Below are 57671 nucleotides of genomic sequence, written 5' to 3' on the forward strand. Positions count from 1 at the left end.
CACCAAACGTCGAGCGCTTCGCCGTCTTGAGCAATTAGGGTACCAGGTCCAATTACAGCAGGCAGCAGAGACGGCATGATCTCTGCTGCCTGCTTTTGTGGAGCGGCTATTTTCAGGAGAATAATGGGGTATAAAAATCTTGCATCCAGCGTTCCTGCGTTTCATCTCCCGCTGAGGTGACGGTGATGGAGAAATCGGGATCGATTGTATGGGTCAGACGATGAATTAATGCAGCAATATAATGCGTCTTCCCAGTGGCACGACCACCGATAATCGCGATCACTTTTTGTTCACATTGCTCGATATTAGATGGAAGCGCATAGTGGCATTTGGGACAGAGGCGCGTGGTACTGACAACCTGGCAGGAGCTACAAAGAAGCTCATACGGTACCGTGAAGTGAAAGATACTCTTTGATTTTTTTGGTAGTGGTAGTAGTACACGGCCCATAATGATGCGGTTTGTCCCTCGACTCCGCGCGTATTCGTTGTCGTTTCCCTTGCTGGTACAACTGGGATTGATACAACGAAAATGTACATCCTGTAAGGTGAAGTGCGAGAAACAGTAAGGGCAAGTTATTTGTTGATGCGCCTGGGAAAGCGAATTTTTCATGCTCTAGAAATCCTTAGATGATAAGCCATTCCCTGTCTGTATAGGAAATTTTTATTTTGTCACACGTTTATTTGTAATTTTATGTACATTAATGTTATTATTAATTTGAATACAATGCAACTGAGGGAGATGCTTCAAAGGTCATTCAATTTTTTCGTTCTTTCTACTGCTCTATCAAGCACTCTGTTATTTTATTCTATTATCTGGGTTTATGTATTCACCGTTCGCTTAAATCTGGACGCAATGCCAGGATTCTGATAAGCTCAAATTTTTTATCCTGCACAACAAGAGGTGTTTTTATTCATGCAAGATGCATATGCACTTTTCTGGGAAACATTTCGTTTTTTTCCATCGTCAGCACGTCCTCAGAAGTCGAAGCCAGCGGCACATCCTCTCATGTGGGTCCATGCCCTTGTCATCGGCTTTTTTCTTTCTGAGTTTCTGATTGATATTTTGTATGATTGGCGCGTGTGTGTTGCCAATTTAACACAAAATGCCTGTGGTTTTCCCTTGTCACGCTCAGATGTGACCTCCTTACGCCTGATTGTTCCGTTTGCACTATTTATCGTCATTGTCTGGCTCTTTGAGCGATGGCAGCAACGCGTGCCCGCGATTTTTAAAAAGATCCTCTATCCTTCCCGACCGGAGCAATATATCCTTTCGAAGGTTGAGAGTGATAAAGAGGTCTTGCAGAAGAGATATTTTTCTTTCCTCGAAGGATATCAGGATGCTCTTCTGGCCCGGGGAAAGTTACGCAAATTTCGTCTTTACTATATATTTGCCTGGGTACTGTTAGCTCTATGCCTCTTCTCAATCCTTCCTCTCACTGAAATATTGAAGCCATTTAGTTCTGACAATCTGCTCAATGCATTGGTGCTGCTGGGACGCATTTTTGTCTGCCTCTTCGCCGTTACTTTTTCGTGTCTTGTGGCTATTGGAAGCTGGGCTATGGGGACAACAGGAGTTTATCTCACGAAACTCTGCTCGAACTTCACACTCTTGCTACATCCCAACCATCCAGACAGTAGCAATGGTTTCAGATGGCTCGGCCTTTTCTGCCTGGATCTTGCGTTACCACTGCTATTGCTTGATTTGACGTTGGCAATCTCTTTCTTCCTTGCGAGCATTTTTCCCTATATTGGTGCTGACATACTTTTACCAATCAAAATCATCAGTCCTACTTTTGTCATCCTGTTAACATTAGTAGCTACCTATGCATTTTTTCGACCGCTCTGGGGTATCCATGTGCAAATGGCAGAGATGCTGGAGCGTGAGTCAAATATCTATGCCATGAATATAGAACAATGGCAGCAGATCCTCCAGGTTGCCCTGGTTGCAGGTGAGTATGACGAGGCCAAAAAGGCCAAAGAACAGCTCGATATTGCGAAACAGCTCCCTAATCCAGATGATTATTCTACCTGGCCGCTGCCTTTTGTGCGCATCCAGATCATCTCTTTTCTTAGTCCTATTCTGATCGCCGCGCTTGCCCCGTTTCTCCAGCAAATATTGCACACACTCTTTCACATTTCGATCTAGCTCATATTTCGATCCAGGCGCAGTATGTCCGGTTTTATCCGTATCTCGGTTCTGGGTCTACCTGATCCAAAACCCGCATGTAAAACGGTGTTCAATCCCTACCTGGCAATAATGCTTGAGTTTAAAATCAGGCTGCTTTGCCAGAGCGGGATTGGTTGTAGTTCAAATGCTCAAAAATCTGGCGATTGAGCGTGAGAGGGTATTTCTCAAAAACCGTCTGAAATTTAAGCAAACGATACTTATGTATGTATATGGATATGTATATATTGAAGAGGTTCCTGGTATGGCATTTATTGATCCCTGGCGTAAATTAAGCTGCCCGAGTTGCGGCACTCAATTTTATCCTGGCTATTGTGATATTGTTTCCGCTCTGCCCAATGGCACGGTACTTAAAAAAGCCCCCACATCCAGTATCCAACGTATGCTGGCGCGTGTTTGGATTACTACTGTTAAAGGCCAAAAATACGTGAAGCAGATGGCTGGCCGACAATGTCCTAATCCGGCCTGTAACAGTATCTTGCCTCCAAATATTGAGCAGGCTGATAATTATCTTATTGCTCTGATTGGGGATGGCTCGGCGGGGAAAAGCCATTATATCGCTTCTTGTATTCAGTTGCTCAAGCAGCGCGAGACTTTAGAACTGATTGGTTGTAGTAAAATTGTGGGTTGGGGAAATACCGATACTACCTACAAAAACAAATATTACAATTACGTCTTTGGCAAATTACAGCAGATTCCTCTCACGCCCCGGGCTACTTCTGAATTGAATGAGCCGCTGATTTATGAGCTTATCTTTCCGAAAGAGGCTGGACGCAAGCGAGCGAAAATTGTAAATCTCTTCTTCTATGATTCCTCGGGTGAAGATCTGGCGGACCAGTCGCGGATGGTCCAGTATAGCTCATATGTCTTGAAGGCGTCGGCATTTATCTTCCTGGCCGATCCTCTGACGATGCCCAATATCGTGAAATCCTTGCCAGATAATCTCAAGCCGCAGGTCGTCCGGGAGAGTAGCTCGGCGGATATGTTAAATCGGATTACAGAAACGTTTCGGTTGGGCATGGGTCTGAGTTCGGGTGAGGCCATTGATGTTCCTGTTGCCGTGACGCTCTCGAAGTCGGATCTGCTCAAATATGTGGTGCGTTCTGAGATATCCTCGACGCAGTTTTTGTATGAGGGTACATCCACCAATCGCTTAAATACTGATGATTATGCCACGATTGATAGCGAGGTACGCAATTTTATCCTGCGTTTTGGAGATAAGGTCCTGATCCAATCCAGCAAGCTCTTCAATACTGTCTCCTTCTTCGCCGTTTCCGCGACCGGTTGGGCAGCTAAAGATGGTCATTATCCTGTGATTGAATCATTGCGCTGTCTTGATCCCCTGCTCTGGATTTTGTGGAAACTCCAGGTTATCGATGCCGATTAGGATGGCTTGAAAGAAACGAAGCATACAGAGAAGATTAGGAAGGATGGATCATGGATCAACTCTGGTATACCTGGTCGACCACTGGTCTTGGCAGTATCACCGGGCACAGGGTGCGTGCTGCCTCACAGAACTTGCTCAATCTCCACAGCGAGTGGTATCAGGAGCTCGAAAAGTATTTACACTATACCTTGCCGGAAGGTGTTAATCCCTATGAGAGTACCACTGCCTCGTCTCCCTATGGTCTGGCGTATATCGTGACCCTTGCCGGCCCGTGTCTGCTGCAGCGTGTCTACGGCGGTAAGGATGCCTATGGGCGGGCGGGGGTCTCCTTTATCCATGCGCTCACAAACCTGAATGATATCACTCCGCTTGAGGCGATTGATTCCTGGCATTCCCCGTTCTGGCAGATCCATGACAGTTTACCTGTTGAACAGATAGAATTGCCAGCAGTACATAAGACACAGCTTCATGCTGGATCACTCAGTGTAGCCGCTATCATGCGCGAAGCTGTCAATCAGAGGCACTACCGGGAACACCTGGAGATGCTGGTCAATGCCTATCTCACGTTTGAAGGTTGGGAAAATCTCTATCTGGAAACCTATGCGGAAGAGGGTATTCATAGCGCGACCGAGCGCAATGCCGAGCTGATCTGGGGATTGCTGCATTGCTTACCGCCGTATCTAGCCAGACAGGCTACCTTTAGTACCTATGAAGACAGGTTAGAGGACAGTCCAGCTACGCGGATTGTCGCGACCTGCTTTTCGACGCTGGAAGGTTTGCAACATGAGCCTTCGCATCCAGGTTATGTCTTGAAATGGGCTTATGGACGTGATGGCGCTCTGCTACTACAAGAGGCTGGCGTGCCACAGGATCAGGCTTCTATGAAGCTATTAAGCGCGCATCGCTTGCAGGCGTGTGCCAGCTATGCCCATGATATAGTAGAGAAATTCCTGGCTGACAACCGCCAGGATCAAAAGACCATACATGCCTTTTATAAGATGACACTGCTCAAGAGGGTCAATAATCTATCTTCTTTTCTGGATACCTATCAGCTCTTTTCGACCCGGCAATCCCATACAGCTCAACTATTCACAGTAGATGAGCATCTGGCTACTGTGCATCCCTACTACGCGCAGAAGCTGGCAGCGCAGATCGATGAGGACGCCGCACAATCGACAGTCAACCATCTGCTCTCCCTCGTTGAGGTGGATGATCAGGACGACATATCCGCGATTGAACAACTCTTACAATTACAGACCTTGCTTCCTCAAGAAATCGAAGCTCTCTTGCTGCAATCCACTTTGAGTGCAGAAGAATTACATTCTCTCTTTCTGAAGCACTGGGAATATCTCTTATTGGTCATCCCAGATAAAGCTGTTACAGGCTATTGCATTGAACATTTTTTGCTCTGTAAGCTGGATCTATCTATTCTCAAAGCAGCCGGGACAGGCGCACTGCTGGATACTATTACTCGAAACAACCGGTGTTATGCAGATGATCAGAAGCGTGCCAGAGATTGGCTTCACATCCGTACAACATTGTTTAGTGGTGCGAATAATCATGCTCGTGAACTGGTGACAAATGAGTCAGAATTGCATGCTCTGGCAGGAGCTATTGCCAATCTACAGCTACAAAAAGATATTGATTACTGGGAATGCTTACTGAAATATCTTATTCCAGTAATCTGGGATGATGAGGATATAGCAAGTGTACTCACCATTCTCGCGCCAGTCTCTTTGTTCGCAGTCAAAACGGATTCAGTGATTGTGGATTTTATCGAAAATCTCTCTATATATGCTGCTCAAGCAGAGCAGGTAAAAAACAATTCCAGACGCTTGCTTCTGTATATGCAACATGCTATTGCGAATGTTTTGTATCAGGAAGATAAAGATTATAACATCAAATCTCATGAAGTTTTGCCGCGTATCTTTCACTTGCTGTTACAGTATAGTGATAAAAAAACCATTGATGAGCTTAATAATAAGCAGCGTTGGCACATCAGAGATTGGAAGATCTGGAAGATGTATCGTACGGGCGCCTACCCTGCTGGTTCGGGTGGTCTCAAACAGTTTTTTTCCAGGAGCAAAGAAACAGTGAAAATACCAGCTATCAGGCCCGATGTTCTGCCATCCAGGAGATCGCAACTACAGGCTCCGGTAGCTTCTGTAGGACTGGTTAATGTACTCAAGCAGCCTCCCGTGACCTCGATAGCTCCTGCCAGAGCGTATACAGATACATCTGTTGCGCACATAGCCCCGGCTCCAAAGTATCGAGCTCCTCAAGGAAGCCATGTATCCTTTCCCCTATCACAAGAGGATAAGCAATCCTTGTCTGATCAGCCTGGGATCATCCATGAGCCGTGAGCCGTGAGAATGGCAAGGTGAAGTTATAAGAATACGTTATTTTGGATATTTATACATAACAAAAATGAACAATGAGATGTGAAGGAGTATTGGATTATTTATGTTAAACGATAAAGGTGTTGTAATTGATCAGCTGGCTGCTCTGGCTGACATGATTAAACCTGGAGATGAAAAGGGCGCTGAGCGTTTGCATGAATTACGCGATGCGGTCGCTGATGGTAAGTACGCGGATGCCTGGTCTGGCAATAATATTTATAAAATGATCGATATCGATGCGCTTGTCAATCGTTTCCGCGTGCAGCAAAGGGTGGATAATCTGGCTGTATGGATTGATGCTGTTAGAAACATTTGTATTTTTCTACCGCTTTTCTTTACCTGGTTAGCTATTTCAAAGGCTATTCCCGCCTACTACACGCTCGTCACTCAGTATCCAAAAAATAGCACAACGCCTTTCCTGCAATTATGGCAGGGTGGTTTTAATGACACTGTTCCCTGGTACGATAGATTGGCTGGTGTTGCCTCTATCGATGTTGGTCTTATCCTTGTGATTGTTCTTTTAACAGTTTCTTCCTCCATTTTGAACAATTACTTCCAATTGAAGCAAGATCGGAAGGCGGAGCTGTTACGTGATGATCTGGCGCATGCGCTGGCAGGTGCCACGCTCTTCCTCTCGATCCGCAATCGCTCGCAGCCGGTCAACTTTGTTGATCGCTTCAATACGGTCGTGGATAACTTTACTACGATGGTGGCTGGCTTTGAAGCGCAGATGAAGTCTGAGCGCGAGGAAATGTCACAATTGATCAAGCGCCAGAAGGAAGAATTTGCCCTCTTCAACTCCTTTAAAGCGTCGCTGGTCACAAGCATGGATAATGTCGCGTCCTCGATCCGCGATCTCGATCAGTCAAATAAGGTCTTGAACACGACTGTCGATCAGCTTGTTACGCCGACGCAGGAGACGGTCGGTCAGCAGAAAGACATGTTGACGATTTCCGGTCATATTCAGCAGCAATTGACACGGCAGGCGGACGCGCAAGAAGAAGTTGTCAGGCAACAAAACCTCTGGGGCGAGAAGCTCAATAACGTGCTGGTGGTCCTCGATGGCACTGTCAACGAAGCGAGAACCCTGGCTGGCAGTATCTCCCACTATACCGATGAGCAGAAGGAACTGGTCCGAGAACTGCAAGTTGAGCACAATGCACAGAGACAACTGGTCACCAATATGATCGACCATACGACGGTGCTGCACCACATGACCGAAAAAGTTGATGCAAGTGCGAACAACATCAGCGGCGCAACTGTTAACATAAGTGATATTGCACGGCGGATTGCAGCTAATATACCTGCCTGAGGGGTAAGCGAGCAAGTGAGAAAAGAGAGGATAAATAATGCTGCGTCCCGTTCAAAATAGTCCCGTTCTGCTGGCTGGTTGGCTTTTTGCCGACTTGTTCCTTGGCTTGATGGTGATCTTTCTGGCCGCTATTCCTGGTGTGCCACCACCCTTGCCTGCTGCGCCACCCAGGCTGATCGTGTCCCCGCTGACGGCCCGACCTTCCAATGAGCAGGAATGTTCGGCTGGTAATGTTAATACACCGCGCTGTGTCGGCCAGTTGATGCTCTCGGAAACGAGTGCTTCGAAGGTGCCCGTGAAGTGGTCGCTGGGAAGCGATATCAGCGATACTATTCACTATAGTTATACTGTTGGCGGGATAAAGTATACGCAGACCGATGGAACCATCCATCCCGGCGAAACGATTACCATTCATCTATCGGCCGTGCCCTGTCAGAACGGCTCTTTCATGTTCACTGGAACCGCCAATGCCGCGCCGGTGACCGCCTTCTGGAAGTGTACTGCCCGTCCGGATCGCCTGGAGACATCCTACAAGCCGATGCGCTTCGCCAATGAGGATACGCAGGGCCTTCTGGACGGCAACCAGGATGCGATCAATAAATTGAAGCACGATATTGAAGCGCGCCCGGAGTTGCGCGGTCGGCGCGTCGGCCTGGTTATCGTTGAGGCGGGTACGGATGATAACAATGTTGGACGGGCGCAAAATGTCGCCAACAAGGTCTATGCGCTGCTGGGAGACATGGGCAGAAAAGGCTTTGCGCCCTTTGCTGATGCTGTACCCTATCAACCGCTTTTCAATACAGCCGAGACCAATGATGTCGTTCTTATCGACGTGTATCTCTTTAAAATATAAATGATTGCTTTAATGCGCCACCTACGCAGATATCCATGTTGCGGCAAGCTGATCCAGTTCACTATCGATACGGGCGTGGGCCGCGCATTGGTCATAGTGAGCCTCAAAGAAAGGGAGCAGGATTTCTTCATATAGTTCTTCACTGGCGATTTTTTTGAGCAGGCGTGTATAGGCTGTATCCTCTCCCTGGCTCATTTTTCCGCTGGTGGCGTTGAGGATAAAGTAACTGTGGTAGTCGCTGGCGTCGGGTTGAAATTGCGCCTCGGCTACGCAGCCGGTGATCGTAAATGGGGATTGCCTGGGATCATGATGATAGGTGGTAAAGCTGAGCAGTGGACGATAGGCGGGTGGCAGCAGACAGCTGAGTGCGGCGATCCATAGCGCGACGTTGTCCGCGCTATCAATAATAATAATTGGCCTGACACGCTCCTCCATATGGATTACCGTGGACATCAGGGCCGCGAGGATCTGCCGTGCTGACTCTTTTTGGAGCAACTCCCAGACCTGTTCGATCTCGAATGAGGGATCTATCTCCATTTCTGATAGCGCTGGCAATTCCGCATGTTTGCTACTGAAGCTCGTGCACCAGAAGGGACTTCTCCAGAAGAAGATCGGGGGAATGCTGGTGAATAGATCCGGTGGCATGGCGAGCGAATGGGCGAAAAAGTTGCCCGGTCGCCCATAGTTGTCATTGCCACAGGATTGGCTGTGGATCAACAGACAACTCTCAGGATTTTGATAGTAGTAGCGCAAGGCGATAGGATGGCGCTCAATCTCATATTCATTCATCCCTTTTGGGATACGATAGCCGAGCAGTCTTTCAATTTGTTGCTGATCGGCTGGCTCAAGGTCGGCGGACCTCGCAAGCATCTGAAATCCTCCTCGCGCATTTTTGACACTGTTATATGATGTATAGTAGTGTTGTTGAACCGCCATCTTTTTATCTGATCCTCTCTTCAATACCTGTTTAATCGAGCCTGAGTGTTGTATCGCTGGGATGCTGGATCTTGAGATAGTCGTAGGCGCTATCATCCTCTACATACAATTTGCTGAAGGTGCGCCCGCTATATTTTCTGTCTGGTAGTGGGAAACTGAGCTCTTTTTTGATAGAGATAGGACCTTCGAGCTGTAAAATTCTTTCTCCATCCGTCTTTTTTGCCGGCAGATGGTCCCGCCGTGCGATCAGCAGGATGGTCGGTAGCTCTCCTGGCGTGAGCGTGCGAATATGCAGCGTGCGTTTCTGGCTGAAGAGGGCTTTCTTGATTTCATAGGTCAACGCCAGCTTGTTAACCAGCCTGGCCTGTATATCGACGCCGGCAGAGGTAATGAGATGTTGGCCCTGACGGATCAGGTTGGTAACACGTATGAAATAATCACATTGCTTTTCGCCACGAATATCCAGATAGCCTGCGTTCGCATATTCAGAACGTGTGATCGTACGTGAGAATTCCATCTTGCTATCCCCGGCCGCATATTTATAAGCTATCATGACCTCTCGACATTCTGACGGCCAATCCCAGCGTAAGCGCAGAACAGTCCCAAGATTCTCCACACTCAGGTTTTCAACCTCGTCAATACAGGCATAGTGGACCTCCGTGCCACAATAAGCCATTCGTCCGACACAGACGAATGGTGTATAGTAGCAACTGCCCTGGCTCGGCCATTCATCGGTCAGGTTGTCGGATTGTCCCTCCAGGGTAGTTCCATAGCGTGCTAAATGCTCCATCGGAATGATTTTGCCGCTCTTCAATCCGCTACTCTGTTCACTTTTAAGTATGATGGCTTTGCCTTTAGATGGTGTTTTCCATTTGAGGTATACCTGATAGCCGTCCGCCTGTTTTTCATTGGTGATAGCCAGCTCGGTGATCAGGTCTGGTGGGGCTTCGGGCCGTGCTTTGATCACCTTTCCCGGCGAGGTCAGAATCTTTCCTTGATTGTTAAATTGGCTGTAGATCTTATAGTAATAAATATGCTCATTCAGCACATCGGTATCGATCAGGCGCGCATTGTCTGTGAGTATGAGGCGCTGTCCATCCTCGATAGTATGAGGGGCCAGACGCTCTTTTCTAACTACAACGATGCTCTGCACGTTGGGAGGCGTGCTCCATTGTAAGATAACTTTTTGATGATCGACTTCTAGCAACTCATCCTGAATATCCTGTATCAGGAAGATGGGCATGCTGAGCAGGGCTGGCTGTGTCGCAATAATCCCTTCACATTCAGTGAAGATGGTATAGTAGAGTGGAATGCCGATTTCCGCCTGGGTGTCGGTATAGGTTATAGCGCTCACTGTGGCGAGCAATGTACCATCCCTGGGCGTCGCGGGCTGTTTGTATGCCATTCGGATAATTTGATAGCGCACACCCTGCGTAGGTGAAGGAAGCCAGTTGAGCGTGACCTGGGCATTATTGATACGCACGCTTAGCGCGCTTGCTGGTGTTGGCGGCATCTTGCTCAGCTGTTCGCGTGCTTCATGATCATCGCTACAAATAAGCAACGCCTGCCGATAAAGATCAGCTTGCTCTTCAGTGTTCCGGCTGGCCTGTGCCCTGTTGCGCAGACTGCCTGCTTGCCTTATTCTGGCATCAATCTCTTGCCCCAGGGATGCCGCGTTATCGATCTGTTCACGATTATCTTCAAGATAACGCTGTGCTGCGTAAAACTGATTGTGTCTGATGTAGGCATCCAGTTGTTGGCGGTATGGTTGCCGTTCCTGCCGCTTTTGGAGCAAAGCTGCACGCTCAAGGTTTATCGTTTGTACACGTTTGTCGCTTCTGGCTGGTTTCCAGAGCCTGGCCGCTTCATCTAATAATTCCAACTGAGCTTCTATACCCTGAGTATGTGGTAGCTTTTCGAGCAGATCATCGACCCTGAAGCGATTCCCGACTGCGAAACCACAGGCGTTGCAACCGACAGCATCCGCCTTCACGTTTGTTCCACAATCAGGACAGGTTGTCAGCAGCTCATAATTACAATACTGACAAAACTTGTGCTCCGGCTCATTCATGTGGGCGCAATGCCCACAACGTTGCAATTTCTGCGCCTGTGGATTGGCAACTGGTAGCTCCAGTGTCCATGCACGCTGCCTCGCCAGTTCGATCAACTCATTCAGCGCCTCCTCATCATCCCAGCCAGCCTCGCGTGTACGTTCCAGCAATGCCTCTACCTGTTTGAGCGTGACATGCTTGCGCGTGCCAGAGCTGATCGCATTTGAAAACTCCTTGAGGATGGCCTCAAGCTTGCGATAGCGAATACTCTCATCATAGCGATGACGCTCCTCCGCCGTTTTGAAGATAACCATGGCTTTACCTGCCAGATGCTTTTTAGCATCAATTTCCGAGGATGGTTTTCTTTTCACCACATCATTGTAAAGTGCCTCGGCTGCCTGGTACAGGATTTCATTGGAAGTGGTAGCATCCAGATTCAGGAGCTCGTAAAAGGTCTGCATATGCAATATGGATAGATTGTTATTGATATCCTTAAATGTGGTCTCATTAAGGCGTTGCACAGGTGGTTTTGCGGCGTTTCCCGAGTTTGGGGCTGTGCTGATAGGGACGGTCAACAGCTTACGAATATCCTGCTCGGTGAGCAGAGGATATCTTTTGAGTAGCGCGTCAATCTCGTTTTGTTCGATATAACCTTTGGCTGTGATGAACTCTAGAGCCTTTGTCATCTCTGCCATTTCTTTGTCTCTGGCTCCGGTTTGCGCATTGCGAGCCTCTCTGGCCTGCTTTTCTCGTTCTGCTGGATTCTTTAGAATCTCATAACCCTTTAGTTGCTCCAGCTTCTGTTTTGCCGCCTGGGCTGCTGATCCCACCCCATTCCTTTTACGGCTCCAATCATTGCGTCGCTGCCGTACTATTTGATCAAAATCCGCGTCACTCCAGGGTGCATCGGGATTGATCTCAAGCAGGATAAAATAATTGACTGCTGGTTGTGTGGTACTCATATGCTTTCTATCTCTTGTCTCGTTGTTTGATTATGTATATATTTTTACTGGAAGCTATCTTGGTGCGGCTACAGCTATCTCCTGGGCGATGGTACTGAAGGTCGAGCTCAGATTCCCCAGATCTGTAAACAAGCTTTGTTTGGCTGAAGAGGCGATCTGGGAAAGAAAATGATGTCTCGCATTTCCGAAACCAACGGCGATAACCTCTATCTGCTCGCTGTGGCACTTTTTTGCCGCCTTGATCGCTTTCTCTGGATAGACCCAGGCTCCATCAGTGAGCACCAGCGCGTAGTGCAATCCTCTCTCATGCCTCAGCAGATCTGAGAGGTGTTTGAAGGGATGTCCGAGGTTGCCGGGTCCGGTCCGTCCAATGAGCAGTCCATCAATGGCTTGTTCAATTTTATGGGGATCTTTCGTGGCCTTAAGATCGATATATATTTCATTTGAGAAGGAGATGAGGCCAATCGAGGTATACTGTAGATCGCTATTCAGCACAAAATCGCGAGCAGCCTTCTGTGCTGCTCGCAGCGGCTTCCCTCTCATGCTTCCCGATAAATCGAAGGCGAGATAGACGGTGGATGGTTGCTGTGGTGCCTGTCTGGCTGGTGCCAGCAGGAAACGCTCCGGCACATCGGCTGGCAGATCTTCAATCTTCAGGAGCAGCGGACAGCCGGTGCTCTTTTCTGTAGCGGCAATGTTGACCACGCCATTTTTATCATAGGTATAGGTGACATCAACCTCCGTCTCACTAATCGTGAGGTGGGGAAAGCCGCTAAAAGTATACAGGCCGAGGTAGGTACATTCCTGGGGATCATCACTTTCGCTCTGGGTCAGGTAGACTTCCATCTTCGTCGTGCCGTCAGGTAAAAGTCGCATTTTAAAGGTTTTCGTGCGCTCAGTCGGAATAGTGAGATTTTTCTGAATGAGAAAGCTATTAATATAGCGCTCGTTATCAGGGCTTTCGGCAACCATACCCAGGCTGTGCGCTATCACATCGGTTGTTTTTTTGCGTCCAGCCAGATGGAAATGGGGCGCGTTTTTCTGGCGCTGCTCAAGCTCCATCACCGCCTGGATGGCTGCTCCCAGCGCGACCGCCTCGTCAGGATTGATCCCGCTCATGGGTGCCTTGCCTGACATCTGTTCGATGAATGTGCGTACAACCGGCATACGTGTTGAACCACCAACCGGCAGCACGCCATCGATATCAGCCCAGGTGAGCTGTTTGGCGGCCAGGACACGCTCGGTGAGGAGCTTTGTTTTCTCCATCAGATCGCGTGTGATCTCTTCGAAGTGGGAGCGCGTGACTGTATAGTTGCCCACATGCCCACCACCATGAATCCTGATGGGGGCGCTTTGTCGTAATGAGAGAGTATGTTTGAGCCGTTCGGCCTGCACGCTCAAATCATTTAATTCTTCATCATTGAGTTCAATGCCAAACTCATGCTCGAACTGGATTGCAAGATATTGAATCAGGCTATCATCCCAATCCTTACCACCCAGTTTATGATCGCCATCGGTCGCCTGTACGTTTAGTTCGGTATCTGTAATTTCAACCAGGGAAACGTCGAAGGTGCCACCACCCAGATCGTAGACAAGCACGCGCTGTGCCCGGGCATGGGGACGCAGTCCATAGGCCAGGGCCGCCGCTGTTGGTTCACTGATGATCTTGAGTACATTCAGTCCGGCCTGTGTGCCTGCTTCAATTGTGGCAGTTCTTTGAAGATGGGTGAAGTAGGCGGGCACAGTGATTACAGCGTCGGTCACTGGTTGGTGTAAATGGACCTCGGCCTGTTCTTTTAATTGTCGCAGGACCAGGGTTGAAAGTTCGGTCGGCGTATAATCTTTATCGTAGAACGAGACCAGGAACTCGCTATCGCCCATGCTGCGCTTGAAAAAAGCAATGGTATCCTTATCTCCATTGGCCTGAGCCTCCTTCGCGCTTGCTCCGACAAGCGGGCCCTGGGGTGTAAATTGGATGACCGATGGGGTTGTGGATTTGCCATCCTGGTTCGGGATGATTTCTGGTTTGCCCTCTGCATTGACATAAGCGATGACTGAATAGGTGGTTCCCAGATCGATACCGACAACAGTACTCATGCGCTAACTCCGCGTAATTTCTAGTTGTATTGAGTTCTTCTTTGGTTGAAAACAGGGATGCAGCGTGCGCAAGCGAAGTATATAGAACACACAGCCTTCCCTGTATGACAAAGTGTTTGATTCCCATCCCCGTCGGGATCTTACTGTTTGACCTGCTGGCAGGCGCCTGCGCGCCTGCGCCCTTGGCTCTCTCTCCTTCCGGGGGATTGAGAGGAGGGAGAGTTTGCGAGGACTGTCATGCCCCCGGCATGCCTGCCATCGCGTTCCGTCATGGGCTGCCGCCCCTGCACCACACTAAAAAGGGCGCGGATCTCCGTAGGTGCGAAAACTCAAGCACAGAGATCTTGCTATTAACTTGCAGGCAGGCACAACCCTTCGGATCAGGAGATGACCAGGCGACTGGAGCGTTTCTTCGCTTCCGCAGCCTCTTCAGGGGTAATCCCGCGTGCTGTCTCGATGTCAATTTCAATGGAAACGTTGCTGACCGGTTCGCGTCCGACAATATGCAGGCGTCCTTCACGATTAAGATTGAAGGTGACTTCGATGGGATGGTCGACTGGCAGGTTGGATGGTAGATGCAGCACAGCATTGCCGATCTCCTCACCCAATGTTAGATCCCTGAGCACATTTTCGGTTCCCTTATTCTCCAGGACCTTGAGTTCCACTGTTTCCTGCTCGGCAACTTCTGTATAGAAATTTTCAGTTTTATGGGCGGGCAACTGATCATTTGCCAGGACGAGATTGTAGATAATGTCCTCGTGGGTACGTGGATCGAGCGCGATAATCCCAAAGCTGTGACTGGCAACGTTGGTGACGGACATATCATTGTACTTTTTGACCGCGTGCAATTTCAATCCGCTATCGCGTGCTACCTCTTGTTGTGCCTGCTCTTTGATTGTTGTGGAGACGGTCTCAAGGTCAACCCTTTCCTCTTCTTGTCCGGTTAACTCGGCAACCTTAATCGTGATTTTCTCATCGATAGCCAGCTTGCGCCCATAGACAGCCGCGCCCTTCGCCACCGCCTGATCTGGATCGAACATCTTAACGGGAATACTGAACTCAGCTTTGAGGCGTTCCGCAACCTGTAGCATCTTGCTCGAACCGCCTACCAGCAAGATTTGATCGAAATGGTCATAGCCGCGCGCCCGTGCCGTCTGGATGGTTGCATTGGTAAATGCAATGGTTTGTTCAAGCAAAGAACTCGTCAATTCATCGAATTTCTCGCGTGAGAGAGGAATGCCAATGCGTTTGCTGGCATGCGTGACAACCACATTTGTTTCTTTGCGGGCTGTCAACGCATGTTTTCCCACTTCAGCGCGCATCCATAAATCCTGAAGTGTCTCTTCATTATCCCCGGGATCGTCCTCGGAAGCCGCCTCAGCCATCCATTGATCCGCCAGATAGCCTACCACAGCTTCATCCCAGTTGCGTCCGCCGAGAGTATGATCGCCACCGGTTGCCACTACTGTAATGGCGCCATTTTTAATCTCAATAACCGTAATATCGAAGGTGCCACCACCCAGATCATAGACCAGTACCACCTGATCCTGTTCGTTTTGCAGTCCATAGGTCACGGCAGCGGCTGTCGGCTCATTGATAATCTCTCTGACATTGAAATTCGCGATCTCACCGGCCCGTGTGGTCGCATCACGTTCAGCGATACCGAAGTAGGCAGGACAGGTGATCACTACATCCTTGACTGGAATGCCGGTGGCTTGCTCGGCATCATCTGCCAGCTTGCGTAGGATATAGGATGAGATTTCCTCGGGGGTATAGTCGAAGCCATTGTAGTTGAAGCGCCATTCATTCTCGCCCATGTGGCGTTTGACCAGTTCACAGACCTGCGCGGGAGCCAGGACCGCGCTATTCTTCGCCTCTTTGCCGACAATACGACTCTCATCCTCAAACTGCACCACGGATGGAGTGGTTAAATCGCCTTCCATATTGGCAATAACGACGGGCTTACCAAATTCATCGACATAGGCTATGCAAGAATAGGTGGTACCAAGATCGATACCAAAGACGGTTGATACTGTTTGATCGCTCACTTTTTGTCTCCTCACGAGGGTATAAATAAAATAGTATGCTTTGTATTGAGTACAGATAAATAAACGTTTCTTGTCGGGCTATTTTAAATGGTACCCGGCAAGCTCAGAAATAATGCGTGTGCTTCTTTATGATGTTGTTGTATAGCGATACGTTTCAACAATTTCGGGGCGTAAGATGCGATTTTCGTAGCGAAAGCCTTTGCGTAGCCGACGTGCGATATGTCTATCCAGTGTCACATCATGAGTTGGGATAACGTGTAAAACGCGCTGCTTCTGCGTAACAAAGATCTCCTCTTCAATCTCAAAAGCTTCAACGCCATTATTGCTCAGCATATCTTCTACGGTCTTTGAGAAGGATTGGATATTCTTAATAATCGTCTCATCCAGATCTGGAAATTTTTTACCCATACTCTCGATAATGCTATTCATATCATCGTAGAGCGTGATGAGTTCCATAAATAATGGACGCAGGATCTTGAAATGCAGTCCTTCGCGATAGCCCTGTAATTCGTTGTGCAGGACATCGATCAAGCGTTCTTTGCTCTCATCATACTTGACCTTGGTATCAAAATCCTGCTTCAATAGCTGCATTTCCGCCAATACCTGCTGGACTCCCTGAACTGTTTCAGTCAGTAAATCCGCTACATATGGTTCTGTTAACACAACAGGCTCGCTTGCCCCTGTAATCTCAGCTTGAATTTCAGCGGCAGTTTCAGGTTGATCTATAGCAGGAGCCTCAGCTTGAATTTCAGTGGCAGTTTCAGGTTGTATCTCTGTTGAAAGCTCGGATGTGGTCTCAGAAGGGGATACAGGTGCATTATTTATATCTGGGATAGTTGCTGTTGGGTGGTGTGTGGTAAGGATCTCTGCTATAATGGGGGAATTTGAAAGAATATCAGCAAGGCTGTCTGATGGATCTTCTAGCATGTATGAACCTCGTCCTATAAATGAAGGAAAATAAGATGGCATTCCTTCGTGCTTAAATTTTTGTGTAATGAAAATAGATTTAATAGTTTATGGGATAAGTAATACTTTAATAGTATATTCTGATCTAAGAAGGTTGTCAAGCAATAGCATAGGTACATTTTTAGCATGCTAAAGAAGCCAAAAGAGTTTGAGGAATATTATTTATAATTGGATTATTGTGGAGGATACTGACGGTTGCTAGCTTTAGGTTTGGGAAGGAGCCAGATATGGGATCATCCACATAACACAAAAACTTCCCACGGTCTTAATGGTAGATCACACTGCCTGAATATGTGGCTGTGGATTGTGCATACCATCGATTGCCGAAGGTCGTTCTCATGCGTGGGTAAGTGTGTCATATGAGGTCGACCTAGACGCGATCATTAAATTGGTTGCGTTTCTTTTCTTTTGCCCTGCGTATTGACTCACGATGATAGGACATATAGCTGGTGGTACAGATGAAAACCAGAATGACTACGACAAGAACGAGTATGATGGATTGCATGGGATGCTCCTTAATGCATACATATGCTGTTGGATATGAGCGTGCTCGCGTATTTCTGTGTATTATTGTATGTGGTACACCGCTGCATACGGGGAACATGGTTGGTGGGGACTGAACCCATAGCAATTGCTACGATCCCTTGTAAGTATACACTATTTTGCCAGGGATGCAATTTTTCCGTTATTTCTTTACACACTCATAAAACGCAAGCATGTTATTTGGCTACAGGGAGAACAGGAATGATGGAATTTGGGACTTACTGCTCTGGTCTCAAATCCACCATTCCTGCATAGAGGAAGCGTATGATAAGCTGCCAATCAGGCGTTAAAGCCGCCCATACGATTATTCTCTGACATGAGATTGCTTCTTGATCGCATCTGGAAGGCATGGACGATGAATAGGATGCCGAATACAATCGCGTAAACACCGAGCAACCAGAGCAGGGATAACAGGCCAGCGCCTGGCCGCGCGTAAAGCAAAATTCCAAAGATGATTGAAAGCAGGCCAGCGACACCGATCATCCAGTTACGGGTCGTGAAGGCCGCGCCAACTTCTATCACTCCTGTAATAATAGCCCAGGCTGCGACGATATAGAGGAGGATAAGCGCCGTCTCGCCGGGCCATACAAACGCAACGATACCAAGAATAATGCTCACAACCCCCTCCACCAATAACCATTTCCAGCGAGGCAGGACATCTCGTTCCTGAATGGCGGCTACGACAGCCATCACACCATCGATAAGTGCATAGGCACCGAACACAATAATCAATGCCAGCAGGGCAATCCCTGGAATAGCGAGCACGATGATCCCGAAGATAATCGCGAGCACGCCCCGTACCAACAAAGCTCCCCAGGAACGTTGCACGGTGTTAACAGATGGATTCATCAAAATGGGGCCTCCTTTTTAGCTATAAACCATCCTTTACTACTTTAACCACGCCCCGGCCCGCTTAATGTGACAGCTAAACTGAGCCCAACGCATCTCAACTCGAGCATACATGGACTATAATTATTTGTAATAAAACGATAAAACCGACACACAAGTTATTTTTTATCGATAGTGTTTGATTCCCACTCCCATTGAGATCTTGCTGCTCACCTGCTGGCAGGCGCGTGCGCGCCTGCGCCTTTTTAGTATGTATTGTAGAAAAGTTCTGAGAATTTTTTCTACAATACATACTAAAAAGATATTTGAGCACTGTAGGTGCGAAAACTCATGCACAGAGACCGTGGAGACCACGGGAGGCAAACACACTCTAGCAAAGGATAGGGATGTGTTGATAATAGCGCAGGTGATCTATGCGTGTCTTTTGCGCATATAAAAGCTCACCCGAATCTTTATCTAATGCGTACTAAAGGTAGTGTTTATTTTTTATGAGATGTGAAATGCTATCCAATAGATATATAGGATGAGATATATGCAGCAAGAAATGCAAGACCAACCTATCGTTTCCTCCAGACAGGAGCAGAAGACAGCGATTGCGATTGCTAATCCTACCGCGGGTAGCTATACCCAGCGGCAGTCACAAATCGAGGACACGATGCGCTATCTCCGGGAGCACGGCTGGGATATCGAGCTCAAGTTGACGCAGGCTCAGGGTGATGCTGGTAAATTCACCCACGAAGCTGTCCAGCAAGGCCTGGATGTGGTGGTGGCCATCGGTGGCGATGGCACAATCAATGAAGTGATCCAGGAATTGGCTGGCAGCAATACCGCGCTGGCTGTCCTGCCTGGCGGTACTGTCAATGTCTGGGCGCGCGAAACTGGTATCTCTCTCGATATTATGGAGGCTCGTGAGGTACTCTTGCATGGACAAATGTGCCGTATCGATCTGGGAAAAGTCAACGAGCGTTACTTTCTTCTGATGGCTACTATCGGCTTCGATGCTGAGGTGACCCACGCCGTTGAGAAGAATCCTGTCAAGCGCCTGGGTGTGATCGCGTATGTGGTTTGGGGTACCTGTTTCGGTTTTGGCTATCGTGATTTCCATGCTGACTTAAAAAGTGAAGGAAAAAACAAACACTTCCATGCGTTACAGCTCGTGTTTGGCAATACTCAGTTATATGCAGGTAAGATCAAATTTACGGAGCATGCTAAATTCGATGATGGCAAATTGGATGTCTGTGTTGTGCGTAGCACGACCATACTGGGTCGTCTGGGTATTCTGGTTGATTTTGTCTTACGACGTCCCGAGCGTAGGCAATGGGTTTATACAGAAATGGCTAATACCATTGAGGTTCGTACCAGCAAAGCCGTCGCGATCCAGGTTGATGGTGATCCCGCTGAGCATACCACAGCCAATGGATCTCCGACAGTGATTGCTGTCGTCCCGGATGCGCTCAAGGTGCTCGTACCGCAACACCTGCCAGAGGCATTATTCTGTGCACACAAAACCCATTCCCTGACTGCTGACAAGGCATAGTTACTGAGAATGCTCTTCCCAGGCTTCTCCCTGCACCTGGAGTATGCTTTTGATGGAGTTCCATATCGGGTTGTGTAGATGGCAGAATTGGGAAGGTAAGATTGCCTATCTGTCCGGTATTCATCTCAGTAAACCAGACGCTCCCTTGCTTGCCACCAGTAATACTGAATGGAAGGGCGTCGGGGGTAGGAAGTGTGAATTCGCTCATTGAACCATCCATCGTAATGCGCCCGATCTGATTGGCGTGTTCTTCAGTAAATGCTATTGTGCCATCTCCTACGGCGCTGATGCGGCTAAGGACGCTGGTGGGGGTTGGCACCTGAAACTCGGTCAGAATACCGGCAGATGTGAGGCGTCCAATGCGATTGGTTGTGCGTTCGGTAAACCAGAGCGCACCGTCAGGACCAGTGGTAATACTGAACGGTTTAGTATCTCTGGTGGGCAATGGAAACTCGGTCAGGATACCTCTGGTCGTGAGACGACCAATACGGTTTCCATCGGTCTCGGTAAACCAGAGCGCACCATCAGGACCCGCTGTGATATCAGTGGGATCGCTAAGGGTAGCGGGGAGGAGATATTCGTTGACTGTACCGCTGTTGTTGATGCGTCCGATTTTATTCAGGGTATCTTCAGCGAACCAGATGGCATCATCGGGCCCCTGCGTAATACCCAGCGCAATCACATTGGGAGCAGGCAATTTATACTCGGTAATAGTAGCAGCATTAGAATCTTTAGCTGTTTTGCTTGCTGAAGAGGTAGTTGCGAGATGTCCAATGCGGTTGTTTTCGGCGAACCAGAGTGTGCCATCAGTCGCCAGGGTTATCCCTTCTATATCCGTATTTGCGGTTGGTATGGAATAGCTGATGACGTTGCCATTGTTTGTGACGCGATCAATGGTACCGCTTTGCAGATCGGTCACCCAATAGCTTCCATCCAGGCCCTGTTTGATTGCAATGGGCAACGCGATACCCGATGGCAATTGGATCTCGTTAAAGGTTGCCACTAATTGTTTTGAGGATTGCACAAGCTGTGAAGCCGCCTGAACATGGATGATTGTTTGCTGATGATCATCATGATTGGCCTCACCCATCACATGGTACGTTGTCTGGGATGTCATAAGTTGATCACTGCGGGCGCGCATTGTTTTCCCACTCAACACGCTATCGCCATGCCCACTCTTCTCCCCGGGTTTATCCTTTCCCAGTGCTTGTGTTATTGATGCTGGCGCCAGCACAACAACGAGTAACAGGTACAATGTAAGCAGTTCCAGAAACATGCGCGTTTTGAATTCACCTGGATAATATTTGCCTGAATGGTCGTATTGATAACTCATAAACCTCACACTTACCTCCACTTCCCCTGTAATCAAGCTCGACATACCTTCATATAGAAGTTTCTACCAGACCTCAACACTACAATTACCGGCCATCGTCTCTCGCAAGAGGCACATAATCTGTCTTAATGTACAGAACTATTTTAGCAAAAAATGCTTCATAAGTGATTGTAATACGTAAAAGATATAGAAGATAGATGCACTCTTCCTTTTATGTGGTCTCTTACGCTTATTTTTACAGCTACAGTTACAGCACAGTACAGGTGACATTGATACATTGTCTTAAAAGTGTTCGCTCAACTCGGCAAATTTTTGTAAGACGAGATGTTTACCTGGACCATCCAGCCATAATGCGGTGAGTTCGGCGCGCCAGGTGTGGGCATGGGGTATGAAGACAGTGTTCAGACCGGCTTGCCGTGATGCATTGATATCTGAATGTGGTGAATTTCCAATCATCCAGGTAGTAGTGGCGTCGAGATGGAGCTGTTGCAACAGTTGTTGGTATGCTTCTGGATGCTTTTCAGGCAGGACAATAATATGCTCGAAGTAGTCCGCCAGACTGGAGCGTTCGACTTTCAGTTGCTGTTCTTCAGCGTGCCCTTTCGTAACCAGCACGAGTGTATGACGATGACTTAGATCTCTGAGTGTCTGTTCAACTCCGTCCAGGACCTCCATCGGATGGTTTGCCAGTTGCGTGCCGAAAGTACGGATCTGCTCAATATCCTCATCTTGTATTGGGCGCTCGCTTAATTGACGATAGGTTGCGATCAGACTTTCCGTAAATTTTTGGAAACCATAACCCAACTGATGTTGTATTTCGTTGATCACAGCTTCAACTTCTTGTGGGCTAAGTGTGGAGTGACGTAAAAATTGAATAAAATTGCTGGTAGCTTGCTCGAAGTAAATGTTATTTTCCCATAATGTGTCGTCGGCATCGATGAATAAGGTGTATGAAATGTGTGTGTTCTGCGACATAATTGCTTCCTGGACCTCCTGATTGTTTGCGTACTGCAACCATAGCAGAGATATATTGTTTGCGCAAGAGCTCTTGTATTTCAAGATATGAATTTTAAACTATTCAGGTACCCAGTACCTCTCAAGCCGCCTTACGGCGGCGAAGGAGGGGGTTTGGCGGGGACACCCCGCACCCCGCGAAGGGGCCTTGCAGGCCCCTTCGACCCCCTTGCTGAATAGTTACGAATTTTAAATTGTTCAGCACGTGAGATAAGAGCGCCCTTCCGCCAGGAGGGAAGGGCGCCTGGGATTATGGGATAGTCACCGCTTGTAACACGACTGTATGCTTGGTGTAATCAAGTTCGTCGGATTGACTAACTCCGTTAGGTGTGAGGGTATCCATGATTTTGGGCACTGTAGTTGGATCAACCGTACAGTGGGGATCATTATTCGCCGTCTGGCAAATGCCAAAGCTGTATGCACCGGGTGTTGTAGTGAAGGCACGTGCCTGGTCCGGGCTGTAGCCATCCTGACCGGTCAGGGTGACAGTGAATCCCCAGCTGGATGTAGGGGTACCCAGGATGGCTTTGGGAACACTAAATGTTATGGTACGTGAGATTGCGTTGGCGCTGATTGTGATATTTCCCAGCGTTTTGCCTTGCCCATCGATATAGCGTTGTCCGAAGCCTTCTACCTCCAATAACTGGCTCCAGGCTGCGCTCTGCGCCAGGGTATAGTTGCGCTGTGGATATGCAGCGGCCGTTGATAGCACTGCGGCATTGGGATTATGCACGTAGACGTCGATTAACTGTGCCCCTAGCGCACTACCAAAGGTTGGTGTCAGATCGCGTGTTTGCAATTTAAAGACAATCGTATCGCCAGTATCATAGACACGGAAATCCTGAATATCATACGCGCCTGCATGGAAATCTGCGGCAGTTGGGTAGGCATAATTTCCGGGACCATAATCATCATTGCCTGGATCATGACTCTCAAAGAGGAGCGTACCGGCTGTGTAATCATAGTAAATGGTACGTTGATCATGCGCCGTCGCACCCTGCGGGCTGAGCGCGACCGTATTCAAAACGGTGTTACCACCTGTGACAGGTATGGATGTTTTAAATGTACCATTGCTGGCGACTTTTATCATGGCTGTACTGGTCTGGCTCTGTTGATCAGTATTGGTGGCTGAGATAACAATCGTGTCGCCTGCTGTCCCTGTGCCAGTAACTGTGATCGGAGAAGCGCTGACGGCTGAATTTTGAGCTGGCGAGGTTATCGTTAACCGGGCCTGACTGGTTTTATGCGCGACATAGCGCTGATAGGTATCGTCTGGTTGTTCACCTATCTTCTGTGTGGCGATATCGTTGAACAGACGAACATAGGAAGCTGTCGACCAGGTAAGAGGATTGGCCGAACCGTCAGGTTTGCCAATTTGGAAGCCAATCGACGCCGTGGTAGGATCAGTTCCATAGGCAGAAGGAGCCAAATTTGCGCTATCCCAATCCTGTTCTGGGATCAGCCCCACGCCTCCGCTCAATTGTTGCATACTGGCTAATAGTGATAGTGCTGTGCCTGTCGCGCCATTTGCCAGTTGATATTCGCCACGTTCCGCGCTCAATGCAGGCCAGATATGACCTGCCCCCTTACCACCGGGCGCCCAGGGATGTCCATCATTAGCACCATCGCCATAACCATCCCCGTTATAGCGATCCCAACCTGCCCCGCTTGCCGTCTGTACCTTGATCGTCTTATCCACAACAGCCAGTGAATTGGCGATATCGGCATCCTGAGGGGATAATTCACCTAGACGAACCAGTTCTAGGAAACCTGCATCGATGACGCTGCGCTGATCCAATGTAGGGCCACCATTGCCGAGATTATAAGGATTGGCGATATTGGGATCACCTGTCTTGGAGAGACGGATGAAGTAGGGTTGCTTTGAGAGTGGACCATTGTCGGTCACGGTCCAGCTTTTGAGTGAGCGCTGCCAATCATCTGCTACTCCGCGCCATACAGTGGCACTTGGCAGATCGTGGTTCTTTTGGGCAATATCGGCCGCTGCGACCAATCCCGCGATCTCTGCTGCAATTGTAGAAGGAGAATAGCCACCTTGCTCCTCCCAGCGTTCCACCCCATAGGATGGGCCATGGCTGATTACAAAGTTAGCGGCCGCTTTGATATGGTTTTTATACAGAGTAGCATCCGTCATGCCCATCTGATAGGCCATGATGATTGGATAGCTGGCCTCGTCGAGTTGTGTATTGAACGAATCAGGGGCCGTTTTGCCATTGAGCAGGCTATTGCGTGGCATCGAGCCATCTGCCTGTTGCTGATGATAGAACAGAAAGTTAACCGCGTCACGTGCTGTACTCAGATCGCCATCGAGATAGAGCGCGGTCCACGTCTCATAGAGATCGCGTGCGAAAATCTCGCGATACGAGCCGAAGTACGTATTATTGGGATCACCGGCTGAGATAGCCTGTCCCCAGGGAGATGCCAGACTGGCGACAATTGCACCTGCAAATGTTTTATCCTCGGAAGCCTTGATGACATTGGCATTCAGATAATATTCCTGCAGTAGTTTGCCTGGATCGATATGGCTCTGCGTTACCTCCGCGGCCTGTGGATGGGGTATCTTTAACTGCGTATCATAGCGCAACCAGCCAGCCGTATATTGTGCCAGAATAGTTGCGAAACTGCTATTTAGCGAACCACGGACTGACTGCACGGCTGCAGTTTGCGTTTCACCAAAGCCCAATGCCAGCGTTAAATCCCCCTTATGGGAAAGATCCGCCTGTGTTGTCTGCACCACATTGCCATCGATGGCATCGCTTGTAAGCGTCGTCAACATATGGGATGTGTCCAACTGTTGTAAGCCATCACTACTGGTATCTACAAAACCACTACTCGCCTGTTTAAAGGGTAGGGATGCATCCAGCGCACTGTAGACAGGTTGAGCATAATCCCGATTTGCAGCGTTTGTCTTTGTATTTGTATCATAGGAGATCGGTATTGATCGCCCCTGCGAGGTATCGATGGCCGCATTGTCGGCCCCGCCATTGCCCGTGCCACCGCCGCCATTGCCATTGATGGTTGCGTCGTAGCGTATATAGAGCTTATAGTCAGATACTGTGCCGGTCAGTGGCGTAAAACGAATATTTAGCACGACCGTGTTATGATGTGGATCAGTCACATAATCAGTCACGATACGATACTTCCCGCTTTTCGCGGTCGAAGTCACCTCACATGCCAACTCTGGGCCATTTAGCTCTTTCACGGTATACGTCATATCGCGCGTTTGCAGATCCGTAAAGCTACGGCCATCCGTCACCACGAACTGTAACGTCTTCACATTCGTAGTATCGATAGTTGGATAATACACATCGCTGAGTACTCCATCAGCCACCGTATACCATACTTTTGATGACGTATTTTGAGCTGTTCCCAGACAATCCTTGCGTGCCAGATCAAAATAAGCAAGCGCTCCTGGACCGCCAGCCGCCGCTGCCGTCTTCATTGCACCCACCTGGCCGGTATCAATTATCCATCGACCGACAGGCAGCAGTACTATCATCAGCGCCAGCAATACATACCAGTAGAGCTGTCTCCGGGTAAATTGTTGTGAAAAGGCATCATTACCATCTTGCAGCATACATCATTGTCCTTTAGCATCTAAGCAAACGATAGAAGAGACGTCAGGGATGATTCAAGCCATTTGCATACCATGTGCGAAGTATACACTAAAGCACAGAATATTCCTGCCTTTCCAACACTCATAACAGGCTTTTTTGTTATCATCGGCGCGTCCTCCCCACCACAAGTTGTAATGTATACCGATTTGTAAAGGCTTTAAACTTGCACTTACTATGTTTTGTTATGCACTAGATGCAGCACGCTATTAGTTATAGCACCAATATTTAAAAATTTCTATAGGCAAAGCGCCTAATATGGCAGCGATACAGAAAAACATTATTGCAAAGAAAATTTTATCTGCTTATGTTGTGAATACAGCGAAATATTACATAAAATGCAAAGATGGCGAAGTGATACCTTTATTCTGAAAAATGATACCTGGATGATGTGAAAATGATACCTGATGAGGCTTTTCTTTTGGTTGGGGATTGGGTATCCTTAGAACGGAACAGTTGATATACAAGATAGTGAATATAGCGGATAAGCAATGTCATCACACCACTGGCTGATATGCGCCTGGACAGGTTCTCAGTACGCCCTGAGATAGAAATTGGACAGAGGTTGCTCCTTCTATTAAAAACTGGTGGTATATGACAAAAGTCGCCTTTTTCTGACGTCACGGTTAATTGCACAACTCACGATTGTGTGATAGCTCGTCTCGTTCATTGGTGAAAGAGTAGAATGTGATCGCAGTCGCATCCTGCTCTTTTTTGTGCATTTTTGGCTTTATTATGGTTTTTGTTGCTAAGTATTGAGGATAAGGATCGCTAAGGTAGATTGGTTGACAGTGGGTGCATCGGGACTGAGATCTGTTTTTATATAGGCGGAATTCCTATTGCGCTGGCGGTAATGTAGGAGTAGCATTGTAAACCGAAGTAGAGAAGAACAAAGGCGAGAAACAGGCTGTGAATGAGTACAACTTTAGCTGGATGCAGAGGCGTTGATGGTGTATGTTCCTGTTGATATTGCGTGATCATATATGGTAAGGCGAAGAAAGTCCCGCAAAAAAATGGAAGCACAGTGATAAGCTGCTCACTTGCATCGTGCGGATTGAAGTTAGCAAGGATAGGCGATGGTATGAGCATATTCAGTAGACCGACAAGCATGAGATAGCCAATAAAAAGAAGTGGGAGGCTGGTAAGCTGAAATATTCTTGTGTGTAAACGTGAAGTGAAACTGGGAGGAGTTAGGATACTGGTAGCGGATGTTAAGCGCTGCCACTTATGGGTAGTGGGTGGATGGGTGCACATCCAGTGTAGGCCAGTGAGTAAAGTGGCACATGCCAGGATGTTTAAACTGAGAAGCAAGCCACTGAGTAGTCCAATGCCGAGGAAGCGTAGCAGTAATTCACACCTGGATATTTCGTCTTGCCAGCGCTGTGTCAATCGAAAAACGCAGAAGAGGAGCCATAGTATAGCGACCAGAAGTGCGTTTGTACTCACTCCATGCCAGAATGTTAATCCTTGCTCGGTGGCGTAAAGCGGAGGTGCAGCTGCGCTGAGTGTCGACATTACCATCAAGCGCTCTTTCCCACGCGTCGATAACCGGGCGCGGTCAGCTAGTTGTCCAGCAAAAAGCCACGTCAGACCAACTAAACAGAGTGAGAGGAGTAGCGCCGGTAAGGATTGTGACCAGAAAGCATATGCGGTAAATGCAGGAATGTTGATCAGTAACCAAACCCGGACCAGTGCACCAATGAGCAGTATGATGCATAACCAGAGAGGTAGCTGTAGACGATCGCGGAGCGAGAAAAATTGTTTCATAGGCATTTACAATATCATTTTACCGTAGGAATTCGAATACACGAATTCGAGCATATAAAAGGGATATCTGATGAATTAGCAACAGGATACGAGGATCGGCAGAATCAAATTTGCGCTATCAGGTGGCAGATTCCTTTGGCTCCCGCTGATCCTCGTTTGTATTTAGTCCATAGGAGCAGGCTCAGTCTGGGATTGATCGATTTTTTTGAAAAGGAGTTGGAAGAGGCTAACGATTTCTACGGTTGACAGGTCCATTGTGGCATCTCCAACAGCGAGTTCGATTTTTTGATAGGCTGGGATTTGTGTAGGAGAGACGGCACCAAATAGCCAGATATTGGTCTCTTCAGCAATATCGAGGGCAGCTTCAACCAATGCAGTGGCACCTCCGCGTAGGAAAATATGCATCATGTTGGTTTGAGGCACACCCGGCATGATTTCGATCTGTGGGATTACGGCCAGCGCGGCGGCGATGTCCCTGGCCTTCTCATAATATGATTCCATGCGCTCTAGCCGCTCGTTAAATCCTTTGCGGGCTGCCAGAATATAGGGATACAGGGCGAAAAGATTGCCTCCATGACGGCGTTGCCAGATTTTTGCTTCAGCGATAACGTCGGCTGGACCCGCCAGTATCGCACCTGCAATGCCGCCTAAACTTTTGTAAAACGAGACGTAGACAGTATCAAATAATCCGGCAATCTCAGCGTACTCGCGTTGATAGTAGGGTTTACATTCCCAGAGGCGTGCTCCATCCAGATGGATAGGTATCCCACGCTCGCGTGCCCAACTCGTGAGGCTGGTCAAATCCTGCCAGGAAGGAAGTTGACCACCAATCTCGCGCTGTGGCAATTCAAGCAATAGTGTTCCCAATGGTTCGGCAACGGCTTCAAGGTCCGCTACTGTAATTAACTGATAAGGAGATCCGATTAAGCGGCTAGATATACCATGCAGGCGTTGCGCCGCCTGGAATTCATGAAGTTCCAGATGCGAGGTTGCGTGATACCCTACTAGCGGTATATGTTTACGATCTGTCCAGATCCGTACGGCGATCTGCTGTGCCATTGTTCCGCTGGGCATAAATACTGCTGCTTCTTTACCCAATAAGCGAGCCACATCGGCTTCAAAATCGGCAATCAACTTGCCTCCGCCATAGATATCGGATCGCTCATCCGATCCAGTTGTATCAATCAGGGAGCGTAATACCTCCCGGGGTGTAGAGGGATAATGGTTATTCAGGAAGCGCGTACAGGCACGTTGGATCTTTTGCTTGTCTCTTGCGTTTGGCATAGAAGTCCTTCTCTATTCTGAATGAGGTATATGAATGTCATGAATAAATTGAAGTATTGCTTGAAATTTCTGCAAGGAATAAATTCCATCTAGATGAGATTGTAACATGGATAGTTATGAATATCAAAAGCATGGCTCACGCAAGATTTTATCCCACTTTGCCCATGGTCTATACAGCTACTTTATTATACAATAGAGTAATTACTTCAAATTTATCAATCAATTATCTGGAAATTGGAAACATGAGATGAAACAACATGCACAAAATCCTTCAACGCTTAGTAGTCGACCCGTGCCTTCTTCTGTCCCGGGTGGTCAAATTTCGCCGCCAGGAGCTTCAAATAATAAATGGGCCATTTTGATCGTTGCCGCTATTGGTACTTTTATGGCAACGTTGGATTCATCAATTGTCAATATCAGTTTACCCTCCATTGCGCATGAGTTCGGTGTACCACTGAGTGGCGAGGTAGAATGGGTTGTTATCGCCTATCTGGTAGCTACCGCTGCAATTATGCTGACGGCTGGACGTCTGGCTGATATGTTGGGGAAAAAAGTTATCTGGGTTAGCGGCCTGATTATTTTCACTGTCAGCTCAGCCTGCTGCGGCCTGGCGCCGACACTGCCCATCTTAATCATTGCTCGCGCTGTACAGGGTATCGGTGGTGCTCTTACGATGGCTGTTGGTCCCGCTATGATTACTGGCGCTTTCCCGACTCATGAACGAGGTCGTGCATTAGGTTTAAATGCCATCACCGTCTCGTTGGGAATCAGTGTGGGGCCGGTTCTTGGCGGTTTCCTCACCGGTGCGTTATCCTGGCGCTGGATCTTTTTTGTCAATTTGCCTATGGGCATCATTGGTCTGATTGCCACCTTTATCGTACTTAAAGGCGGCATCCAGCACAATGAAGCCCACTTTGATCCTCTGGGCGCTTTGCTCCTTGCTATTGGTCTGGCCTGTATTACCGCCGCTCTCTCATTTGGTGTGGAGCTTGGTTGGCTCTCGCCACTTATCCTGACTCTTTTAAGCATAGGGATTTTGAGTCTGCTTGCTTTGCCCTACGTTGAGATGCATGTTGGCACGCCGGTTATCGTGCTTTCACTATTAAAAAATCGCGTCTTCACATCCTCAATTTTGAGCTTGCTCCTCGGTACCCTGGCCCTCTTCGCCGTGGGCTTTATGATGCCATTCTATCTTGAGGAACTGCGCGGTTTTTCAACCCAACTTTCTGGATTATTGCTGACGCCCATGCCGCTTGCCATCGCCTTTATCGCTCCCTTTAGCGGTGCGTTGGCTGATCGCATTGGTACGCGCTGGCTGGCCGCGGGCGGACTGACCATTTGTTGTATCGGTCTGGTACTGGTGAGCTTTCTTAATGCACACAGCAGCATCTTTGATATTGTCTGGCGGCTCTTTCTTATCGGTGTGGGACAGGCTATCTTTCAATCGCCGAATAACAGTGCCCTCCTGGGTGCTGCGCCCAGAGAGCATCAAGGGAGCGCCTCTGGTTTCCTTGCTACCAGTCGCACAATAGGACAAAGTGTCAGTATTGCGCTGGCGGGAGCGGTCTTTACGAGCCTGGGCGGTGCCACTGCAGGTGCGATCCTGTCTTCTGGCAAGAGCGGCATTCAGACCGCGGCGCTGCAACAGACCTTTGTTAACAGTTTTCATGCCGCTTTCTTGACCTGTGCGGGAGTTGCCGCCATCGGTATTCTTACCTCGCTTGTGCGCGGTAAAGAAGTACGCCATTCCACGCAAAAAGCAGAAGCAGCGATTACAAGATAGCCGCTATTACTCTGTCAAGCTTCATTTGAAGGGCAGGGGTGCAGGAGATGCAATCCCGCTTGAACCTTTCAAATGAAGCCAGTCAGAACACTATATACGTGAAAAAAGAGGGATCTTATGAATGGCCATTACAGCGTCTCTGCTTTTTCATGGATGTTACCTTGATCAGAACAAGTATCATAAGAGAAGAAGCATCTAGAAGTAGATATGAAAGGATTTTTATGGCTCAGGTTGATTTTGGATGGATGGTTCCCGTTGGTAGCGATAATGCTCATCGGCAAGAATTCCTACAGCAGTTGCGTCAGGGACTGGCAATGATTGCTGGTCATTTTGATTCGGTCTGGTTTCCTGATCATCTGCAATTTGATGATCAGCCCTTTCTGGAAGGTTGGACAGCCTTGACCTATCTGGCCGCGCTACAACCAGATCTGAAATATGGTCATATCGTGCTCTGCCAGCTATTTCGTAATCCTGCTTTGCTGGCAAAAATGTGCGCAACCTTCCAATTTATGAGTCAGGGCAACTTCATTGCCGGGATTGGCGCGGGCTGGAATGAGGCTGAATGTATTGCCTACCATATCCCATTCCCGGCACCTGGGCAGCGTGTCACGGAATTGGACGAGGCGTTACAGATTATGAAGGCGCTCTGGCGCGAAGATCATGTTACTTTTGAGGGGAAATATCACCAGGTGACCAATGCTTTCTGCCAGCCCAAACCCGATCCTCTACCACCCATTATGGTGGCTGCCTTCCAACCTCGCATGATGCGTCTGGTGGCTCGTCATGCTGATTGGTGGAATACTGGTTTTAAGGATATCCAGAGCTTGCAAGAGCAAACAAAAATGCTTGATGCTGCCTGTGAGGCCATCGGAAGAGATCCTGCTACCGTCAAGCGTACCGCAATGATCAGATGTTCTTGTGCGCCTAACGAACAGAAATTGAAAGAGCTGGTTGAAAAGGATCCCAGTCCCTTTGGACCGGGAATTACGGGGACGCCCCAGCAGGTTGCGGAACAGCTACACGAGCTAGTTGAGCATGGTCTCAGCTACTTTATGCTCTCGGCGGGCGGTTTTCCTGATCCTACGACGCTTGAGTTGTTGACTCATGAAGTGCTTCCGCTCTTAAATAAATAGTTCAGTTCTCACCACCAGTGCCGCATCTTTGTTAATAATGGCTCTACCAGCAGGATAAGGAATAGATGCGGCATCAATGTTGTTTTCTAATTACTAGCATCGATTATCCCGAACTTTTGAAACAAACGTTCGCTACAATGGGAGTGCAGAGGGCGAAGCCTTCTGCCGGGGTGTGGGGTGTCCCCACATACTTCTTTTCCCCTTTTTGCACGCCGCCTGCGGCGGCGCGAGGAAAAAGAAAAAGGACAGGGGACACCCCTGTAACCCCGGCAAGGGGCTAGCCGCCCCTTGCAACCCCGTTTGTAGAGCGGATTGAAGTGGATCGAACGACTGTTTGAAAAATTTGCTGAATATAATCCACTGATCATAAACGAAAGAGGAGATACCAGATGAGTACACAAGCTGCTGATGGCGGTATCAAAGTAGGCGATATTGCGCCCGATTTTAGCTTACCGACACAAGATGGCAAACAGGTGAGCCTGAAGGATTTTCAGGGCAAAGAGGCTGTTGTGCTTTATTTCTATCCTAAAGATGATACTCCTGGATGTACTGCTGAAGCCTGTACATTCCGTGATAGCTATGAAGCATTTAAAGATGTGGGTGCAGAGGTAATCGGGATCAGCTCTGATGATACCGCGTCACACCAGCAATTTGCATCCAAATATAAGCTGCCCTTTATCCTGGTCAGTGACAATGGTGCTGCGGTTCGCAAACGTTATGGGGTCAAAGATGAGAACACCGAAAAATTTGGTGTTTTGCCTGGTCGTGTGACATTTGTCATCGGCAAAGATGGTATCGTTCTTCACGTTTTCTCATCGTTATTCTCACCAGAGAAGCATATCACCGAAGCCATCACTATCCTCAAAGCTAACGACAAATAAAGCAATTATGACCTATAAAAATGGTGCATCCAACAATGGATGCACCATTTTTATAGGTCATAATTGCATCATTACTCTGTATTTTAGGGGTAGAATCGACCATTCAAAGAAGATAGAGCGATTATTTACCAGGAGGGCGGTTGTTGTGCGGAGAGAATCTGATCGAGCGCGCCATTTACAAATGCATGAATATACATGTGTGTGAGCTGGACCTGGTGGGCGGGTGTGAGAGGATGTGCGTTACATAAGCGCACCAGGGCACGACGTGCCTGTTTAGAACCATACAGTTTTAAGTCGATAAATGCTCGATCTTCGGGGGTATGAACAAAGACAAAGGCACCGGACTCAATGGCTTTGCGCCCTGTGTCCCATGCCTCTTTACCAAAGGGAGCCCAGATGGAAAGTGGAAGCATCATAATTTACCTCGTTGCTTAACGGTACAGGGTTTTCTATACCTACTATAACATAAAAATCTGTACTGTTGCTGAAATATTGCAACCACTCTCCTCAAGATCGCACCGAATAGTAATGGAATATGAGCATTTTAACCTCGACATTGTACATTTTTAGGCTTTTGAGCCTGCGAAAAAGGGCGAGTGCGACGCATTTTCGAGCTCACGTTTTCAAAAATGTACAAAGTCGAGCTAACAAAGTGTTTGACTCCCATGTTCTCCACGATCTCTGTACATGAGTTTTCGCACCAATGGTGCTCAAACAGATTTTTTATCATGTGATGTAGAAAAGGTTCGAAGAACCTTTTCTACATCACATGATAAAAAAGGCGCAGGCGCGCATGCGCCTGCCAGCAGGTCAAACAGTAAGAACCTGATGGGAGTGGGAAACAAACACTTTGTAAATGAAAAGGACCTGTTCTGCAATAGAGGCTTTGCATAAAAGCGTGTTCAAAGGTGCTGCCTTATGCTTGCAGGAATGCGTTGATAGCCTGTAAGAATTCATCAAATTTGTTGCGATGAATATTATGGCTAGCCCCAGGAATCTGGATTGCCGTGCTATGGCCGGGCAGGAGTTTTTTTGCCTCTTCCCATGCGCTATCCGTGAAGGTTGATTCCAGGGCCGGATCGGCGCGCACAAGCAACGTTGGGGCTGATAGTTTGCTTAATAATGGTAAGAGTTCGCCTTCGCGGTCGGTATCCTTGAATACGCTGATGACGGCCTCGCGATTGACATGGCGATTAGCATAGATTTTGCTTTCAATATCCGCTTCGCTCCAGGCTGGATTCTTGATACGCACTTCGGCGCGGAGTTGATCGTCGGGCTTACCGATGTCACCAGTGAAGTAGCTTGCCCGTTTGACAGGATCACCTGTACCCATATTATGGGCAGGATCTTCAAGGATAATCCTGGTGAAGTGTAAACTGGGATAGTCGTTGGTGACTTCACTGGCAAGCATGATGGCTGTGGCCCCGCCCCAGGAGTGTCCTAACAGATAAGGATCTTGCAGATCGAGAGCCTGGATGAAAGCTGCCGCATCGTTAGCTGTATCGTGCAGGCTATAGGTTCCGGGCGCTGGTTGAATGCTTTCACCATGACCGCGCATGTCTAGCGCAAAGACACGGAAGCGATTCGCCAGGGCAGGTCCCAGCCGCACCCAGCTATGTGCTGAACTGGTAATGCCATGTAATAGTACAAATGCCGGGCGGTCCTTTTGTTCTGCTCCCCAGCTGAGATAATGAAAGCGTCCAGCAGGTAAATCAATCATATGTGAAGCAGTCTGTGCGATAAGTTGATCAGTCATATAAGCTCTTCCTATTCTATGTATCTCTATAGTTCCTGACTATTATTATGCCATAGCAGGGCTTCAATGTGAGATTGCCTGATCAGTTTTCATTGGCTTCATTTTTATTATCAGGTAGCAGCGTTTTCCACGGGCTTCTGGTGTTGCCATCGCTGATTTCTTCGGGACGGATCGGCTCGTGCGGGTTTGGCATATCTGCGGGTGGCAGATTTCCGGTCAGGATAGGCTCTTGCACCTCTTGTATCCTTTCGCGAAGCTGGTCGCGCTTGAGTGGTTGCGTCTCCTGTTTTTCAAGGGCCAGTCGATTATCCACTTCCGCCAGTAACAAGGCGATTTCTGGTCGTAACAGGCGGTTGCGTTCCGGGATACGATTCCATTGTGCCAGGGCCGCTGGATAATAGCCTGCCCGGTAGCAATAGAGGCCTAGCATGGAGCGAGCGTCAAAGATGCTCATACGCTGCCAGAGCGCGATATCTTCAGTGGGCGTTTCGATCATATCTTCGCTGGCTTCGATATTCTCGACATGATGATAGAGTTTGACGCCCAGTACCTCGAGCGGATAGCCATAGTAAAGGGCGAGACGCTGATGGCGCTTAAGTCCTGACATAGCTTGCTTGCCAACAAAGTAGTTTTTGGTCCAGGTTCCACTGGTCCAGATAATCCCCATCAGTATAAAGCCCAGGAAGCGGGCCATATAGCGCTGCCAGACGATTGTATCCACCGAGATAAACACACTGAGCGAAGCAAAAATGGCCCCAAGCATCCAGGCTCCATAGACGAGCCGTTTGCGATCCCAACCCAGCAGATCAAAGTGATGATGCAGCGGTGCTGCCAGGAAAGGTAAAGGGAACTCAGTATGTGGCACAAACTGACTGGTGTTGGCGAAGCGTAAAATCTTGAGTCGTTTGCGATAGAGCGGTGTCAGGATACGTGTGGAGATGATGACCGAGAGGGCTTCCAGGACGAAGACACTGCCGATAGTGGTGAGAAGCAGAATTTCGTTACGTGAGAAGATGGCAATTAAGGCCAGCAAACCGCCAAGCGCCAGAGCGCCGCTATCGCCCATATAGATCTTCGCGTGCCGTTTTGATCCAGCACTGCGGCGTGCGGCCCAGGAAGAGGGCCAGTTCCAGGGTAGAAATCCCAGCACGCTGCCAGCGCACAACATTGCCAGTACTTCCAGGACAATCCCCTCAGGGTGATGAGCCAGATCGTCCAGACGTCCTGTAATTGCCAGGGCCAGGGCCAGAGCAGCACTGAAAACCAGGCCGCCAGCCAATCCATCGAAGCCATCGCTAAAATCAACTGCCACAGATGTTGCTGTTCCGGTACAAGCCGTCAGCAATATGAGAAAAATGAACCAACCAAAGAAGGCAGTCTGCGGAAACACAACCAGGCAGGGATGATCACCGATGTTTGGATTACCACAGATCAGCCGTCCCAGAAAAGGCAAATCTTTCCAGAGGCTGTATGATTCTTGTCCACCTGGAAACAGGAAGAAGTAGCCAATGGCGGCGGCAATCGAGACCGCAAAGATACCAGAAAACTTGGCTGCTTCTGACAATCCCTGATTACGGTAGACCTTGCGCCAGTCATCCAGGAATCCTACAATCCCATAACACAGTGTAGCTCCAAGCGCGATCAAGAGTAGCGACCACTGTGCCTGACTGAGATGGAAGAGATAACCAGCGGCAATGCCGGTACCAATAATCGCGATAATAAAGGCTGGCCCACCAACCAGGGGCAATTCAACTGTCTTGATCTCGCGACCACTGGTGGGCATATCCGTGCGATGGGTACCTGGCTTATGTTCTCCACTGCGAAAAGTCGGGAATAGTTTCCGTGCGACCCCACACAGCAACAGGCTACCGAGCAGGCAGATAGCAAAGACGAGTAATAACCAGCAGATTTGCATAAATTGTATGGCATTCATAATTATAGTAAACTCTCATAGCCGATTGGCGGGTAAAATGGCTTCATCTCTCGCTATAGAACGATTATGCATGTGTATATGTCACTACAGTGTTGCTTCACTAGGAGAATAGTCAGAGGGTCGGTGGTTGTGGCTCTATATCTGTTTCTCTCCAGCTTTCATTTCCAATCGCTGATACTTCGAGCTTGTTCCCACTTTATACGTTTCACGCTGCTAAAATTAGGCCATGAAAAGGGAGACTGATCCTCGTCATAAAGAGTATCAGGCTCCCATGATCTCCACAATATCTGTGCATGAGTTTTCGCACCTGCGGTGCTCAAAACAGTTTTTAGTGCGTGGTGCAGGAAAGGTGCACAGCACCTTTCCTGCACCACGCACTAAAAAGGGCGCAGGCGCGCAAGCGCCTGCCAGCCTTGAAGTCAGGCTTGAGCTGTGAATAGCTTCAAGGCTGCTTGTATCACTTCATCAGTGGTAATATTTGAAACTATCGATGCTTGATGCTGGCAATTTTTGGTGAGATAACTTTCACCGCAGAGAGGACAGTCTGTCTGCCAGGAGACAAGGGGTAGATTGCGCTCACGTGTGAGCGGACTGGCAGTGATCATATTAAAGCACCAGTAGATGCCAACTGTAGGGGTCCCGATAGCGTCAGCCAGATGGCGCGGCCCCGTATCGTTAGAAACAAGGATGTGGCTGCGTGCAAGCAAGCCGGTAAGTTTTTTAAGCGAAAGCTTGCCGCCCAGATCACGGGCTGGTGCATGCATCTGTTCTACTACGCTGGCAGTGAGGTCTTTTTCCGCCTCGTTGCCGGTTACCAGGATCTGGGCTCCGGCAGCTACCAGAGCATCTCCAACGCTGGCAAATTTATCCGCAGGCCAGCGACGCCTGGGATCGCTCGCTCCCGGATGCAGTACCGCCAGGGGAGTACGCTCTTCAGGTACAAGCTGAAACGATGCTGCGAGATCCTCACGCGTCACGGTCAATTGAGGAATGAGATAGCTCTCACGCGGTGCTCCCACGAGGCTGGCGACCTCCTGATACCGTACCACTTCATGCTGCAATAGAATATAAGGGAGCCAGCGATCCAGCGCTGGTGCATCCTCGGCGCGCAATCCAATCGTGATACGCGCGCCGAGTTGTTGGATAAAAGGATTGGAGTAACGCCCACCACCGTGGAACTGGCAGGCCAGATCGAAGTGTTCCTGTTCCATTTTTGCAAAGAAGTCAGCCATCTCTAGCGGATCTTCCCGATAGCCTGGCTCCTCACTTACGCCTCCGAAAGGTGGTACGACAATAACACGGTCAATGGGAGATGGACGCGCTTGCATAAAGGTGGCGCACCAGGCTTTGGCAAGTAATACAATTTCAGCTTCGGGATAGGTGTGATGGAGGGCCTGGAGAGCTGGCAAGACGAAAATGAAATCTCCTAACGCATTCGCTCGTAGGACCGCTATTTTCTTAACATCAGGTATGCGGTCAGCATGTCTGATAATGTGCTCTGGCTGATAGCGATACTCCATACTGTATAGGTTCCTTTCCTCAGAGTAAGCTTCGTGATGAAATAGCCCATACTGCTCATCGACATCGTTCATTATACGTATTGCTGGGTATGGTTGGTGACGACGGCATAGGTGACTCGCGCAGAGAATGAGCCTGTGCTATTTTTACGTACAAAAGCCATAAATAGGTACTCAGCAATTCGGAGGCGAGGCTGATGGGTCTGTATGGATCGCTATAGGAGCAGTTATATGGTCATGATGATCATTGTGCGCGTAGTTGAGTACTGCCTGCAGCGTACTGGATAACACTATTGTGGCTTGCGGCATAAGGAGCCGCAGCATTACTGGCGGCAGTTCTGGCAACGACCAAACAATGAGAGCGCATGGCCTTCAATTTGAAAGTTGGTTTGATCTCCAATGGCATGGAGCTGTTCGGCTGGCAGGCAGAGATGAACCTCGACCACACGATGACACTTCGTGCAGGTCAGGTGATGATGATGTGTGCCTCCGCACACGCGATAATGATGTGATCCATCGGCGAATTCGATGCGATCCAGCAAACTTTGATCGACCAACTTTTCGATAGAGCGGAAGACGGTGGCGCGCCCAATGGTAGGTTCGATGGCACGTAACTCTTGCCAGAGATCATCAGTCGTGAAATCATCCCCTTTCTGGGCGAGTTCAACCAGCCGTTCTGCGATGAGGCGACGTGGACGAGTATTACGCTGGCTCATTTCCTCAAAAGCTGCTAAAATTTTATCCCCTATCTCCGTTGACATTGCTATTTCTCCATTTTTAGTGTGCACATAAAATTTCTTGCAGATTGTGCTTTTTGGCTGTTTCACGGTAATTAAGTATGCTATGCTCGGCTAATACCTGTTTGTTGTCTACTTATAGTCTACCACATCCGGACTGGTTTCTGCGTCTCCAGGATTCGTGACGGAGCGCGCCAGCCCTGGTTTTATCCCACATGTGATATCTGTACTGGATAGTTTAATGCGCTTTCTCTCCTCTTAATACAGCGGTGCTGTGTGCTCTTCTTTATCGCCACAGCAAGGGACTATTGGCTCGCACCTGACGACATGGACCAATCCCAGGCGATTGACCAGCACGGCGCTAAAATAGAGGAGCGCGGCCAGTGTGGCGATATAGAAGCCAACAGGCAGATAATGACCGAAGCTTCCTGTGAAGGCCAGTAGTAGACCACCCCAGGTGATGAACAGGCTGAGGGTAATCGCCAGAGTGAGGGATGTGCCGGGACGATGAGTCAAACGGAGCGCTGTTGCTGCGGGCGCGATCAAGAGCGCAATGATCAATAAAACTCCCACGACCAGGATCGAGATTGAAATAGTGACGGAAAGCATCAGCAAGAAAGCCATCGACAAGAAACGGACCGGCACACCACGCGTCTGCGCCACCATTGGATCAATAGATGAGAAGAGCAGGGGCCGATAAAGAATGGTCAGGAGCAGCAGGATAATAATACCGCAGATAAAGGTTGTCATGACATCCGAGCGTTGTACACTTAAGATAGAACCGAAGAGAATACCCAATCCTGAGCTATTAGCGCTGGCGCTACCCGTCTGGGTATAGACGGTCAGAAACAGGGCTCCCAGTCCCAGGGCAAAAGAAAGGACCATTCCAATCTCAACATCGCGGCCACGGATACGCTCTCCAAGAGCTCCCATGCCCAGGGCAGAGATCAAAGAGAAAATGAGCATACCAATGAGCGAACTGAAACCAAAGATAAGCGCTCCCGTAGCTCCCGCAAAACCAATATCTGAGAGTGCCTCACTGGCAAAGGTTTGTGAGCGTAACACGACAAAATAGCCCATACAGGCTGCAATGATAGCGACAATCGTGCCCGCTAAAAAGGCGTTTTGGACAAATTCCTGTTTTAATAATTCTAGCATGCTGCTTTTTATCTACCTCTTTTATCTACGCTCGGCAGGCTCAATGATAGTGGATGAGGTGCTTTCATGGGCGAACTGTGTACTGGCTAGCGAATGTGCTATTGGATCGCGGCCCGCCTGGGAACGGCGTTTTTGCCCTATCCAGTAAGGTGAGACGACGCGCGCTATCAGATAGACAATAAATGAGATGGTTGCGATATAAAAACTGGCCGGCCAGATACCGTTGGCGACAGCCAGCAGGATGCCCCCCCACATATAGCTCAGTCCCAGCATCACGGCGATCAGAAGTGCCCAGACAGGACGATGCGCAAGACGGACGGCGGTCGCTGCCGGACCCACCAGCAAGGTGAACACGAGAAGTGCGCCAACGATCTGAATCGAGACCGACACTGCAATAGCCGTCAGAATCATGAAGATAATTGCCAGCATACGCACCGGAAGTCCGCGTGCCAGCGCGACCATAGGATCAAACGAGCTAAATAAGAGTGGGCGATAGAGCAGCAGAATGGCAAGCAAGGTGAGCAAGCAAGTCACTGCCATAATCCAGACGTCACTATGGCTGATGCCCAGGATGCTACCAAAGAGCACGCCGTAAACACGTTCGGCATAGCCTGAGTAAAGCGAGAGAAACATCACGCCCAATCCCAGTGCCAGTGTCATGATGACCCCAATCGAGATATCACGCTCACGTACCTCTTTGCCCAGTAATGCGATGACGATGCCAGCCACGATGGTAAAGACAAACAGTCCATAGATAGGACTGATGCCCAGCAATACTGCCCCGGCAGCCCCGGCAAAGCCAATATTTGGTAAGGCATGTCCTGCGAAGGTTAGCCCGCGTGCGATCAGAAAATAGCCCACCACCGCTGCTACAATCGCGATACACGATCCCGCCAGCAGGGCGTTGCGCACAAATTCATATTGAAGAGAGTCTATGATTGAATTGATCATGCTAGCCTCATATTTCCGCGCCAACCACAAACATCCGCCCCAATGCTTTCACCACCTCAACCGGAGAACCATACAAGCGGGTAAGCGATTCAGTGGTGATGACCTCATCAGGAGTACCAATGGTGCTCCGTTTATTCGCCACATAAATAACCTTATCCACTACATTGAGCAGTGGATTAATATCGTGCGCAACCAGCAATACTGCCACATTCCGTGCCCGGCAGACATGATTGACCAGGGCCACAATTTCCTGTCCACGCGTAATATCGAGATTTGAGAGTGGCTCATCGAGCAATAAAAGACGAGGATTTGTCAGGAGTGCTTGTGCGATCAACAGGCGTTGCTGTTCTCCACCAGATAATTGTCCTACCGGTGCGTTCGCAAAGTGTAAGGCATCCACTTCTTCCAGTGCCTGCTCGATGATCGCGTTACGCTTACGATTGGGCCAACCGGGTCCCCAACGATGACCATCCAGTCCAAAGCCAACCACATCGCGTGCCCGTAAGGCTAAATCCGCCTCCAGTGTACGATGTTGGGGCGCATAACCAATATCAGTATTTCCTCGATGGGGGAGTTTCCCTAATACTTGAATCTTGCCCGCGCTGGGTTTGATCAGGCCCAGCAACAGTTTTAAGAGCGTGCTCTTGCCCGCTCCATTAGGCCCCAGAATCGTGACAAACTCACCACTTTGTACGCTCAAATTAATATTTTCCTGGATAATCTGCTTGCCCAGGCGTATCTGGACCTGTTCAAGTGAGATAACAGGTGTGCTCTGTTCAGCAGAGACATCTTTCACATGTCTGCCCTTGTCCTGCACGTCTGTGGTCATGCTACCGCCTTATTTGCTATTACCTAACGCGTGTTCTAATGATGACAATTGAGAGAGCATCCAGCTCTGATAGTTTTGATCAGGGGGCATCAACTCGGTGACAGCCACAACTGGAATATGTTGCTGTTGCGCGCTCTTCTGTAATCTGGTCGTGATTGAGGATTGTGTTTGTTGATTATAGATCAGTACTTTTACCTGATGCTGATTGACCTGATTATTGGTTGTCACGACCGTATCCGCTGGTGGATCGTTGCCCTCGGCCATCGCCTTTTGGAAACCTTGCGGTGTCAGAACTTTGAGATTCATCAAGCGTGTCTGATACAGATAAATCGTCTCTGTCAACCCCACAGGCGTTTGCGCATACGTATCTTTGATTGACGCAAGTTTTTGGTCGATGGTGCCCACTGCATTCTGGAAGATGTGGAGGTTGCGCTCATAGTCCGTAGCATGAGAGGCGTCAATCGTTTTGAGCGCGGACGCAACAGCCGCAGCGATGGCTTTTGCATTCGTGGGATCGTACCATACATGTTCGTTATTGGACAATTTGACGGGAGCAATATCGTAGCCCTTTAGCACGGTTTGGTTATTCGCCTGCGTGCTTGCCAGAAGATTGTCCATCCAATCATCATAACCACCGCCATTGGCAACCACCAGCTGCGCCTGCGCAATAGCCTTCACCTGATTGACACTGCTCTCATAACTATGGGGATCGATATTTGGATCGGACAACATACTGGTGACAGAAACATGCGTGCCGCCTACCTGTTTGACGATATCGCCATAGAAATTCTCTGCCGCCACCACCCGAACTAAGCCATTGGTGGTTGACAGAGAACTGCCCTGCCCATTTGCGCTCGTGCCGCAGGAGCTAAGTAAGATGAGCGCGCAAAAGGAGAGAAGTAGCCCTGATGACCGAATTCTTCTGAAATACATAAATCGTACGCTCCTGAAAAGATATTTATGAGTAATGCACGTTGTAATAATTGCAAAGGTTGAAGCTATCAGCCAGCCCCTTAATGAGACCATATCTCTCTATGCGCAGGATATCATACACTTCGAGCACTTGTCAATGAGATATATTCTCATTAACAATGATTTTATGAGCAAATTTTTTTCGATAAGAAATGACATAAAAGCTGTCTACAGGCTGCTTCAGACCTGTAGACATTCGGGCTCTATTATTGGTATGTGGTCTCAATAGTCTTGTTTTTTATAGAAGTACATGCCATACTCTATAAGTGATTGTTTGCAAACATGACAAAGCAGAAGCGCTGATAGGACTTCAGTTGCTATGAAGTCTGAATAAGCACCTTTTCATTGTAATATTTTTTTGCGATCCTTTTGATCGTAATGAAAGGTACAAAAATATGTCTTTGGATGTTTCACCGAGCCTCCTTAAGCAGGCAGAGAATCGCACTATGCAGACAGAGGATTTCTTGCAGTGTATTCGCGAATCTTTGCCGTATGCCTGGGAATTAGTTGAGCACCTGGCTGCTCGTTTACAACAGGGAAATGTAAGCTTTGTCGATAATCAGATTCCACCACCGAACGAGCAGGCGCGCGGTCAGTTGTTGCGGATGCTTGCCAGTGATGCGATGCGGCATGCCGTTGAGCAGCATTATGGGGTAAAACTGGCCTTTCAAAATTGTCATCGCCTGGCCCTCTTTCCCCAGGATAAGTTGGGTACTGCATATCAAGAATTTATCACGCCACGTAGCCAGATCCTGAATCAGAGTCCTGAATTACGCGATTGCTAAAGCCATTACAGATAGCTTAACGAGAGTACGATAGCCGTATCCTCGCCGAGTTGATAGTGTCATGAGCTGTCGGGCTATAACGGTGGCTCATGACTTTTTCATGATTTTTGTGCATAGGATCGTAATGACGCTAGCAGCATGATTTTTGTGGCTTCCGTTTTTTTCCTTCTTTCGCTTGATTGTGGTTGGTCGGCAGGGCGTGTTTTGTCCTCTTGCATGTGTGAAGATACGTGTAAAAAACAGCATTGAAGATGCTTGAGCGTGTCATTATGTGCTATAGCGAGAGGAGTAGTTATGTCTGAGGTACAATTGTTTGCCAGCTCTACGCCCGGTCGTTACGCGATAGGGACGCCCTATGGTCCAGATGTGGTGAATGGACAGGCGTTGACTCTTCTGGTGGGCGGACACTGGATCAGTGGTCGCATCCGCTATCAAAATCAGCAGCCAGGAGCGACAAAACAAGGTGAACCGATTCCTGGTACGTATGCCCTTGCTCAAATGGATGATACAGATACCGTCATGGAGGCGTCTGAAGAATCATTTCCCGCCAGCGACTCACCAGCCTGGGCTGGCTCTACTCAGGCTGGACAGTCAGCCTCCGCCGGGCAGGTTGCTTCTGGCTATTATTTTGTGGCCGATATGGATGGGAGCGTGTGTGGTCTCTGTGCTGGAATGCGCGTGCGTCCATAAAAGAGTGGAGATGACGCGAGCAGGGGGGCATCCATGAGTCATCCCGGACTTTTGAAACAAACGTTCGCTACAATGGGAGTGCAGAGGGCGAAGCCTTCTGCCGGGGTGTGGGGTGTCCCCACATACTTCTTTTCCCCTTTTTGCACGCCGCCTGCGGCGGCGCGAGGAAAAAGAAAAAGGACAGGGGACACCCCTGTAACCCCGGCAAGGGGCTAGCCGCCCCTTGCAACCCCGCTTGTAGAGCGGATTGAAGTCGATCGAACATCTGTTCGAAAAATTCGGGATAACTCATGGTGCTATTTTATGGCGCAACTGCTTCAAGGCGTTCTTCGGTAATTTGAAGACCCAGGCGGCTCAGACGGCGAATAATCGAGCTATAGCCTCGCTCAATCATTTGCGCGTTATCGATGATCGTTTCGCCTTCAGCAACAGCGCCAGCAATAATCATCGCGCTACCTGCACGCAGATCATGTGCCCATACGGTTGCTCCGGTGAGGTCCGTTGGTCCTGGAATGACCGCCGAGCCATCCTCTACTTTGATGTGCGCACCCATCTTGTTGAGCTCATCGATGACGCCAAAGCGCTGATCAAAGAGGGTTTCGCGTACATATGAGGTGCCCGAAGCCAGACAGGCCAGAGTGATCAAGGGGGATTGCAGGTCGGTTGGATAGCCAGGATAAGGCCAGGTGATAACGTTGACCGGACGGAGCGCACCCCGGCGACGCACCCGGATGACTGGCCCATCCTCTTCCAATTCGACGCCCATCTGCTCTAATTTGGCTCGTGCAACCCCAAAGTGGCGTAGATTGGCGCCAATCAATGCGATATCTCCTTGCGTCGCGGCGGCCAGAATCGCCATCGTGCCTGCATCAATGCGGTCTGGCATGATAGTATATTCGACCGCAGTTAATTCTTTGACCCCATCAATCTGGATGACGCCAGTGCCGACACCTGAGATTTTCGCACCCATCAGATTCAGGAAATTCGCGACATGGGCAATCTCTGGTTCAAGGGCTGCGTTTTCAATGATCGTTGTTCCCTCGGCCAGGCAGGCGGCTGCCATCAGATTCTCGGTTCCGGTATGGCTGGGCGTATCCAGGTAGAGATAGGCCCCCTTCGCATGATCCATACGGACAGAGATAGCCTGTTCGTCCTCGGTAACCTCAGCTCCCAGACGCACAAAGCCGCGATAATGGAAGTCGAGGCTCCGTTTGCCCAGGTTACAGCCGCCAACCTTCTCGATTTTTACCTGTCCGGTGCGTATCATTACAGGGGGCAGAAAGAGGACAGAGCCACGAATCAAATTGGTCAAGGCAGGTGGAAGGACATTCGAGGTCAGGTTAGAGGCGTCAATGATAAGTACTTGTTCTTCTTCATGCAGTTTGACACGTGCTCCCAGTGTTCTGGCAATCTCAATGGCTACGTAGACATCGTTGATTAAGGGTACATTATGCAGGATCGTCTGTCCTTTTTTAGCAAGCAAGGAAGCGGCAATGATCGGAAGAGCAGCATTTTTCGCCCCCTGGATGATCACTGTACCTTCGAGGCGTTGACCGCCGTGCACATGATAGCGAACTGGTTGGCGTATCGACATAGAATTAGAAATCCCCTTTAATGTATGTGCATAATCTATGCATAGATAGCATATCATATCGTTTATGGCAGTAGGGGAATGCGAGTAGTGAGGAGCGGAAAAAGGGCTATCCCTTTGTACCCCCTTTCACCCATGACACGTAGATACGTCAAATAGCTTGTAACATGCTTTTAAATGAATACCAGGGTTTTTCTATAAGCTATAATAGGACCGGAGTGTCTCTTTTTAGAGCTGAGAAAAGATATCTGTGACTCTGTGTTCTGCATAAAAACTATCAATCAGGAGGCGATGCAGTGATGGCATCCCTTATTTCGCTACAAACACTGCAACACTTGTTGCAAGTTATAGGATATCCTGCGGTTACACTTTTTGTTTTAATCGAGTGTATTGGTATTCCTATACCCGGCGAAACAATACTCTTGCTCGCTTCTTTCTACGCGGCTTCTGACTCCCATTTGCAAATATCTATCGTGATCGCCTGTGCTGCCTTTGGCGCGATTATAGGAGATAATATTGGCTATTATCTTGGAGGCACTGGCGGGCGTGCTTTTGTCGCTAAATTTGGACGTTTCTTCTTTGTGAAGATGGAGCATCTAGATCTTGCCGAAAAATTCTTCCTGCGCCATGGAGCGAAGACTGTCTTCTTTGGCCGTTTTATTTCGATCTTGCGCATATTCTCTGCTTTTCTCGCAGGCATGAATCGGATGCCACGGGGTACTTTCCTGCTTTACAATAGTCTGGGTGGTATTATCTGGGCAACCTATGTGGGCCTCTTAGGCTATATTGCGGGCTATTATTTCCATGAGCATTTTGATCAGGTGGACCATCTGGCTAAAACGCTGGGCTGGTTAGGATTGGCCATTGGCGTATTGATCACCATTACCACAATATTTTTTGTGCGACGGAGCATCGCACGCCGGGTTAAGGCTGCTGTAACAGCAGATAAAACAACAGTTTAAGGAGAGTAATAGTGAAGATACGTATTATGGGTGGCATTATCATCGGCATCGTTCTGGTGCTCGTGGCGGTAGCGATCATAGGAGGCTTGTATCCGGGTGCATCTGGTGCGCGTTCACAGGCCACTGTACCACAGGCTAAATTACCTCGTCCTGAGCATGTGGTGATTGTGATTGAGGAGAATAAAAGTTATACACAGATTATAGGTTCAGCAGCGGCCCCCTATATAAATACTTTAGCCAGCCAGGGAGCATCCCTGACAAACATGCATGCTGAGACACATCCCAGTGAACCTGATTATCTGGCCCTTTTCGCTGGTTCAACGTTTGGGATTAGCAGTGATGCCTGTCCAAATACGTTTGCCGATGCGAATCTAGCTAGCACTCTCACACAGGCGGGAGCTAGCTTTGCAGGCTATTCGGAGAGTATGCCCGTTACAGGCTATACTGGTTGTTTTGCACCCGCCAATGGAGGCTCTTCGGCTGCTTTGTATGCACGAAAACACAATCCATGGGTCAATTTTACCAATGTTCCTGCCAGTCAAAATTTGTCCTATAGTAGTTTTCCAACCGATTATAGCAAGTTGCCGACCATCTCGTTTGTCATTCCCAATCAACTCAATGATATGCATTCTGCTTCGATTGGGAGGGGGGATAGCTGGCTCAAGGTGCATCTTGATGGCTATGCTCAATGGGCGAAGACGCATAATAGCTTGTTGATCGTCACCTGGGATGAAGATGATGGATCTAAAAGTAATCAAATTCCTACTATCTTTGTTGGTTCAGTCGTGAAAATCGGGCTCTACAGCCCTTTACTCAATCACTATTCTCTCCTGCGCACCCTTGAAGACATGTATGGTCTTCCTTATCTGCAACAAAGTGCCAGCGTGACGCCCATTACTGGCATCTGGCAGCAGCGTTAATATACACTGCTGGTCATGAGTGTTTCGTGATCAGCAGTTTTTTTATGATTTTTTTATGTATTTTTCAAGTGTTTTTTTCATTTATCTTCTATAATAGAAGCAATGAATATTGCTATAGAACAGAGGGATGGAAGATGAACAATGGTGGATTTTGTTCTGGTAAATATATTTTATTCTCTATGCTGATGACCGAGAGATATCCTTTTATACGTTTTGAGGCTGTGAGTGCTCCTGGGGAATGGGATGCTATGGTGGTAGGTGAGCCTCTCATCGCTGTGCTCTCAGAACCTATTGAACACGAAGGTGATGCTATGGATGTAAATGTTGTAACTGATGTTGTAGTTACATTGAGAAAGTTGAATGATAAACGTGCACTTGAACCACTTGAGGCGGAAATTGAACGCAGAGATGAGCAGACACGGGCGGTAATCGCGCTTTCTCTCGGTAGTTTTGGGGATATGCGCGCGGTTGAGCCACTTTTAAACTTGCTCTATGATGAAGAGGCTTTGATACGTCGTGCCGCTGCCTATGCCCTGGGCGACCTGGGCGATCAACGCGCGGTTGGCCCCTTGATGGCTATCCTTGATGATAGTGATTTTGAGACGCGCAGTAATGTTGTCAAGGCCTTAGGTTTACTTGGCGACAGGCGTGCCGTGCCTCCTTTAATTGCCGCGCTTCAACAACAAGAACCTCTTTATCGGCGTGTGTTTATTATCGAGGCATTGGATCGCCTGGGAGATGTGTGCGCGGTTGATGCCCTGCTTGAGCGTTTACAAGATCCCTGTGAGGAGAAAGAGGTACGTGCCGCCGCTATCGAAGTCCTGGGGCATTTCGGCGCTAAACGTGCCGTGCCGCCTCTGCTGTCTTGCTTGTATGATAGGGGGGATGACATGGTCTACGAAATGCGCTGGCGTGCCGCCGTTGCACTTGGTCAGATCGGGGATACGCAGGCGATTGTTCCCTTACGTGCTTTTCTCAGCGATCCCGAGCCAGTCATGCGTATGGCGGTCAGCGGTGCCCTACGCCAACTAGAAATGGTACGTGTCGTCGCATCTCCTTTGAGCTGAAAGCCCGCTAATCTCACTGCACGCACCTCTGACTTGAAGTCGGCCCATCATGGGCCGATTTTTGTGTCTGACCTTACGCAAGGCCAGAAAACCATTCAAACATTCTGTCTCTTACGAAACTGTGGATTCTTTGCCAGGAGAAAAACAGCCAGAATTTTCGTGACGGATACACAAAGAGATCCGTCTAAGGTGTATGTGGAGCGTTATATGTAGACATGTAAAACCTTCTATCAGGTAAGTGTGACGCGGTAGCTTTGAGTACAATTGTTCAAAAGGAGCATAGCAGCTCTTTTTCCTCCTCACATGGCAAAGGCGTGATCTTCCGCTCTCAAACTCCTATCTAAAAAGCGGTGAAAAGAAGTAGATGAAAGATCAAATCATAACATCACGACAACGATCATTTATGCGTGATCGTTTTACCTGGCTCGCGTATGCGCTTTTGGCCTGCTACGCGTATTTGCAGAATTCACCTGGCCTGTTGGTCCCATTTATTCACGCCGATATGCACCTCGATTATACCGTTGATAGTATGCATTTGAGTAGTCTTGCCCTGGGTGGAATTATCGCTGGCTTGATTGGTGCTCCTGTCACGGCCCGTTGGGGACGGCAGGCTGTGCTCTGGGGCGGAGCCCTTGGCATGTTGTTCGGAGCTGGTATTGTTTTTATCAGCCATTATCCAATTGTTAGCATTACAGGGATGTTTGTAATTGGTTTCCTGGGTGCCCTGGTTGGTATGACGGTCCAATCCACGCTCTCCGATCATCATGGACAATTTCGGGCAGTGGCGATTGTAGAGGCTAATATGTTAGCCAGCCTGGGGGCTGGTATTGCTCCCCTGTTGTTAGGAGGACTGGTTGTACTGGGATTTGGCTGGCGCAGTATGTTGTTCTTGCCGGTGCTCGTGGTGGTCTTACTGGTATTATTCAATGTTCGTATTCCAGTACCAGAGGCACCACAAAGTATGGACTCACGTCCTGGACAGCGTTCCACCTTGCCTCGTGAACGTGTCAAATTGCCTGGAGCATTCTGGCTTTATTGGATTGCCATGGTTGCTGGTATCGCGGGTGAGTGGGGCGTCTCGTTCTGGGGCGCGAATTATATGATCTCGGTGGTCGGGATGCCGAAGGCGACTGCCGCCAGCTTGATGACGCTCTTCTTTCTGGCATCAGTGATTGGACGTTTGATTGCCAGCCGCCTGACGAGACGCATTGCAGCTGAACGCTTGATCTTGCCGATGCTTGGTATTGCTATCTTTGGTTTCTTGCTGTTCTGGTTAGGATCCACAGTTGTGCTCCATATCAGCGGCCTGTTTGTGGCTGGTCTGGGGATCGCGAATCTGTTTCCATTAAATTATTCGGCAGCTGCCAATCGTATCCCTCAGTATGCCGATATTGCCAGTGCGCGGGCCACGGTCGGTGGAGGAATCGCTATGTTTGTGTGTCCTCTTATTCTTGGCCGGCTGGGCGATATGCTGGGACTGAGGATAGCCTTTAGCGTTATCTTTGTCTTCTTTGTCTTGACTGGCATTTTTGTTTTGTTCGCAAGTCGTGCTACCCGACGCCTGGATGCTGTGCCTACCACTCATACTTTAGATATCATCTCAGAATCTGTAATAACAAATATTGATGCCACTCCCGATTTATTGTTAAAATAATCATCAAGAGATAGCATCGCTAGAGCGCCTATATCAACAATCTTCCTCCTATACTTTAAAAAGTCGGGAGGAAGATTGTTGATATGGCGTTCTTTGTTGTTCCTATCATAGGCAAGGTATTGTTTTTAAACGGTATTATCCTTGCCCTGCATGACTTCAAACAGAAACCATTTGCGGCGTTCGGTCTCATCCAATATTTCTTCAAGCGCATTAGCAGTCGCATTGTCCCGACTATGTTCTGCTGCCTCGATGGCGGCGCGTATCATCTGCGCAATATGGGTATTATCATCCATCAGGCGTTTTACCATCTCTCCTGGGGGAACAAAATCGTCGTTGTCATCTTTAATGGTCTGTAGCTCACTGATCATACTGATACTGCGTATCGTTGTGCCACCGATGCGGCGCACGCGCTCAGCCATGACATCAATCGACGCCAGAATCGTCCCTGCCTGTTGATCGAATAATTTGTGATAATCGCGAAAGTGCGATCCTGACAGATGCCAGTGGAAATTCTTAGTTTTGGTATAGAGTGCAAAAGCGTCAGCGATCAAAGGATTCACCGCGTTGGAGACCGCCTGGACCTCTTCTGAATTTAAGTCTGTTACCGTTGCAAGCTGTGCGGGCACTTTTTGTTTGCCCATAATTGGTTTTGCGTTGATTGCTTTACCCTGGGTCTTTTCTTGTGTGCTCACAATCTTCACTCCTCTTTAGTTTCTACAAGAAAGGAAGACGTTACAGACCGCCGTTCCTCTATTTCTGCATCTATCATATCGTTGGTCCTACGTCTGGTAGCTTTTCACTGCATTATAGATATGTGCCTTGAGTATATGGTTACTCACAAACCACACATATCTATCCTTTGATTTACACGAGCTGTTTAAAGAAAGAGTGACAGTTGATAAATTTTAGATAAAGTTGCTGAGCAAACATGTTATCAGTACTGCTAATCCCGGTATGGCGCCGATCAAGGTCCAGCCAGCCAGTAACGGGACCAGATCAAACATATACAAGCCACCATAGAAAAAGGTGATAGCGAGCATTTCCAGGAAGAAGAGATGGGTCCAGCGTATGCAAAATGTCTGCACATTTTGCCCTGATTCGATGTTATGTTGAACACGATAGACCAGCCGAGGTCCCATAAAGAAGAGAAGCGCGCCGCACAAGAGCGATAAAATTGCTGAGCTGTTTCTGATCATCATCCAGAACTGCGCTAATGTGATTGCCAATTGCATGGTTTCCCCTTTGTTCGTGTGTGGCAGATAATAGTCCTGGTTACACATACGCCGATTTCTTTTCTATGCTTTAAGCATAGTGCTCATCTGTCATCAATGCATCGTGTATTTGTCGCAACTTTGTCGCAACCTGGCTGATATATAGCTGCTTCGTACTTGCAGCATTACACTGGAACTTCTCAGCGGTTATAATTGAACAGGAAGTAGAGAACGATAGGAAAAAGAGAATGCTTAATGACAACTGTATTGTTAGTGGAAGATGAAATGGCCCTGGCTCAGGTGGTACTACGCGAACTCTCTTCGTCTGGCTACTCGACCTTACACGCGAGCGATGGTGTAAACGCACTGGTATTGCATGCTCGTTCACAGGTTGATCTGGTGATTTTGGATTGGATGTTGCCAGGTTTGAATGGCCTGGAGGTCTTGCGGAAGCTGCGGCAGAGTTCGGCTACGCCGGTTTTGATGTTAACCGCTCGTAGCGAGGAGGCTGACCGGGTACTTGGTCTGGAAGTAGGTGCGGATGATTATTTGACCAAGCCGTTTAGTGTTCGTGAGTTGATTGCGCGCGTACGTGCCTTACTACGTCGGAATGAGCTGATTCGGCAAACTTTGATGACCGACCGCGGTGACGCCAATAGGCTGCTCAAGCGGGGACCATTGCAGTTGAATCCTCAGACGCATAGCGCCACGCTGGCTGGCACGGCCCTGGATTTAAGTCCAACCGAATTTACATTGCTGCAACTATTGTTGCGTAGTCCTGGCCGCGCCTTCAGCCGTGCCTATTTAATCGAGACGGTGTGGAGCGAGACGTATGTTGGCGGTGATCGTTCAGTAGATAATGTGGTGCTACGTTTACGCAAGAAGCTTGGTTCTCTGGGAGATGCTATTGAGACAGTCTGGGGGGTAGGCTATCGTTTACGTGCCGAAACATCCTCCAGCGATACCTGATAGATAGACTGTATTTATATGTTTATGACAATTTTGTTGTGATGCGTTAAACACAAAGGAAGCAAGCGCTGGAGTAGAGAGAAGATGCGACAATTTTTGCGCTATATGAGTCCGTTACCCTGGGTATCAGGATGGCGTATGCCTTTTGTGCGTGCCTGTTTTGATCTCTTAGCTCTACAAATGTTATTAGTGATCGTTTTCACGGGGAAAAATGTAACTGTTCATGTTCCAGGACTTAACACAATAAATGAATTTCCTAGATTTTTCCTATTCATTTATTGTCTAATTTCTTGTGTCTTTTTCGCATTTCGCTGGCAGGCGCGTCCCGCTTCTCGTACTTTCTGGCAACAATTGTTGATTGAAATTGAAGTAGCTGGTTTTTTGTTTTTTGAGCTAGCAGGAAGCCTTTATCTCTTTTTCTTCCTTTTCCAATATAATCAGTTGCAATTTTTGCTTGCGCAACCAGATCTCTGGCATACTGCAGCCTTCTCATTTCTTCCATTAAGCAGTATTTGTTTTTTCTGCTTACGCGCAACGTTATATCTATTGAGTGTCTGGAATCGTCTCCGTGCAACGCGCCTGCGCTGGGAGGTGACACACTCCCATTTGATGACGGTGGTGATCGGGGCGGGAGCAATCAGCTTTCTGTTTGTCTGTTTACAAGTGGGCTGGGGCGTTGTAAATGTGATGAACAATACTTCTGTTCTCATGAGAATAGTGGGCTTCTTGTTGATTATGTTTGTGGTAACTGCGATTGCGATGGCTTGTGTATTACCCCCTTCCATTTTATCTTCTTATATTTTCACCCGGCGCTTTACGCGAAGGATTGAGCGGCTGGCTGCCGCCACCAGTATTCTGCGCAATGGAGGCTATAGTATTCGTGTGTCGGTAGAAGGACAGGATGAAATCGCTCATTTGCAGGCTGACTTTAATGCCATGGCAGCTGAGCTAGAGCGCACCATGCGTGAGCTCAAGGAAGAACGGGATAATGTGGCGACCTTGCTCCATGCACGCCGTGAATTGATTGCCAGTGTTTCGCATGAACTACGGACGCCGGTTGCGACGGTCCGGAGTTATCTTGAATCGACACTTGCTAATTGGCCGGATGATCAGCCGCCAGCGACGTTAAAGCAGGATATGTCGATTGTCGAGCAGCAGACGATCCGCTTGCAGTCCCTTATCAACGATCTCTTCACGCTCTCGCGCGCCGAGGTAGGTCATCTCGAGATGCGTTGTGAGCCAACCAATGTGGATGTATTAGTACAACGGGTAGTCGATATGAGTTCTCCACTGGCCTGGCGCGGTAGCCGTGTGGAGGTTCTGGCTGAAATTGCTGCATGTAAACCTGCCTTTCCACGTGCGCTGATAGATCATCAGCGCCTTGAACAAATCCTCCACAATCTGATTCACAACGGTATTCGTCATACACCACCGGGAGGCATCGTTGCCATCTCAGCATATGCCGATGAGCGCTCGATAATCTTGCAGGTAAAAGATACCGGTGAGGGTATTGCTGCCGCAGAGCTAGCAAAAATCTGGGACCGTTTTTATCGAGCCTCAAATGCCCAATCTCAGTATGGAACTGGCACTGGACTGGGCTTAGCCATTGTAAAAGAGCTGACAGAAGCCATGGGCGGCACGGTTGCGGTTGAAAGCAAGGTAGGACAGGGGTCCTGCTTCACCATTTGTTTACCGCGTGTGCTGCCCGATAGCATAACTGCTCCGACTCAGATTATCCAACACGCATGAAAAATCCTCCTTTAGCGTGGATAATCCTGTATTGTTGGCAATTGGGGTGTCTCTGCTTTTTGCCGCGGCAGGAGCGAGGCGAAGTAATCCAGCAACAGACGATGGACGAAGATATAGCCACCTCCTACCTTGCGTAACAGAATACGTTCAGTCGCAAAGTCGAGAAAGTGTGAATAATTCCACGGCATTGCCCCGCTGCGCCAGAGCAGTAGACGTAATACCGTATGCTGAATGCAGGCCCAACCCCCGATCAGCAGTCCAACCAGCAGACCGCAAGATGGACCAATAAAGAGGGCATTATGCAATCCCAGAAACAGGACCTCATCCAGTCCTTGATGGAGCAATAAAGGGATCTGCGTATCTGACCCCTGTTCAACCAGCGTACTGAATTGCAGGCTGAATAGATCATAAGAGTGGGTGAACAGGAATAACATCGCGACCTGAATGAGCCAGCTCACCCAGGCACAAATTGTGCCTACGATCAGTCCATTACGTGCGGAGCGACCGATGCCCTGATTGGGTGTCATACGGTGATGTTCTTCGAGTTTATGGTTTGAGAGGCCATGCAGCAGCCCTAAAATAAAGCAATAACTTAAGCCCAGACTGATACCAGTAGTCAGACCAAAACCGAGCCCAACAATGGCGCGATAAAGAAGATCTATATTGTTTCCAATCGTAGGAATTTTGTTTAATTGAATGCTCAAAATTTTAGTGAGTGTGACGCTTGGTCCAAAGATCAAAGCATTGCTCAAGCCTACGCCCAGGCCGACCAGCCCGGCCACCAGAGCTCCCTGTTTCAGATAGCGTGTGCTCACCAATCCATGCCATAGCCCCTGTGGGGACCAGCTGATGATCTCCGCCAGTTGAATCGTCTGGCTGCGCTGCGAGAAGAAGAGCAGAAGCAGCAGCGCGATCAGGGCAAAGCTGATGCCCACAATTAACCCAAAGCCGATACCTACGACCGGTCCAATTGTAAGAGTAAAGCTCAGACCAGTACTCAGGCCAATCAATACTCCAATCAGTGCTCCCTGTTTCAGAATCGTGCCCGTCCTATATTGCCGATTATTGGTCGCATCTGGCACCAGGAGGAGGCTGAGAAGCGCACTGATCAGACCAAAGGTGCTGCTGATAATGATACCCTTTAACGGAGCATGCCAGGTAGAGCCTCCGGGTGTGCATAAAATCATTAGAGCTACACCCAGGCCATTGCGCAAGGGACTATTATGAAGAAGCAACCTTATTTTGTTTCTGTTGTGATGTTGTGGGTGTTTTCTTTCTGGTAGCGGTTCAATACTGCGTCCACTGAGTAAGGCTCCCAGCAAGGCGCCCATGATTTCATAAATGGCCCGTACTGTAATGGTCATGGTACCCAGAAACAATAGACTCACAACCAGACTGATCAATGCTCCCACACAGATACCAATCAACTGGATAGCCAGGCGGTCGTAAAGACGGTGAAAAGGTACATCTTCAAGCCAATCTGGCTGAATGTGTTCAATGTAAAAGACGCTTTGATTCTGATGCTTCATTTGGCGCGCCAGGTAGGCAAGCCATTGTACCGTTTTGGCCGGTGAATGATGGGTTGAGCTGCCACGGCGTGTCAACATGCGCTGGACATAGGTTGCAAAAATTTGCTGCCGCTTGGCCTCTAGCGTACTGTTTTCAAGAATTTCATCCAACGGTAGCCCATGATATGCCAGAGTCAGGACGCTTAACATTAATGGTGTGGTGGCGAGTTCTTGTAGCGCCAGATCATGCTGTAGCGCCATCCTCAGTGCTTCGAGTGGCTTGCCGACCTGCTGTAAGTAGCGCTCAATTTGTTGCAGCGACAGCGGTTGGATCACCACTGCCATCTGAAGATTTAACTGTGTGCTGAGTGTATGATATTCGGCGCTACGGCTACAGACCACTACCGGTACCATGCCATATTTTTGACGGAATGCATTAATCGCCTCAATACAGCTCATGCGATAGAAGGATGTTACCTCATCCAATCCATCGAGTAAGAGCAGAATACGTTCATTGTCAATCCAGTTTTGACCGATCTTGCGTGGAACTTGATACTTATCATGAAGCTCTTCGACCAGCCATTCACGCATTGGCATACGCTTGATCGCCCATGAAGAAAGATTAAAGACGACCGGTATCAATTGCGTCTCATCCTGTTCTGCTCGATTCAGAAGATGGCGCGTGAGATCCAACAGGAGGGTTGTTTTACCCGCTCCGGGTTCACCCAGAATCAAGAGGGCGCCATCAGCTTCATCGTAGACCTGAATAATAGCGGTCTTTGGCGGCAATGTGCGTTTTGCTTGTGCCGATTCTTGCAAAAGGTGCCAGGGATTGACCAGCGCATCAGGGCGAGTTTGAAAGCCTAACTCAATCAACGCGGCATGATGGAGGGAATGTTCCAGAACATCAGTAATCCAGAAGCGTCGCACACGTCTGAGCAGGTGTTGTCGATTATTTCTCTCTTGTGGTAATGACTGTTTTATATTCCTGAATACTGTATTATCGATATGTGTCGGCGCATGAGTGAAACCACTATTTTGTGGCTGCTGGTTAAGCGCCGCCCAGAGTGTTCCAAAGTTCTGTTCCTCGTCATATGCCACGGTTTGATAGCTATCCCTGGTGGGTGTTAAGACCCCTCGATACCTCGCATTGGCAGGGGCTGGAAACAAACCCAGGGCCTGAGCATCCATCTGGAAAATTGTACAGAGGGCCTGACAATAGCGAGGACCAGGGGGAGTTAGCCCACATTCCCAATGCTCGACCAGTGCGGAATCAGTCTCAGTTGATCCAAAGTCGGGTAAAAGATTAATATAGCGAGCGACATCTGCGTGTGTCCAGAAGCGTCGTTCGCGCTCTTGTCTTAGTTTCTGGTTGGGGATTTTCATCTCTCCTGGACAAGCTCGATCTTCCATCCCTTTCTTCCTCCTTCACATTGCCCATGAAACGCTACCTGACTCGCATGCCAGCTTCAGTAACGTATGCCCATACTATTCACTATCACAATTTACCCATTGAATGATGTGGAATTATTATAACATGCCCATCAGAATAAAGCATCCCAAACTCCTGATTATCCTATCGAAACATGAGATGATGGAAATAAATATTTCTAATCTGTTGTCCTGTATAAATATAGATACATATGAATGCAAAAATATTGGTAGCTGTGTTATCTTATCGTTATGCAAATAAATTCTTGTATAAAGCAGCATAGTAGTATAATATTCCTATTTCCTCATGAAATGCGGCAAAAGGTCTT

Annotated in this window: 43 protein-coding genes; 17 read left to right on the forward strand and 26 right to left on the reverse strand. The window is 48.6% G+C overall.

Going from position 1 to position 57671, the window contains the following annotated elements; translation table 11 throughout:
- Window positions 1–112: 112 nt before the first annotated feature.
- A complete protein-coding gene (locus F1593_RS11335) occupies window positions 113–610 on the reverse strand; it encodes a hypothetical protein (protein WP_149401677.1) in 498 nt (165 codons plus the stop codon).
- Window positions 611–913: 303 nt separating this feature from the next.
- Here F1593_RS11335 and F1593_RS11340 point away from each other — a divergent pair, with 303 nt between their 5' ends.
- The 5 genes from F1593_RS11340 (at window position 914) to F1593_RS11360 (ending at window position 8136) form a co-directional block, all read left to right on the forward strand.
- Window positions 914–2146: a hypothetical protein gene (locus F1593_RS11340; protein WP_149401678.1), complete on the forward strand. Its 1233-nt coding sequence runs from the start codon at window positions 914–916 to the stop codon at window positions 2144–2146.
- A gap of 283 nt (window positions 2147–2429) precedes the next feature.
- Entirely contained in the window at window positions 2430–3572 is a 1143-nt protein-coding gene (locus F1593_RS11345; protein ID WP_149401679.1) for a TRAFAC clade GTPase domain-containing protein, read from the forward strand.
- 50 nt (window positions 3573–3622) lie between these two features.
- Window positions 3623–5935: a GAP1-N2 domain-containing protein gene (locus F1593_RS11350; protein ID WP_149401680.1), complete on the forward strand. Its 2313-nt coding sequence runs from the start codon at window positions 3623–3625 to the stop codon at window positions 5933–5935.
- 100 nt (window positions 5936–6035) lie between these two features.
- Window positions 6036–7283 (forward strand): hypothetical protein, encoded by a 1248-nt coding sequence (locus tag F1593_RS11355; protein WP_149401681.1) that lies wholly within the window; start codon window positions 6036–6038, stop codon window positions 7281–7283.
- A 37-nt stretch (window positions 7284–7320) separates the two neighbouring features.
- Complete coding sequence (locus F1593_RS11360) at window positions 7321–8136, forward strand: hypothetical protein (protein ID WP_149401682.1); 816 nt, start codon at window positions 7321–7323, stop codon at window positions 8134–8136.
- A gap of 21 nt (window positions 8137–8157) precedes the next feature.
- Here F1593_RS11360 and F1593_RS11365 read toward each other — a convergent pair whose 3' ends face one another.
- The 7 genes from F1593_RS11365 to F1593_RS11390 all read right to left on the reverse strand — a co-directional run bounded on the left by F1593_RS11365 (window position 8158) and on the right by F1593_RS11390 (window position 18588).
- Window positions 8158–9168 (reverse strand): GAP1-N2 domain-containing protein, encoded by a 1011-nt coding sequence (locus F1593_RS11365; protein WP_308482872.1) that lies wholly within the window; start codon window positions 9166–9168, stop codon window positions 8158–8160.
- Complete coding sequence (locus tag F1593_RS11370) at window positions 9104–12085, reverse strand: zinc ribbon domain-containing protein (protein ID WP_149401684.1); 2982 nt, start codon at window positions 12083–12085, stop codon at window positions 9104–9106. Before F1593_RS11370 ends, F1593_RS11365 begins: the two co-directional genes overlap by 65 nt.
- 54 nt (window positions 12086–12139) lie before the next feature.
- The gene (locus tag F1593_RS11375) at window positions 12140–14182 is read right to left on the reverse strand and encodes an Hsp70 family protein (RefSeq protein ID WP_149401685.1); all 2043 of its coding nucleotides are present in this window, start codon (window positions 14180–14182) and stop codon (window positions 12140–12142) included.
- A gap of 380 nt (window positions 14183–14562) precedes the next feature.
- Window positions 14563–16230 (reverse strand): Hsp70 family protein, encoded by a 1668-nt coding sequence (locus tag F1593_RS11380; protein ID WP_149401686.1) that lies wholly within the window; start codon window positions 16228–16230, stop codon window positions 14563–14565.
- Between the two features lie 126 nt (window positions 16231–16356).
- Window positions 16357–17157 carry a nucleotide exchange factor GrpE gene (gene grpE, locus F1593_RS11385; RefSeq protein ID WP_172632053.1) on the reverse strand — a complete coding sequence of 267 codons (801 nt, stop codon included), beginning with the start codon at window positions 17155–17157 and terminating at the stop codon, window positions 16357–16359.
- Between the two features lie 409 nt (window positions 17158–17566).
- The gene (locus tag F1593_RS29600) at window positions 17567–17701 is read right to left on the reverse strand and encodes a hypothetical protein (protein WP_268907041.1); all 135 of its coding nucleotides are present in this window, start codon (window positions 17699–17701) and stop codon (window positions 17567–17569) included.
- A gap of 317 nt (window positions 17702–18018) precedes the next feature.
- Window positions 18019–18588 (reverse strand): HdeD family acid-resistance protein, encoded by a 570-nt coding sequence (locus F1593_RS11390; RefSeq protein ID WP_149401688.1) that lies wholly within the window; start codon window positions 18586–18588, stop codon window positions 18019–18021.
- A 532-nt stretch (window positions 18589–19120) separates the two neighbouring features.
- Between F1593_RS11390 and F1593_RS11395 the strand changes: the two genes are divergently transcribed.
- Window positions 19121–20125: a diacylglycerol/lipid kinase family protein gene (locus tag F1593_RS11395; protein WP_172632054.1), complete on the forward strand. Its 1005-nt coding sequence runs from the start codon at window positions 19121–19123 to the stop codon at window positions 20123–20125.
- Here the strand turns inward: F1593_RS11395 and F1593_RS11400 are convergent.
- The 5 genes from F1593_RS11400 to F1593_RS11420 form a co-directional block, all read right to left on the reverse strand.
- A complete protein-coding gene (locus F1593_RS11400) occupies window positions 20043–21458 on the reverse strand; it encodes a Vgb family protein (protein ID WP_149401690.1) in 1416 nt (471 codons plus the stop codon). The genes F1593_RS11395 and F1593_RS11400 overlap by 83 nt on opposite strands.
- Window positions 21459–21740: 282 nt before the next feature.
- On the reverse strand, window positions 21741–22433 hold the full coding sequence (locus F1593_RS11405) for an HAD hydrolase-like protein (RefSeq protein WP_235932553.1): 693 nt from the start codon (window positions 22431–22433) through the stop codon (window positions 21741–21743).
- 289 nt (window positions 22434–22722) lie between these two features.
- A complete protein-coding gene (locus F1593_RS11410) occupies window positions 22723–26067 on the reverse strand; it encodes a glucodextranase DOMON-like domain-containing protein (RefSeq protein ID WP_235932554.1) in 3345 nt (1114 codons plus the stop codon).
- A gap of 856 nt (window positions 26068–26923) precedes the next feature.
- On the reverse strand, window positions 26924–27877 hold the full coding sequence (locus F1593_RS11415) for a hypothetical protein (RefSeq protein ID WP_149401691.1): 954 nt from the start codon (window positions 27875–27877) through the stop codon (window positions 26924–26926).
- Window positions 27878–28033: 156 nt separating this feature from the next.
- Window positions 28034–29155: a threonine aldolase family protein gene (locus tag F1593_RS11420; RefSeq protein WP_149401692.1), complete on the reverse strand. Its 1122-nt coding sequence runs from the start codon at window positions 29153–29155 to the stop codon at window positions 28034–28036.
- A gap of 247 nt (window positions 29156–29402) precedes the next feature.
- Here F1593_RS11420 and F1593_RS11425 point away from each other — a divergent pair, with 247 nt between their 5' ends.
- The 3 genes from F1593_RS11425 (at window position 29403) to F1593_RS11435 (ending at window position 32952) form a co-directional block, all read left to right on the forward strand.
- Window positions 29403–30938 (forward strand): MFS transporter, encoded by a 1536-nt coding sequence (locus F1593_RS11425; RefSeq protein WP_149401693.1) that lies wholly within the window; start codon window positions 29403–29405, stop codon window positions 30936–30938.
- 221 nt (window positions 30939–31159) lie between these two features.
- The gene (locus F1593_RS11430) at window positions 31160–32071 is read left to right on the forward strand and encodes an LLM class flavin-dependent oxidoreductase (protein WP_172632055.1); all 912 of its coding nucleotides are present in this window, start codon (window positions 31160–31162) and stop codon (window positions 32069–32071) included.
- Between the two features lie 389 nt (window positions 32072–32460).
- The gene (locus tag F1593_RS11435) at window positions 32461–32952 is read left to right on the forward strand and encodes a peroxiredoxin (protein ID WP_149401695.1); all 492 of its coding nucleotides are present in this window, start codon (window positions 32461–32463) and stop codon (window positions 32950–32952) included.
- 125 nt (window positions 32953–33077) lie between these two features.
- Here F1593_RS11435 and F1593_RS11440 read toward each other — a convergent pair whose 3' ends face one another.
- From F1593_RS11440 to F1593_RS11480, 9 genes are all read right to left on the reverse strand, one after another.
- Window positions 33078–33368, reverse strand: coding sequence for a hypothetical protein (locus F1593_RS11440; protein ID WP_149401696.1), 291 nt, complete (start codon window positions 33366–33368; stop codon window positions 33078–33080).
- Between the two features lie 500 nt (window positions 33369–33868).
- A complete protein-coding gene (locus F1593_RS11445) occupies window positions 33869–34708 on the reverse strand; it encodes an alpha/beta fold hydrolase (RefSeq protein WP_149401697.1) in 840 nt (279 codons plus the stop codon).
- Window positions 34709–34790: 82 nt separating this feature from the next.
- The gene (locus tag F1593_RS11450; RefSeq protein ID WP_149401698.1) at window positions 34791–36641 is read right to left on the reverse strand and encodes an MraY family glycosyltransferase; all 1851 of its coding nucleotides are present in this window, start codon (window positions 36639–36641) and stop codon (window positions 34791–34793) included.
- Between the two features lie 419 nt (window positions 36642–37060).
- On the reverse strand, window positions 37061–38161 hold the full coding sequence (locus F1593_RS11455) for a glycosyltransferase family 9 protein (protein ID WP_149401699.1): 1101 nt from the start codon (window positions 38159–38161) through the stop codon (window positions 37061–37063).
- Between the two features lie 320 nt (window positions 38162–38481).
- Window positions 38482–38919 (reverse strand): Fur family transcriptional regulator, encoded by a 438-nt coding sequence (locus F1593_RS11460; RefSeq protein WP_149401700.1) that lies wholly within the window; start codon window positions 38917–38919, stop codon window positions 38482–38484.
- Between the two features lie 234 nt (window positions 38920–39153).
- On the reverse strand, window positions 39154–40053 hold the full coding sequence (locus F1593_RS11465; protein ID WP_149401701.1) for a metal ABC transporter permease: 900 nt from the start codon (window positions 40051–40053) through the stop codon (window positions 39154–39156).
- 21 nt (window positions 40054–40074) lie between these two features.
- Entirely contained in the window at window positions 40075–41004 is a 930-nt protein-coding gene (locus F1593_RS11470; protein WP_149401702.1) for a metal ABC transporter permease, read from the reverse strand.
- A 7-nt stretch (window positions 41005–41011) separates the two neighbouring features.
- Window positions 41012–41833 carry a metal ABC transporter ATP-binding protein gene (locus tag F1593_RS11475; protein WP_149401703.1) on the reverse strand — a complete coding sequence of 274 codons (822 nt, stop codon included), beginning with the start codon at window positions 41831–41833 and terminating at the stop codon, window positions 41012–41014.
- Window positions 41834–41842: 9 nt separating this feature from the next.
- Window positions 41843–42766: a metal ABC transporter solute-binding protein, Zn/Mn family gene (locus F1593_RS11480; protein ID WP_172632056.1), complete on the reverse strand. Its 924-nt coding sequence runs from the start codon at window positions 42764–42766 to the stop codon at window positions 41843–41845.
- 434 nt (window positions 42767–43200) lie between these two features.
- Between F1593_RS11480 and F1593_RS11485 the strand changes: the two genes are divergently transcribed.
- Together F1593_RS11485 and F1593_RS11490 are read left to right on the forward strand one after the other, a co-directional pair.
- On the forward strand, window positions 43201–43590 hold the full coding sequence (locus tag F1593_RS11485; RefSeq protein ID WP_149401705.1) for an SCO5389 family protein: 390 nt from the start codon (window positions 43201–43203) through the stop codon (window positions 43588–43590).
- A gap of 294 nt (window positions 43591–43884) precedes the next feature.
- Complete coding sequence (locus tag F1593_RS11490; protein WP_149401706.1) at window positions 43885–44280, forward strand: hypothetical protein; 396 nt, start codon at window positions 43885–43887, stop codon at window positions 44278–44280.
- A 301-nt stretch (window positions 44281–44581) separates the two neighbouring features.
- Here the strand turns inward: F1593_RS11490 and murA are convergent, their stop codons facing one another.
- On the reverse strand, window positions 44582–45868 hold the full coding sequence (gene murA, locus F1593_RS11495; protein ID WP_172632059.1) for a UDP-N-acetylglucosamine 1-carboxyvinyltransferase: 1287 nt from the start codon (window positions 45866–45868) through the stop codon (window positions 44582–44584).
- Between the two features lie 302 nt (window positions 45869–46170).
- On the opposite strand from murA, the gene F1593_RS11500 reads away from it, so the two are divergent.
- The 4 genes from F1593_RS11500 (at window position 46171) to F1593_RS11515 (ending at window position 50474) form a co-directional block, all read left to right on the forward strand.
- Window positions 46171–46833, forward strand: coding sequence for a DedA family protein (locus tag F1593_RS11500; RefSeq protein ID WP_149401708.1), 663 nt, complete (start codon window positions 46171–46173; stop codon window positions 46831–46833).
- Window positions 46834–46844: 11 nt separating this feature from the next.
- Window positions 46845–47753 carry an alkaline phosphatase family protein gene (locus tag F1593_RS11505; RefSeq protein ID WP_235932555.1) on the forward strand — a complete coding sequence of 303 codons (909 nt, stop codon included), beginning with the start codon at window positions 46845–46847 and terminating at the stop codon, window positions 47751–47753.
- Between the two features lie 134 nt (window positions 47754–47887).
- Window positions 47888–48820 carry a HEAT repeat domain-containing protein gene (locus F1593_RS11510; protein ID WP_172632057.1) on the forward strand — a complete coding sequence of 311 codons (933 nt, stop codon included), beginning with the start codon at window positions 47888–47890 and terminating at the stop codon, window positions 48818–48820.
- 364 nt (window positions 48821–49184) lie between these two features.
- Window positions 49185–50474 (forward strand): MFS transporter, encoded by a 1290-nt coding sequence (locus F1593_RS11515; RefSeq protein WP_149401710.1) that lies wholly within the window; start codon window positions 49185–49187, stop codon window positions 50472–50474.
- A 125-nt stretch (window positions 50475–50599) separates the two neighbouring features.
- Here the strand turns inward: F1593_RS11515 and F1593_RS11520 are convergent, their stop codons facing one another.
- Together F1593_RS11520 and F1593_RS11525 are read right to left on the reverse strand one after the other, a co-directional pair.
- Complete coding sequence (locus F1593_RS11520) at window positions 50600–51115, reverse strand: Dps family protein (protein WP_149401726.1); 516 nt, start codon at window positions 51113–51115, stop codon at window positions 50600–50602.
- 264 nt (window positions 51116–51379) lie between these two features.
- Window positions 51380–51706, reverse strand: a complete 327-nt coding sequence (locus F1593_RS11525; RefSeq protein ID WP_149401711.1) for a hypothetical protein — start codon at window positions 51704–51706, stop codon at window positions 51380–51382.
- A gap of 234 nt (window positions 51707–51940) precedes the next feature.
- Here F1593_RS11525 and F1593_RS11530 point away from each other — a divergent pair, with 234 nt between their 5' ends.
- Window positions 51941–52654 carry a response regulator transcription factor gene (locus tag F1593_RS11530; RefSeq protein ID WP_149401712.1) on the forward strand — a complete coding sequence of 238 codons (714 nt, stop codon included), beginning with the start codon at window positions 51941–51943 and terminating at the stop codon, window positions 52652–52654.
- Window positions 52655–52738: 84 nt separating this feature from the next.
- Entirely contained in the window at window positions 52739–54403 is a 1665-nt protein-coding gene (locus F1593_RS11535; protein ID WP_149401713.1) for a sensor histidine kinase, read from the forward strand.
- Window positions 54404–54414: 11 nt separating this feature from the next.
- Here F1593_RS11535 and F1593_RS11540 read toward each other — a convergent pair whose 3' ends face one another.
- Complete coding sequence (locus F1593_RS11540) at window positions 54415–57324, reverse strand: NACHT domain-containing protein (RefSeq protein WP_149401714.1); 2910 nt, start codon at window positions 57322–57324, stop codon at window positions 54415–54417.
- Between the last annotated feature and the right edge of the window lie 347 nt (window positions 57325–57671).

This window comes from Dictyobacter arantiisoli (assembly GCF_008326305.1).
GTDB classification, from domain to species: domain Bacteria; phylum Chloroflexota; class Ktedonobacteria; order Ktedonobacterales; family Ktedonobacteraceae; genus Dictyobacter; species Dictyobacter arantiisoli.

What these genes read in the sequence shown, in the direction of transcription:
- F1593_RS11510 (WP_172632057.1), top strand. Translation starts at nt 47,888, where the DNA reads ATGAACAATGGTGGATTTTGTTCTGGTAAATATATTTTATTCTCTATG.
- F1593_RS11450 (WP_149401698.1), bottom strand. Translation starts at nt 36,641, where the DNA reads ATGAATGCCATACAATTTATGCAAATCTGCTGGTTATTACTCGTCTTT.
- F1593_RS11435 (WP_149401695.1), top strand. Translation starts at nt 32,461, where the DNA reads ATGAGTACACAAGCTGCTGATGGCGGTATCAAAGTAGGCGATATTGCG.
- F1593_RS11455 (WP_149401699.1), bottom strand. Translation starts at nt 38,161, where the DNA reads ATGGAGTATCGCTATCAGCCAGAGCACATTATCAGACATGCTGACCGC.
- F1593_RS11390 (WP_149401688.1), bottom strand. Translation starts at nt 18,588, where the DNA reads ATGAATCCATCTGTTAACACCGTGCAACGTTCCTGGGGAGCTTTGTTG.
- F1593_RS11490 (WP_149401706.1), top strand. Translation starts at nt 43,885, where the DNA reads ATGTCTGAGGTACAATTGTTTGCCAGCTCTACGCCCGGTCGTTACGCG.
- F1593_RS11355 (WP_149401681.1), top strand. Translation starts at nt 6,036, where the DNA reads ATGTTAAACGATAAAGGTGTTGTAATTGATCAGCTGGCTGCTCTGGCT.
- F1593_RS11460 (WP_149401700.1), bottom strand. Translation starts at nt 38,919, where the DNA reads ATGTCAACGGAGATAGGGGATAAAATTTTAGCAGCTTTTGAGGAAATG.
- F1593_RS11350 (WP_149401680.1), top strand. Translation starts at nt 3,623, where the DNA reads ATGGATCAACTCTGGTATACCTGGTCGACCACTGGTCTTGGCAGTATC.
- F1593_RS11515 (WP_149401710.1), top strand. Translation starts at nt 49,185, where the DNA reads ATGAAAGATCAAATCATAACATCACGACAACGATCATTTATGCGTGAT.
- F1593_RS11535 (WP_149401713.1), top strand. Translation starts at nt 52,739, where the DNA reads ATGCGACAATTTTTGCGCTATATGAGTCCGTTACCCTGGGTATCAGGA.
- F1593_RS11410 (WP_235932554.1), bottom strand. Translation starts at nt 26,067, where the DNA reads ATGCTGCAAGATGGTAATGATGCCTTTTCACAACAATTTACCCGGAGA.
- F1593_RS29600 (WP_268907041.1), bottom strand. Translation starts at nt 17,701, where the DNA reads ATGCAATCCATCATACTCGTTCTTGTCGTAGTCATTCTGGTTTTCATC.
- F1593_RS11425 (WP_149401693.1), top strand. Translation starts at nt 29,403, where the DNA reads ATGAAACAACATGCACAAAATCCTTCAACGCTTAGTAGTCGACCCGTG.
- F1593_RS11480 (WP_172632056.1), bottom strand. Translation starts at nt 42,766, where the DNA reads ATGTATTTCAGAAGAATTCGGTCATCAGGGCTACTTCTCTCCTTTTGC.
- F1593_RS11440 (WP_149401696.1), bottom strand. Translation starts at nt 33,368, where the DNA reads ATGATGCTTCCACTTTCCATCTGGGCTCCCTTTGGTAAAGAGGCATGG.
- F1593_RS11375 (WP_149401685.1), bottom strand. Translation starts at nt 14,182, where the DNA reads ATGAGTACTGTTGTCGGTATCGATCTGGGAACCACCTATTCAGTCATC.
- F1593_RS11365 (WP_308482872.1), bottom strand. Translation starts at nt 9,168, where the DNA reads ATGATAGCGCCTACGACTATCTCAAGATCCAGCATCCCAGCGATACAA.
- grpE (WP_172632053.1), bottom strand. Translation starts at nt 17,157, where the DNA reads ATGCTAGAAGATCCATCAGACAGCCTTGCTGATATTCTTTCAAATTCC.
- F1593_RS11470 (WP_149401702.1), bottom strand. Translation starts at nt 41,004, where the DNA reads ATGATCAATTCAATCATAGACTCTCTTCAATATGAATTTGTGCGCAAC.
- F1593_RS11530 (WP_149401712.1), top strand. Translation starts at nt 51,941, where the DNA reads ATGACAACTGTATTGTTAGTGGAAGATGAAATGGCCCTGGCTCAGGTG.
- F1593_RS11415 (WP_149401691.1), bottom strand. Translation starts at nt 27,877, where the DNA reads ATGCCTATGAAACAATTTTTCTCGCTCCGCGATCGTCTACAGCTACCT.
- F1593_RS11475 (WP_149401703.1), bottom strand. Translation starts at nt 41,833, where the DNA reads ATGACCACAGACGTGCAGGACAAGGGCAGACATGTGAAAGATGTCTCT.
- F1593_RS11430 (WP_172632055.1), top strand. Translation starts at nt 31,160, where the DNA reads ATGGCTCAGGTTGATTTTGGATGGATGGTTCCCGTTGGTAGCGATAAT.
- F1593_RS11445 (WP_149401697.1), bottom strand. Translation starts at nt 34,708, where the DNA reads ATGACTGATCAACTTATCGCACAGACTGCTTCACATATGATTGATTTA.
- F1593_RS11400 (WP_149401690.1), bottom strand. Translation starts at nt 21,458, where the DNA reads ATGAGTTATCAATACGACCATTCAGGCAAATATTATCCAGGTGAATTC.
- F1593_RS11360 (WP_149401682.1), top strand. Translation starts at nt 7,321, where the DNA reads ATGCTGCGTCCCGTTCAAAATAGTCCCGTTCTGCTGGCTGGTTGGCTT.
- F1593_RS11405 (WP_235932553.1), bottom strand. Translation starts at nt 22,433, where the DNA reads ATGTCGCAGAACACACACATTTCATACACCTTATTCATCGATGCCGAC.
- F1593_RS11370 (WP_149401684.1), bottom strand. Translation starts at nt 12,085, where the DNA reads ATGAGTACCACACAACCAGCAGTCAATTATTTTATCCTGCTTGAGATC.
- F1593_RS11525 (WP_149401711.1), bottom strand. Translation starts at nt 51,706, where the DNA reads ATGCAATTGGCAATCACATTAGCGCAGTTCTGGATGATGATCAGAAAC.
- F1593_RS11345 (WP_149401679.1), top strand. Translation starts at nt 2,430, where the DNA reads ATGGCATTTATTGATCCCTGGCGTAAATTAAGCTGCCCGAGTTGCGGC.
- F1593_RS11540 (WP_149401714.1), bottom strand. Translation starts at nt 57,324, where the DNA reads ATGGAAGATCGAGCTTGTCCAGGAGAGATGAAAATCCCCAACCAGAAA.
- F1593_RS11500 (WP_149401708.1), top strand. Translation starts at nt 46,171, where the DNA reads ATGGCATCCCTTATTTCGCTACAAACACTGCAACACTTGTTGCAAGTT.
- F1593_RS11395 (WP_172632054.1), top strand. Translation starts at nt 19,121, where the DNA reads ATGCAGCAAGAAATGCAAGACCAACCTATCGTTTCCTCCAGACAGGAG.
- F1593_RS11340 (WP_149401678.1), top strand. Translation starts at nt 914, where the DNA reads ATGCAAGATGCATATGCACTTTTCTGGGAAACATTTCGTTTTTTTCCA.
- F1593_RS11465 (WP_149401701.1), bottom strand. Translation starts at nt 40,053, where the DNA reads ATGCTAGAATTATTAAAACAGGAATTTGTCCAAAACGCCTTTTTAGCG.
- F1593_RS11485 (WP_149401705.1), top strand. Translation starts at nt 43,201, where the DNA reads ATGTCTTTGGATGTTTCACCGAGCCTCCTTAAGCAGGCAGAGAATCGC.
- F1593_RS11520 (WP_149401726.1), bottom strand. Translation starts at nt 51,115, where the DNA reads ATGGGCAAACAAAAAGTGCCCGCACAGCTTGCAACGGTAACAGACTTA.
- F1593_RS11335 (WP_149401677.1), bottom strand. Translation starts at nt 610, where the DNA reads ATGAAAAATTCGCTTTCCCAGGCGCATCAACAAATAACTTGCCCTTAC.
- F1593_RS11420 (WP_149401692.1), bottom strand. Translation starts at nt 29,155, where the DNA reads ATGCCAAACGCAAGAGACAAGCAAAAGATCCAACGTGCCTGTACGCGC.